The 57,671-nt window shown below is 41.3% G+C and carries 57 protein-coding genes and 1 riboswitch (2 of these 58 cut by a window edge); of the genes, 54 read left to right on the top strand and 3 right to left on the bottom strand.

Features of this window, described 5'->3' with window-relative positions:
• The 12 genes from EL081_RS06235 to EL081_RS06170 form a co-directional block, all read left to right on the top strand.
• Nucleotides 1-398: the 3' portion of a hypothetical protein gene (locus tag EL081_RS06235; RefSeq protein WP_126404423.1), read on the top strand. The gene continues 139 nt to the left of window position 1, outside the view; 398 of the gene's 537 nt are visible here — the last part of the coding sequence; the start codon falls outside the window, past its left edge; it ends in the stop codon at nucleotides 396-398.
• Between the two features lie 210 nt (nucleotides 399-608).
• Nucleotides 609-1,799: a methionine adenosyltransferase gene (metK, locus tag EL081_RS06230; RefSeq protein ID WP_126404422.1), complete on the top strand. Its 1,191-nt coding sequence runs from the start codon at nucleotides 609-611 to the stop codon at nucleotides 1,797-1,799.
• 305 nt (nucleotides 1,800-2,104) lie between these two features.
• Nucleotides 2,105-2,539, top strand: coding sequence for a CopY/TcrY family copper transport repressor (locus EL081_RS06220; protein WP_126404421.1), 435 nt, complete (start codon nucleotides 2,105-2,107; stop codon nucleotides 2,537-2,539).
• A complete protein-coding gene (locus tag EL081_RS06215; RefSeq protein WP_126404420.1) occupies nucleotides 2,536-4,764 on the top strand; it encodes a heavy metal translocating P-type ATPase in 2,229 nt (742 codons plus the stop codon). The genes EL081_RS06220 and EL081_RS06215 overlap by 4 nt, the downstream gene beginning before the upstream one ends.
• A 47-nt stretch (nucleotides 4,765-4,811) precedes the next feature.
• Nucleotides 4,812-5,018: a copper chaperone CopZ gene (copZ, locus tag EL081_RS06210; RefSeq protein WP_126404419.1), complete on the top strand. Its 207-nt coding sequence runs from the start codon at nucleotides 4,812-4,814 to the stop codon at nucleotides 5,016-5,018.
• A gap of 260 nt (nucleotides 5,019-5,278) precedes the next feature.
• Nucleotides 5,279-6,541: a UDP-N-acetylglucosamine 1-carboxyvinyltransferase gene (locus tag EL081_RS06205; protein WP_126404418.1), complete on the top strand. Its 1,263-nt coding sequence runs from the start codon at nucleotides 5,279-5,281 to the stop codon at nucleotides 6,539-6,541.
• A 12-nt stretch (nucleotides 6,542-6,553) separates the two neighbouring features.
• Nucleotides 6,554-7,105, top strand: a complete 552-nt coding sequence (locus tag EL081_RS06200) for a GNAT family N-acetyltransferase (protein ID WP_126404417.1) — start codon at nucleotides 6,554-6,556, stop codon at nucleotides 7,103-7,105.
• Nucleotides 7,098-8,375 (top strand): CBS-HotDog domain-containing transcription factor SpxR, encoded by a 1,278-nt coding sequence (spxR, locus tag EL081_RS06195; protein WP_126404416.1) that lies wholly within the window; start codon nucleotides 7,098-7,100, stop codon nucleotides 8,373-8,375. Before EL081_RS06200 ends, spxR begins: the two co-directional genes overlap by 8 nt.
• Before the next feature lie 18 nt (nucleotides 8,376-8,393).
• Nucleotides 8,394-9,254 (top strand): methionyl aminopeptidase, encoded by an 861-nt coding sequence (locus EL081_RS06190; RefSeq protein ID WP_126404415.1) that lies wholly within the window; start codon nucleotides 8,394-8,396, stop codon nucleotides 9,252-9,254.
• Between the two features lie 89 nt (nucleotides 9,255-9,343).
• On the top strand, nucleotides 9,344-10,312 hold the full coding sequence (locus tag EL081_RS06185; RefSeq protein WP_126404414.1) for a YihY/virulence factor BrkB family protein: 969 nt from the start codon (nucleotides 9,344-9,346) through the stop codon (nucleotides 10,310-10,312).
• Between the two features lie 275 nt (nucleotides 10,313-10,587).
• Nucleotides 10,588-11,052, top strand: a complete 465-nt coding sequence (locus tag EL081_RS06175; RefSeq protein WP_126404413.1) for a MarR family winged helix-turn-helix transcriptional regulator — start codon at nucleotides 10,588-10,590, stop codon at nucleotides 11,050-11,052.
• Entirely contained in the window at nucleotides 11,049-11,756 is a 708-nt protein-coding gene (locus tag EL081_RS06170) for a B3/B4 domain-containing protein (RefSeq protein ID WP_126404412.1), read from the top strand. Before EL081_RS06175 ends, EL081_RS06170 begins: the two co-directional genes overlap by 4 nt.
• A gap of 201 nt (nucleotides 11,757-11,957) precedes the next feature.
• On the opposite strand, the gene EL081_RS06160 is transcribed toward EL081_RS06170, so the two are convergent.
• Nucleotides 11,958-12,395, bottom strand: coding sequence for a GtrA family protein (locus EL081_RS06160; RefSeq protein ID WP_126404411.1), 438 nt, complete (start codon nucleotides 12,393-12,395; stop codon nucleotides 11,958-11,960).
• A gap of 28 nt (nucleotides 12,396-12,423) precedes the next feature.
• Nucleotides 12,424-12,560: riboswitch (PreQ1 riboswitch) on the top strand.
• Between EL081_RS06160 and EL081_RS06155 the strand changes: the two genes are divergently transcribed.
• From EL081_RS06155 to pulA, 4 genes are all read left to right on the top strand, one after another.
• Nucleotides 12,558-13,067 carry a QueT transporter family protein gene (locus EL081_RS06155; protein ID WP_126404410.1) on the top strand — a complete coding sequence of 170 codons (510 nt, stop codon included), beginning with the start codon at nucleotides 12,558-12,560 and terminating at the stop codon, nucleotides 13,065-13,067. Its footprint overlaps the riboswitch before it by 3 nt.
• Before the next feature lie 290 nt (nucleotides 13,068-13,357).
• Entirely contained in the window at nucleotides 13,358-15,316 is a 1,959-nt protein-coding gene (ligA, locus tag EL081_RS06145; protein WP_126404408.1) for an NAD-dependent DNA ligase LigA, read from the top strand.
• 8 nt (nucleotides 15,317-15,324) lie between these two features.
• The gene (locus EL081_RS06140; protein ID WP_126404406.1) at nucleotides 15,325-16,293 is read left to right on the top strand and encodes a diacylglycerol kinase family lipid kinase; all 969 of its coding nucleotides are present in this window, start codon (nucleotides 15,325-15,327) and stop codon (nucleotides 16,291-16,293) included.
• 76 nt (nucleotides 16,294-16,369) lie between these two features.
• Nucleotides 16,370-18,667, top strand: coding sequence for a type I pullulanase (pulA, locus tag EL081_RS06135; protein WP_126404404.1), 2,298 nt, complete (start codon nucleotides 16,370-16,372; stop codon nucleotides 18,665-18,667).
• Nucleotides 18,668-18,696: 29 nt separating this feature from the next.
• On the opposite strand, the gene EL081_RS06130 is transcribed toward pulA, so the two are convergent.
• Nucleotides 18,697-20,886, bottom strand: a complete 2,190-nt coding sequence (locus EL081_RS06130; RefSeq protein ID WP_126404402.1) for an LTA synthase family protein — start codon at nucleotides 20,884-20,886, stop codon at nucleotides 18,697-18,699.
• A gap of 243 nt (nucleotides 20,887-21,129) precedes the next feature.
• Here EL081_RS06130 and EL081_RS06125 point away from each other — a divergent pair, with 243 nt between their 5' ends.
• The 21 genes from EL081_RS06125 (at nucleotide 21,130) to EL081_RS06015 (ending at nucleotide 39,665) form a co-directional block, all read left to right on the top strand.
• Nucleotides 21,130-22,293, top strand: a complete 1,164-nt coding sequence (locus EL081_RS06125; RefSeq protein WP_126404400.1) for a class I SAM-dependent rRNA methyltransferase — start codon at nucleotides 21,130-21,132, stop codon at nucleotides 22,291-22,293.
• Nucleotides 22,290-22,967: a type I 3-dehydroquinate dehydratase gene (gene aroD, locus EL081_RS06120; protein ID WP_126404398.1), complete on the top strand. Its 678-nt coding sequence runs from the start codon at nucleotides 22,290-22,292 to the stop codon at nucleotides 22,965-22,967. Before EL081_RS06125 ends, aroD begins: the two co-directional genes overlap by 4 nt.
• The gene (gene aroE, locus EL081_RS06115) at nucleotides 22,957-23,832 is read left to right on the top strand and encodes a shikimate dehydrogenase (RefSeq protein WP_126404396.1); all 876 of its coding nucleotides are present in this window, start codon (nucleotides 22,957-22,959) and stop codon (nucleotides 23,830-23,832) included. The genes aroD and aroE overlap by 11 nt, the downstream gene beginning before the upstream one ends.
• A gap of 101 nt (nucleotides 23,833-23,933) precedes the next feature.
• Entirely contained in the window at nucleotides 23,934-24,998 is a 1,065-nt protein-coding gene (gene aroB / locus EL081_RS06110) for a 3-dehydroquinate synthase (RefSeq protein ID WP_126404394.1), read from the top strand.
• Between the two features lie 21 nt (nucleotides 24,999-25,019).
• Nucleotides 25,020-26,186, top strand: a complete 1,167-nt coding sequence (gene aroC / locus EL081_RS06105; RefSeq protein ID WP_126404392.1) for a chorismate synthase — start codon at nucleotides 25,020-25,022, stop codon at nucleotides 26,184-26,186.
• A 12-nt stretch (nucleotides 26,187-26,198) separates the two neighbouring features.
• Nucleotides 26,199-27,305 (top strand): prephenate dehydrogenase, encoded by a 1,107-nt coding sequence (locus EL081_RS06100; RefSeq protein ID WP_126404390.1) that lies wholly within the window; start codon nucleotides 26,199-26,201, stop codon nucleotides 27,303-27,305.
• A gap of 100 nt (nucleotides 27,306-27,405) precedes the next feature.
• The gene (locus EL081_RS06095; RefSeq protein ID WP_126404388.1) at nucleotides 27,406-27,744 is read left to right on the top strand and encodes a YlbF/YmcA family competence regulator; all 339 of its coding nucleotides are present in this window, start codon (nucleotides 27,406-27,408) and stop codon (nucleotides 27,742-27,744) included.
• Nucleotides 27,745-28,019: 275 nt separating this feature from the next.
• Nucleotides 28,020-29,303: a 3-phosphoshikimate 1-carboxyvinyltransferase gene (gene aroA, locus EL081_RS06085; RefSeq protein ID WP_126404387.1), complete on the top strand. Its 1,284-nt coding sequence runs from the start codon at nucleotides 28,020-28,022 to the stop codon at nucleotides 29,301-29,303.
• On the top strand, nucleotides 29,296-29,781 hold the full coding sequence (locus EL081_RS06080; RefSeq protein WP_126404385.1) for a shikimate kinase: 486 nt from the start codon (nucleotides 29,296-29,298) through the stop codon (nucleotides 29,779-29,781). Before aroA ends, EL081_RS06080 begins: the two co-directional genes overlap by 8 nt.
• Entirely contained in the window at nucleotides 29,772-30,626 is an 855-nt protein-coding gene (gene pheA, locus EL081_RS06075; protein WP_126404383.1) for a prephenate dehydratase, read from the top strand. The genes EL081_RS06080 and pheA overlap by 10 nt, the downstream gene beginning before the upstream one ends.
• Nucleotides 30,623-31,948 (top strand): LCP family protein, encoded by a 1,326-nt coding sequence (locus EL081_RS06070; protein ID WP_126404381.1) that lies wholly within the window; start codon nucleotides 30,623-30,625, stop codon nucleotides 31,946-31,948. The genes pheA and EL081_RS06070 overlap by 4 nt, the downstream gene beginning before the upstream one ends.
• A gap of 63 nt (nucleotides 31,949-32,011) precedes the next feature.
• Complete coding sequence (rlmD, locus tag EL081_RS06065) at nucleotides 32,012-33,370, top strand: 23S rRNA (uracil(1939)-C(5))-methyltransferase RlmD (protein ID WP_126404380.1); 1,359 nt, start codon at nucleotides 32,012-32,014, stop codon at nucleotides 33,368-33,370.
• A 411-nt stretch (nucleotides 33,371-33,781) separates the two neighbouring features.
• Nucleotides 33,782-34,273, top strand: a complete 492-nt coding sequence (locus EL081_RS06055; protein ID WP_126404376.1) for a phosphoribosylanthranilate isomerase — start codon at nucleotides 33,782-33,784, stop codon at nucleotides 34,271-34,273.
• A 79-nt stretch (nucleotides 34,274-34,352) separates the two neighbouring features.
• The gene (locus tag EL081_RS06050; protein WP_126404375.1) at nucleotides 34,353-34,727 is read left to right on the top strand and encodes a DUF7668 domain-containing protein; all 375 of its coding nucleotides are present in this window, start codon (nucleotides 34,353-34,355) and stop codon (nucleotides 34,725-34,727) included.
• 110 nt (nucleotides 34,728-34,837) lie between these two features.
• Nucleotides 34,838-35,416, top strand: a complete 579-nt coding sequence (locus EL081_RS06045) for a hypothetical protein (protein ID WP_126405055.1) — start codon at nucleotides 34,838-34,840, stop codon at nucleotides 35,414-35,416.
• A gap of 223 nt (nucleotides 35,417-35,639) precedes the next feature.
• The gene (gene aac(6'), locus EL081_RS06040; RefSeq protein ID WP_126404373.1) at nucleotides 35,640-36,068 is read left to right on the top strand and encodes an aminoglycoside 6'-N-acetyltransferase; all 429 of its coding nucleotides are present in this window, start codon (nucleotides 35,640-35,642) and stop codon (nucleotides 36,066-36,068) included.
• Nucleotides 36,069-36,115: 47 nt separating this feature from the next.
• Nucleotides 36,116-36,724, top strand: coding sequence for a Type 1 glutamine amidotransferase-like domain-containing protein (locus tag EL081_RS06035; RefSeq protein ID WP_126404372.1), 609 nt, complete (start codon nucleotides 36,116-36,118; stop codon nucleotides 36,722-36,724).
• A gap of 119 nt (nucleotides 36,725-36,843) precedes the next feature.
• The gene (locus EL081_RS06030) at nucleotides 36,844-37,158 is read left to right on the top strand and encodes a TfoX/Sxy family protein (RefSeq protein WP_126404370.1); all 315 of its coding nucleotides are present in this window, start codon (nucleotides 36,844-36,846) and stop codon (nucleotides 37,156-37,158) included.
• Nucleotides 37,159-37,184: 26 nt separating this feature from the next.
• On the top strand, nucleotides 37,185-37,727 hold the full coding sequence (locus EL081_RS06025) for a GNAT family N-acetyltransferase (RefSeq protein WP_164555435.1): 543 nt from the start codon (nucleotides 37,185-37,187) through the stop codon (nucleotides 37,725-37,727).
• A 344-nt stretch (nucleotides 37,728-38,071) separates the two neighbouring features.
• On the top strand, nucleotides 38,072-38,743 hold the full coding sequence (locus tag EL081_RS06020; RefSeq protein WP_126404366.1) for a CPBP family intramembrane glutamic endopeptidase: 672 nt from the start codon (nucleotides 38,072-38,074) through the stop codon (nucleotides 38,741-38,743).
• Between the two features lie 235 nt (nucleotides 38,744-38,978).
• The gene (locus EL081_RS06015; protein WP_126404364.1) at nucleotides 38,979-39,665 is read left to right on the top strand and encodes a hypothetical protein; all 687 of its coding nucleotides are present in this window, start codon (nucleotides 38,979-38,981) and stop codon (nucleotides 39,663-39,665) included.
• A gap of 15 nt (nucleotides 39,666-39,680) precedes the next feature.
• Here the strand turns inward: EL081_RS06015 and EL081_RS06010 are convergent, their stop codons facing one another.
• Nucleotides 39,681-40,271, bottom strand: a complete 591-nt coding sequence (locus EL081_RS06010) for a hypothetical protein (RefSeq protein WP_126404363.1) — start codon at nucleotides 40,269-40,271, stop codon at nucleotides 39,681-39,683.
• 172 nt (nucleotides 40,272-40,443) lie between these two features.
• On the opposite strand from EL081_RS06010, the gene EL081_RS06005 reads away from it, so the two are divergent.
• The 17 genes from EL081_RS06005 to EL081_RS05910 form a co-directional block, all read left to right on the top strand.
• Entirely contained in the window at nucleotides 40,444-42,192 is a 1,749-nt protein-coding gene (locus EL081_RS06005; RefSeq protein ID WP_126404361.1) for a glycoside hydrolase family 13 protein, read from the top strand.
• Between the two features lie 250 nt (nucleotides 42,193-42,442).
• Nucleotides 42,443-42,961, top strand: coding sequence for an RDD family protein (locus EL081_RS05995; protein WP_414485197.1), 519 nt, complete (start codon nucleotides 42,443-42,445; stop codon nucleotides 42,959-42,961).
• A 144-nt stretch (nucleotides 42,962-43,105) separates the two neighbouring features.
• On the top strand, nucleotides 43,106-43,789 hold the full coding sequence (locus EL081_RS05990) for an Ltp family lipoprotein (RefSeq protein WP_232011393.1): 684 nt from the start codon (nucleotides 43,106-43,108) through the stop codon (nucleotides 43,787-43,789).
• A gap of 482 nt (nucleotides 43,790-44,271) precedes the next feature.
• On the top strand, nucleotides 44,272-44,583 hold the full coding sequence (locus EL081_RS05980; RefSeq protein ID WP_006597213.1) for a hypothetical protein: 312 nt from the start codon (nucleotides 44,272-44,274) through the stop codon (nucleotides 44,581-44,583).
• A gap of 165 nt (nucleotides 44,584-44,748) precedes the next feature.
• Nucleotides 44,749-45,483 carry an Ltp family lipoprotein gene (locus EL081_RS05975; RefSeq protein ID WP_232011394.1) on the top strand — a complete coding sequence of 245 codons (735 nt, stop codon included), beginning with the start codon at nucleotides 44,749-44,751 and terminating at the stop codon, nucleotides 45,481-45,483.
• 363 nt (nucleotides 45,484-45,846) lie between these two features.
• Nucleotides 45,847-46,734 (top strand): DUF4300 family protein, encoded by an 888-nt coding sequence (locus EL081_RS05970; RefSeq protein WP_126404357.1) that lies wholly within the window; start codon nucleotides 45,847-45,849, stop codon nucleotides 46,732-46,734.
• A 54-nt stretch (nucleotides 46,735-46,788) separates the two neighbouring features.
• The gene (locus tag EL081_RS05965) at nucleotides 46,789-46,980 is read left to right on the top strand and encodes a hypothetical protein (protein WP_126404356.1); all 192 of its coding nucleotides are present in this window, start codon (nucleotides 46,789-46,791) and stop codon (nucleotides 46,978-46,980) included.
• A gap of 53 nt (nucleotides 46,981-47,033) precedes the next feature.
• Entirely contained in the window at nucleotides 47,034-47,423 is a 390-nt protein-coding gene (locus tag EL081_RS05960) for a hypothetical protein (RefSeq protein ID WP_126404354.1), read from the top strand.
• A 66-nt stretch (nucleotides 47,424-47,489) separates the two neighbouring features.
• A complete protein-coding gene (locus EL081_RS05955; protein ID WP_126404353.1) occupies nucleotides 47,490-48,341 on the top strand; it encodes a CbrC family protein in 852 nt (283 codons plus the stop codon).
• Nucleotides 48,342-48,628: 287 nt separating this feature from the next.
• Nucleotides 48,629-49,300, top strand: coding sequence for an ankyrin repeat domain-containing protein (locus tag EL081_RS05950; protein ID WP_009730828.1), 672 nt, complete (start codon nucleotides 48,629-48,631; stop codon nucleotides 49,298-49,300).
• Nucleotides 49,301-49,435: 135 nt separating this feature from the next.
• The gene (locus tag EL081_RS05945; protein ID WP_126404351.1) at nucleotides 49,436-50,875 is read left to right on the top strand and encodes a helix-turn-helix domain-containing protein; all 1,440 of its coding nucleotides are present in this window, start codon (nucleotides 49,436-49,438) and stop codon (nucleotides 50,873-50,875) included.
• A gap of 310 nt (nucleotides 50,876-51,185) precedes the next feature.
• Entirely contained in the window at nucleotides 51,186-52,694 is a 1,509-nt protein-coding gene (gene glpK, locus EL081_RS05940) for a glycerol kinase GlpK (protein WP_126404350.1), read from the top strand.
• Nucleotides 52,695-52,727: 33 nt separating this feature from the next.
• A complete protein-coding gene (glpO, locus tag EL081_RS05935) occupies nucleotides 52,728-54,554 on the top strand; it encodes a type 1 glycerol-3-phosphate oxidase (protein WP_117744339.1) in 1,827 nt (608 codons plus the stop codon).
• Between the two features lie 70 nt (nucleotides 54,555-54,624).
• Nucleotides 54,625-55,326, top strand: coding sequence for an MIP/aquaporin family protein (locus tag EL081_RS05930; RefSeq protein ID WP_048716194.1), 702 nt, complete (start codon nucleotides 54,625-54,627; stop codon nucleotides 55,324-55,326).
• A 666-nt stretch (nucleotides 55,327-55,992) separates the two neighbouring features.
• Nucleotides 55,993-56,757, top strand: a complete 765-nt coding sequence (locus EL081_RS05920) for a (S)-acetoin forming diacetyl reductase (RefSeq protein ID WP_009730834.1) — start codon at nucleotides 55,993-55,995, stop codon at nucleotides 56,755-56,757.
• Between the two features lie 176 nt (nucleotides 56,758-56,933).
• A complete protein-coding gene (locus EL081_RS05915; RefSeq protein ID WP_232011395.1) occupies nucleotides 56,934-57,536 on the top strand; it encodes a hypothetical protein in 603 nt (200 codons plus the stop codon).
• Between the two features lie 109 nt (nucleotides 57,537-57,645).
• Nucleotides 57,646-57,671 carry the beginning of a copper homeostasis protein CutC gene (locus EL081_RS05910; protein ID WP_126404348.1) on the top strand. The gene runs 610 nt beyond the window's last position, so only the first 26 of its 636 coding nucleotides appear in the window; its start codon is at nucleotides 57,646-57,648; its stop codon lies off the right edge, out of view.

Raw genomic sequence — 57,671 nt, 5'->3', positions numbered from 1 at the left:
CTGCTCAGCCACCAATGGCGTATCAAGGTCCAGAAAATTCTGCTCAGCCACCAATGGCGGAACAAGCCCCAGAAAATTCTGTTCCTAATAGGGGCCTTCTAACTCTTGTATTTTTCGTAAACATGGGCTTACTGATGCTTTTTATAGGTACTGCTGTGTTAATGGGAGGATGGGCGATTGTCTTTTTGATCTTTTTGGGCTATTACCTTACTTGTTATATTGCTGCGACAGTCTTACTTGGTATTGGAACAAAAACGGCTAATAAGACGATGCTATTTGTTTCAGTAGCTCTCTATTTTGCCTCCATGCTTTTTGCTGGTGATCCAGCTTGGTTAGGTATTCAAATTCCATCTATGATTTCGACTGTCCTTGTATTAATAGGGACTTTGCTATTGTAAGTATAAGTGTTGGATAGCTGTTTAACAAAAGAAAGATATAGTTTTAAACTATATCTTTTTCTTTTTATAAAAAAAGGATACTGGTGCAAAAACGTGTTATAATAGTTAGGTTATATGGTCCCGATAAGGTGGTAGGACTGATTGCAAATGCTCTTCCTACCAGTTCTTTGTAACTCTATAACGATTATTTTTTAAGGGGGGACATTTTTTATGTCAGAACGTAAACTTTTCACGTCTGAATCTGTATCTGAGGGGCATCCGGATAAGATTGCAGACCAAATTTCAGATGCTATCTTGGATGCTATTTTAGAGCAAGATCCAGAGGCGCACGTTGCTGCTGAAACAGCTGTTTATACTGGTTCAGTACATGTCTTTGGAGAGATTTCAACGACAGCTTATGTAGATATTAACCGTGTGGTACGTGATACGATTGCAGAGATTGGCTATACCAATACGGAGTATGGTTTTTCAGCGGAGACGGTAGGAGTTCACCCATCATTGGTAGAGCAATCTCCAGATATCGCCCAAGGGGTTAATGAAGCCTTGGAAGTTCGTGGAAATACGGATCAAGATCCACTTGACTTGATTGGTGCTGGTGACCAAGGTCTCATGTTTGGTTTTGCGGTGGATGAGACAGAAGAACTCATGCCATTGCCAATTTCCTTGAGCCACAAGTTGGTTCGTCGCTTGGCAGAGCTTCGTAAGTCTGGTGAGATTAGCTACCTTCGTCCAGATGCTAAATCTCAAGTTACTGTTGAATATGATGAAAATGACAAGCCTGTGCGCGTGGATACGGTCGTTATTTCAACCCAACACGATCCAGAAGTCAGCAATGAACAAATTCACCAAGATGTGATTAACAAGGTTATTAAAGAAGTGATTCCAGCTTCGTATCTTGATGATGAAACGAAGTTCTTTATCAATCCAACTGGTCGTTTCGTTATCGGAGGACCTCAAGGAGACTCAGGTTTGACGGGCCGTAAGATCATCGTGGATACCTATGGTGGTTATTCACGTCATGGTGGTGGTGCTTTCTCTGGTAAGGATGCGACTAAGGTTGACCGTTCAGCTTCTTATGCAGCTCGCTACATTGCTAAAAACATTGTTGCTGCAGGTCTTGCTAAGAAAGCAGAAGTGCAATTGGCTTACGCGATTGGGGTAGCTCAACCTGTATCTGTCCGTATCGATACTTTCGGTACAGGAACAGTAGCTGAAAGTAAACTTGAAAAAGCAGCGCGTCAAATCTTTGACCTTCGCCCTGCAGGAATTATCCAAATGCTTGACCTCAAACGTCCGATTTACCGTCAAACAGCGGCTTATGGACATATGGGACGGACAGACATTGACCTTCCGTGGGAACGTTTAGACAAGGTAGAAGCCTTGAAAGAAGCAGTTAACTAAGTAGATAGAAAGGAGGCTGGGACAAAAGTCCTAGCCTCTCAATTATCTTTGGATTGTCGAGCAAGACGCAGTGGTTGAGTGGGCTCTACTACGCTGATTTCATCAGCTTTTACAGCCCTACTCAACTGTGCGGAGGTGGGACGACGAAATCGAATTCTAACGAATTACCGATTTCTGTCCCACTCTCTTTTTATGAAATTAATCTACAAATGTAAACAAAACTATTGACAAGAAAAAAAGAAGGTGTATAATTAAACTACAAATGTAAATATATTGTCTTTGATAGGAGATAGAAAGGTAAAACAATGGCGAAAATTTCAAGTGCTGAATGGGAAGTCATGCGGGTCCTTTGGACCAAGGGAGAAACGACTTCTACAGAAATAACCAAGATTCTCTCCACCAAGCAGGACTGGTCAGCTTCAACTGTAAAAACCCTCTTGGGACGGTTAGCAGATAAGGGCTATCTAACGAGCCGGAGAGAAGGTCGGACCTATTTGTATCAGGCTGTCCTTAATGAAGAAGAGGCCAATCTAACAGCTGTCCAAGAAGTTTTAAGTAAGATCTGCTTGACCAAGCATCATCATTTATTGAGAAAACTGATCCAGCAAACACCAATGACGAAAGAACAGATCAAGGACTTGCAAGAGATCCTCGCCTCTAAGGAGAGCGTGGGGCAGGTTCAATGTGATTGCCAACCAGGCCAATGTCATTGTGTCAGTCATGTGGAGGAAATTAAATGAAAGAAGAAACCTTTGTCGTCAATGGGATGACTTGTGCATCCTGTGTGATCAATGTGGAGAAAGCTGTCAACCATCTGGACGGTGTTGAAAAAGCGACAGTGAACCTAACCACTGAAAAAATGACAGTGGAATACAATGGGGAACCACTAAGTCCAGAAGCTATTTCAAAAGCGGTAGCGGATGCCGGTTATGAGGCAGTAGTATATAATCCAGATACAGCTAAGAGCCAAGAAGAGAGAGAAGGTGACAAGCTACAATTGATCCGAAAACGGCTCTTTTGGTCTTCCATCTTCACCCTGCCACTCTTTTATCTAGCGATGGGCCCCATGATTGGCCTACCAGCACCTGCATTTGTTTCACCTGATCGAGCACCTGTGGCTTATACTCTTGTTCTTTTGTTCTTGACCATTCCTGTGATGATCTTCGGAAGAGCCTTTTATCGAAATGGCTTCCGGACCCTTCTAAAAGGCCATCCCAATATGGATGCTTTGGTGGCTTTAGCGACTAGTGCAGCCTTTCTTTATAGTCTTTATGGGACTTATCATATCTTGATTGGTCATCATCATCATGTTCATCAGCTTTACTTTGAGTCTGTGGCTGTGATTTTGACCCTGATTACTCTAGGTAAGTATTTTGAAACCCTGTCCAAAGGACGTACTTCTCAAGCCATTAAAAAGCTCATGCATCTGGCGGCTAAAGATGCAACGGTCCTACGTGATGGAAAAGAAGTAAAATTGCCTGTAGAAGGCTTGGTCATTGGAGATCAGATCCTGGTCAAGCCAGGTGAAAAAATAGCCGTTGATGGTCAAGTGGTTTCCGGACAATCAGCCATCGATGAAAGCATGCTGACGGGTGAATCAATCCCAATCCAAAAAACTGAAGGGAGTCCAGTTTACGCTGGTTCCATCAATGGTCAAGGAAGCTTGGTTTATCAGGCTGAAAAAGTTGGTCGGGATACCTTACTTGCACAAATCATTCAGCTGGTGGAAGATGCCCAACAAACCAAAGCACCAATCGCTAAGATTGCTGATCAAGTGGCAGGAGTTTTTGTCCCTGTTGTTATGGGGATTGCTCTCTTATCTGGTCTCTTTTGGTATTTTATCATGGGTGAAACCTTCACCTTTGCCATGACGGTAACGATCAGTGTCTTGGTCATTGCCTGTCCATGTGCCCTAGGCTTGGCGACTCCGACAGCCATTATGGTAGGTACAGGATTAGGAGCAGAGCATGGGATCCTCTACAAGAGAGGGGATGTCCTTGAGTTAGCTCATCAAGCACAAATCCTTGTCTTCGATAAAACGGGGACCATCACCCAAGGAAAGCCTCAGTTGTCTTCTTCTTATACTTATGGACAAGCTGGGAATGCCTTACAAATACTAGCCTCTCTCGAAGCTAAGTCCGAACACCCACTGGGACAAGCTATTCTAGATGCTGCCAAGGAAGCGCATGTAGACATATTAGAGATGGAAAACTTCTCTAGCCTAACAGGAAGAGGCCTTACTGCAAGCTGTGCTGGGCAGGTTTATCTGGCTGGGAATCAAGCGCTCATGGAAGAGGAAGGGGTCGATATTCATCTTGCCAAGGCTGACTTGGAAGTCTTGACCCAGGATGGACAAACCCCAATTTTCTTAGCTGAAGATGGACAACTCATGGCTCTATTTGGCGTAGCAGACCGCATCAAGGAAGATAGTTTAGAAATGGTTGCTAGTCTAGAAAAAATGGGCAAGAAGGTCATCATGCTGACTGGGGATAATGAACGGACTGCTCAAGCCATTGCTAAGAAGGCTGGAATCCAGCAGGTCATCAGTCAAGTCCTTCCTCAAGAAAAATCACGGGTGATCCAAACGTTGCAAGCAGAAGGCAAGTCTGTGATTATGGTTGGAGATGGAATCAACGATGCACCGGCTCTTGCAACTGCTGATATCGGGATTGCCATGGGGTCTGGGACAGATATTGCTATGGAAAGTGCGGATATCGTCGTCATGAAACCTCAATTGATGGATGTTGTCCGGGCTTTGGAAATCAGTCGCTATACGATTAAGACCATCAAGGAAAACTTGTTCTGGGCTTTTATCTACAATGTTTTAGCTATTCCTGTGGCGATGGGCCTTCTCTATCTCTTTGGTGGTCCGCTCTTAAACCCGATGCTAGCAGGTCTAGCTATGAGTTTTAGTTCGGTATCCGTCGTCGTCAATGCTCTAAGATTAAAGAGAAAAAAATTGTAAAAACTAGGAGAAAAATCATCTCCTCATGCAAAAGAAAGGAAAGAATCATGTCAAAAACATATGAAATTACAGGAATGAAATGCCAAGGTTGTGCTAATGCTGTCACTGAAAAACTATCTGCTGTAAAAGGTGTAGAAGAAGTAAAAGTTGATTTAGAGAAAAAACAAGTAACCATTGAAGGGAAACCTTGGAAATGGTCCTTGACCCGAGCTCTAAAAGGCAGTAAATATGAACTAGGAAATGAAGTGAAATAAACTCAGAAAAGGCGGTCCGAAAAGGACTGCTTTTTTTGATTATAAAGAAGTGACAACACTTACAGCCAATTCACAAGCAACATAAATAAAATAGGAAATATTCTAAAAATATAAAAAAATAGTAAAACATATAGTTGAGGTTTCTAAGGATTGGATTGACCGATCAAAAGATAAGAATGAGTGGAAAATGAAGCGTTTTTATGATATAATAGATGCGGTAATTTTTTACCGAATGATTGAAAGAGCTTATACAAATTTACATGAAAAAAATTATAATTAATGGTGGTCGCCCTTTAAAAGGTGAGGTGACCATTAGTGGTGCAAAAAATAGTGTGGTGGCCCTTATTCCTGCAACTATTTTAGCAGACGAAATTGTGACTCTTGATGGTGTTCCAGATATTTCTGATGTGGCTAGCTTGATTGACATTATGATCCTCATGGGAGCAAAAGTGGAGCGAGATGGGGAGACCCTTGTCATCGATCCGCGTGGTGTACAAGATATGCCAATGCCATTTGGAAAGATCAATAGTCTTCGCGCTTCTTACTATTTCTACGGAAGTCTTTTGGGACGTTATGGCCAGGCAACTGTCGGTTTACCAGGGGGATGTGATTTAGGTCCACGTCCCATTGATCTGCATTTGAAAGCCTTTGAGGCGATGGGCGCTAAAATGACCATGGATGGTTCTAGTATGAACCTTTCCACAAATGGGGAACGTCTCCGTGGCACAGCAATCTATATGGATACGGTTAGCGTTGGAGCAACGATTAATACCATTCTAGCTGCTGTTAAAGCGGAAGGTCGTACCGTTATTGAGAATGCTGCTCGCGAACCTGAGATCATTGATGTCGCGACCCTTCTCAATAATATGGGGGCTCACATTCGTGGTGCAGGTACAGATATCATTACCATTGAAGGAGTGGACTATCTCCACGGGACACGTCACCAAGTGATTCCAGATCGCATTGAAGCGGGGACTTATATCGCCCTTGCTGCAGCTGTGGGAGAAGGGATTCAAATCAACAATGTCCTCTATGAACACTTGGAAAGCTTTATCGCTAAGCTGGAAGAAATGGGCGTTCGGATGACCATTTCTGAGGATAGTGTTTTTGTTGAAAAGCAGGAAAATCTGAAAGCTGTCCATATAAAAACCTCTCCTTACCCTGGATTTGCGACTGATTTGCAGCAACCCTTGACTCCCTTGCTCTTGACAGCTAATGGAAAGGGAAGCATTGTCGATACTATTTATCAAAAGCGAGTCAACCATGTGGCTGAACTGATGCGGATGGGAGCCACGATTGAAACAGTTAGTGATCGTATAGTCTATCAAGGACCAAATCAATTAACGGGGGCTCCAGTTAAAGCGACAGACCTGCGTGCAGGTGCGGCCTTGGTGATTGCTGGCCTAATGGCTCAAGGAAAAACAGAGATTACCAATGTTGAGTTTATCCTTCGTGGCTATTCGCATATCATTGAAAAATTGCAACAATTGGGAGCTGACATCAAGCTAATTGGTGAAGCATAACGAACGATTTTTATGAACATTTGGACGCAACTAGCAGCATATTCATGTTTCGAAACAGAGCGCCTCTTCTTGAGGCCCTTTCTATATAGTGATGCTGCTGACTTTTATACTATTTCCTCCAATCCAGATAATTTGCCTTTTATTTTCCCAGCACAAACTTCCCTTGAAGAATGCCAGTATGTCTTGGCGAATTATTTTTTAAAGAATCCTTTAGGAATATGGGCGATTTGTGACAAGGAAACTGGCCGTGTGATTGGATCAATTAAATTTGAAAAATTGGATGAAATTAAGAAAGAAGCAGAGCTTGGTTATTTCTTACACAAGGATTATTGGGGCAAAGGCCTCATGACAGAGGTTGTCAAAGAAATGACCTTCTTGTCCTTCCAGGAATTTCATCTCAAGCAAGTCCGAATTATTACCCATGTTGAAAATATAGCCAGCCAACAGGTGGCTTTGCATGCGGGTTATAGCTTGAAACGTCAATTCAAGGGAAGTGACCGTTATACCCGAAAGATGCGAGATTATTACGAGTTCTGCATAGATAGAGGAGATCTCAATGAGTAAACACCAAGCGATCTTAGATTATTTGGAGAAACTACCAATTGGCAAGCGTGTCAGTGTGAGGAGTATCTCGAACTATTTGCAGGTGAGTGATGGGACCGCCTATCGGGCCATTAAAGAAGCCGAAAATCGTGGAATTGTTGAGACGAGACCTCGTAGTGGGACTGTTCGTGTTAAGTCCAAAAAGGCTGTCCTGGAACATCTGACTTTTCGAGAGATTGTAGAAATAACCGGTTCGGAAGTCTTAGCAGGTAAAGAAGGACTGGAACGCGAGTTCAACAAATTTTATATTGGTGCCATGACTGAAGAGCATATTTTAGACTATGTCTCTGAAGGTGGGCTCCTCATTGTCGGAGACCGGACCAATATCCAGCGTCTGGCCCTCAAACACGACAATGCTGTTCTTGTAACGGGTGGTTTCGACGTCGATCCTTCTATTTTGGAACTAGGTCGCAGTGGCCAAACCCCTATCTTACGTACCAAGCATGATACCTATACTGTGGCGACCATGATCAATCGTGCTCTCGCCAACATGCAAATCAAAACAGATATTTTAACGGTCGAACAAGTCTATTCCCCCATGCATGAATATGGTTTTTTACGGGAAACGGATACCGTACGTGACTATCTAGATCTGGTAAGAAAGAGCCGGTTTAGTCGCTTTCCTGTCGTCAATCAACACCAAATGGTTGTTGGAGTGGTGACTATGCGGGATGCTGGAGATAAGACACCTCAGACAACTCTGGACAAGGTTATGTCACGTAGCGTCTTTACGACAAACCTATCCTCTAGTATTGCCAATGTCAGTCAACGCATGATTGCAGAAGATTTTGAGATGATTCCTGTTATTCGCAGCAATCAGACCCTGTTAGGAGTCATTACCCGTCGTGCGGTCATGGACCGGATGAGCAAGGAACAATTGTCTGGCTTGCCTACTTTTAGTGAACAAATCAGTCAAAAAGTGGTTCTGCAAGCCAATCATTTTGAAATAACGGTTGAACCGAGTATGTTAGAAAAGAGTGGAGTTCTCTCGAATGGCGTGCTCACTGAAGTTCTAACAACGGTCACTCGCCAGCTCATGATGAATTCTGGGAAAAATTTAATTATTGAACAACTGTTGGTCTATTATCTTCAAGCTGTTCAAGTGGACGATACCTTGCGGATTGAAACGCGTATCGTTCGCCAGACAAGACGATCGGCTATTATAGATTTTGATTTGTACTTGAATCTACAGTTAGTTACGAAGGCCACCGTCACTTTGAAAATTAATTAGAATGGAAGTAGGAAATAGATGATTACATTGAAATCACAGCGTGAAATTGAAGCCATGAACCGTGCAGGAGATTTTCTTGCTAGTATCCATATTGGCCTTCGGGATTTGATCAAACCAGGTCTCGATCTTTGGGAAGTGGAAGAGTATGTTCGACGTCGCTGTAAGGAAGCCAATGTCTTGCCCCTTCAGATTGGTGTAGAAGGAAGCTTGATGGACTATCCCTATGCGACTTGTTGTGGGATCAATGATGAAGTGGCTCACGCCTTTCCTCGCCACTATGTCTTAAAAGATGGTGACCTCTTAAAGGTGGATATGGTCTTGTCAGAGCCCTTAGACAAGTCTGTTGTTGATGTCTCAAAATTAGACTTTGACAATGTCGCGCAGGTGAAAAAGTATACAGAAAACTACTCTGGTGGTTTAGCGGATTCTTGTTGGGCTTATGCAGTAGGAAATGTATCCCAAGAAGTTAAAGACCTCATGGATGTGACCAAAGAATGTCTTTACAAGGGGATTGAACAAGCCGTTGTTGGAAATCGTCTAGGAGATATCGGAGCCGCTATTCAAGAATATGCTGAAAGCAAGGGCTATGGCGTGGTTCGAGACTTGGTCGGTCATGGTGTCGGTCCAACTATGCATGAAGAACCAATGGTGCCTCATTACGGTCGTGCAGGACGTGGATTGCGCTTGCGTGAGGGGATGGTACTCACCATTGAACCAATGATTAATACCGGAACATGGGAAATTGATACTGATATGAAGACAGGGTGGGCCCACAAAACCCTTGATGGTGGTCTTTCTTGTCAGTACGAACATCAGTTTGTGATTACGAAAGATGGTCCTGTTATTTTGACCAGTCAAGGCGAAGAAGGAACCTATTAATACAAGTAGAGAGGAAAGAATGGAGCTGAATATAAAAAACGGTTTCGCTCTTTTCTCTTTTAATCTCTTTGTTTAGAGGGAGGGAAGATATGAAAAAGTTTTTCAAATGGCTAAGCCAACGACCATTTATTAAGGGGTTCTTGCGCTTTTATATGGCCTCTGAATCGGATATCACGAGTATAGCTGTAGCCTATTATTTATTGATTTCGATTCTTCCTTTATTGTTGATTGCAGCCAATATCCTCCCTTACTTTCAGATTCGTCCGACTCAGATTTTGCTGACTTTGCGAGAAGTATTACCTGCTTCCATGTACCGGATTGTTTTGCAAGTTATTTCATCGGTGCTTACTAAGCCTTCTACTGGTTTGCTGAGTTTCTCCATCATCTCTGCTTTATGGGTCTCTTCACAGTGTATTGCATACCTGCAAAGGGCCTTCAATAAAAGTTATGGAGTGGAGAAGGAGAGAGGGATTATCTGGGCGAGAATCTTCAGTATTTTGATTAGTTTTGCTCTGCAAGGTCTGTTCGGTCTATCTTTGGTTTTGACTATGTTTGGACGGATGATTATTCGTTCGGTCTATGAGATTTTCAAGTTTGATGAAAGTATCTACCTTCGTCTCCTAAATATTTCTGGACCTTCCGTTTACGTTCTTCTCTTTTTGACCTTGCTCTTGCTCTATTACACGCTACCCAATATCAAAATTCCTAAGTTTCGCTACGTCTTTCCGGGAGCTATCTTTGTAACAGCAGTTCTTTATTTGACCCTAAATATTTTCTGGAAATATGTCGACCACTATATCACGAGTTTCTTAGATGCACGTTTCTTCGGGTCGGTCCTCTTAGCGATTATTATGTTCTGGTTTATCTTAGTATCGAAGGTGTTGATTATTGGTTGCATCTTAAACGCTAGTATTCAATATGCGATTGAAGCACAATTCGAAACAAAAGATGGGGATGTGGTAGCCAAGTACAAGTCATCTCAAGTAGCTTTTCACCAAAAGGAAGCATCACTCAAGCGTCGTTTCCATCTTAAAAATGTGAGAAAAAATCAGGAATGATGTTAAAGAAACAAATCATGAAGAGAGAGTGGGACAGAAATCGGTAATTCGTTAGAATTCGATTTCGTCGTCCCACCTCCGCACAGTTGAGTAGGGCTGTAAAAGCTGATGAAATCAGCGTAGTAGAGCCCACTCAACCACTGCGTCTTGCTCGACAATCCAAAAACAATTAAGAGGCTAGGACTTTTGTCCCAGCCTCTTTTTTTGTCTTCGTTATTTATATTGCATTTGCAACAAAAATATGGTAGAATCATCCATAAAGAAAGGAGGAGCAGATGACGATACTACGAGAGATTGGCGTCATAGCCCGAGCCTTAGATTCGATTGCCAATATCGAATTTCGAGATCTAGAACTGGCTAAAGGCCAATACCTGTATTTGGTACGGATTGGGGAGCACCCAGGGATTATTCAAGAGGAGTTATCCGATTTATTAAAAGTGGATCGCTCAACAGTAGCCCGCTCTGTTAAAAAATTAGCTGATAAAGGATTTATCCGAGAATTAAATGATCATTCCAATCAAAAGATAAAAAAATGGATCCTAACGGAAAAGGGACAGGCGCTTTATCCGTTCATCCTTGCTGAGCATGCTTATTCTGAGGAGACAGCCCTAAAGGGGTTTTCAAAAGCAGAAGCCCTTCAATTAGAGGAATGGCTTTCAAAGATGAGAGAAAACATTGCGGCGGATTGGGAGCTAGTTAAAAAAGGCAAAAAAAGAAATTATAGTGAGGAAAAGAAATGAAATTTACAGTAGATCAAGAGTTTTGGGATTTGTTTCCCCAAGCACAAGTAGTGGTGATGACAGTAGAAGGTATTGACAACCACGTCGACGAAAGCAAGGATCCCTATTTTAAGGATTTACTTGACAAGGGAGTCGCTCGATCAAAATTCTTCATCGATGATGAACAATTCACTGCCAGCCCAGTCGTTCAAGAATGGCGTCAGGCTTTTACCAAATTCAAGACAAAAAAAGGAGCTCGTTCTTCCATTGAAGCCTTATTGAAACGTGTTTCGCAAGGCCGGGAGTTTTATCCTATCAATCCTTTAGTGGATCTGTATAATAGTGTATCTCTTGCCTATGCTATCCCATGTGGTGGTGAGGATATGGAAAAATTAGCCGGAGGCTTATCTTTAGGGAAAGCCAAGGGTGGAGAGCCATTCTTCCCATTAGGAGCTGAGGAAGATGCTCCAGCTTTGCCGGAAGAGATTATCTATTATGACCAAGAAGGGGCTGTTTGCCGTTGTTTAAACTGGCGGGAAGCTCAAAGGACCATGCTGACAGAAGAAACTCGACAGGCTATTCTTGTGATGGAAGCAGTGACTGAGGAGCAAGCAGAACGCGCCCAAGCTGCCATGGACGAATTAAAAGGCCTAGTCAAGGACTATTTTGGGGTAGAAGGAAAGATTACTTATTTTACTGCCCAAACATCTAGTTTAGAAGTTTAAAAAATGAGAGTGGGACAGAAATCGGTAATTGGTTAGAATTCGATTTCGTCGTCCCACCTCCACACAGTTGAGTAGGGCTGTAAAAGCTGATGAAATTAGCGTAGTAGAGCCCACTCAACCACTGCGTCTTACTCGACAATCCAAAGACAATTGAGAGGCTGGGACTTTTGTCCCAGCCTCATTTTTGGTTATCCACGGAAGTTACTTCCTATTTCTGAAAACAAAAAGTTTACTGAAAACATAGTTCAAAATGACAATCATAAATTGGGCAACAAAGGTTTCGATGGTATTGATAGCCGTCCGATTCATGTTGACAAACTGACCAATGATTTGCGGATACTGGGTCACAAAGATTGTGGTCATTAGGAGATCCAGAACCAGAGTACCCATTCTAGCGAAAGAGAAAACAATTAACCGTTTAAACCAGCCTTTTCTTTCTTGTTTAAAGACAATCGTATCATTGGTAGCAAAAGCAAAGAGAATTCCGGCAATATTTCCAATCAAGGTAGCTAGCTGTTCCTGGTCTGTCAGTTGGAAAACAATTAGCCGGGTAGCGACAGAAACAATCGTCGTAGCAACACCAAAGATCAGGTAGGCTAAAATTTCATTATTAAAGATTCGATGGACTAGTTTTTTCATACAATTAGTCTATCATAATTCCCTTATTTATGCTATACTTATAAAGTTGATTTGTCGCATGCAACTCTATTAGATGGGTTTCATTGGCAAAGATCAACCCTTGGTGCTTAGCTTCTTTCACCAAGCATATTAGATGCGGGAAAACCGCTAAAGGAGAAAACGATGAAAAACTATACTGTTCGTGACTTGGCACAGATTGCCCTAGTTGCCGCTCTCTATGTGGCCTTGACCATTACTCCCCCATTGAATGCCATCGGAAGCAATGAGATCCAATTCCGTGTCTCTGAAATGCTCAACTTCATGGCTTTCTACAATCGGAAATATATTTGGTCAGTTACCATTGGGTGTATGATTTCTAACTTCTTGAGTTATGGGATTGTCGACGTGGTCGTTGGTGGTGGATCTACTTTGGTCTTCGTTACACTTGGAGTATATCTCTTTAAACGCTATGAAAAGACAGATCTCTTTAGTGGATGGATTCGCAAGGATCATTTCTTATTCTCAATTTTCTTTGCCCTCTCTATGTTTACGATTGCCTTAGAATTGCACATCTTAAACAAAACACCATTCTTCTTGAATTGGTTGACAACTGGTTTGGGTGAATTTGCTTCCTTGATTGTCGGAGCTATTTTGATCAAAAAGATTGCCCAACGAATTGATTTGACTCAATAATCCACTAGAGAGTGGGACAGAAATCGGAAATTCGTTAGAATTCGATTTCGTCGTCCCACCTCTGCAGAGTTGAGTAGGGCTGTAAAAGCTGATAAAATCAGCGTAGTAGAGCCCACTCAACCACTGCGTCTTTCTCGATAATCCAAAGACAATTGAGAGGCTAGGACTTTTGTCCCAGCCTCTTTTTTGATGCCATGGCTTCCTCCGATTCATTCTGAAAAACGATATTTTTTCGATAGTGAAGTAGTCAGAAAGGCCCCAGTAAAGCGTTTTTATGGTAAAATAGGGATATGGAAACCAGAATGAAAGAGCTAGTGACACTCCTGAATCACTATGCAGAAGAATATTATACAAAAGATGCTCCGTCCGTATCGGATTATGAGTACGACAAACTCTATCGGGAATTGGTCGCGTTAGAGGAAGCCCATCCGGAGTTGGTCCAGCCCAACAGCCCAACCCATCGGGTCGGAGGAACGATTCTTAAAGGGTTTGAAAAATACCAGCATACTTACCCACTTTATAGCTTGCAGGACGCCTTTTCTTATGAAGAATTAGTGGCCTTTGATCAACGGGTTCGCAAAGAATTCCCTGCTGTCACCTATGTATGTGAATTAAAAATTGATGGCCTGTCTATTTCACTTTCTTATGTCGAAGGAGTTCTTGAAACGGGTGCTACACGGGGGGATGGGAGCATTGGAGAAAATATCACTGAGAACCTAAAGCGCGTTCGCGATATTCCTCTAGTCTTGCCAGAACCTCTTACCTTAACAGTACGCGGAGAATGTTATATGCCCCGTGCATCTTTTGATGCTGTTAACTTGTCTCGCCAAGAAAATGGGGAAGCAGAGTTTGCGAACCCTCGGAATGCAGCAGCTGGTACTCTTAGACAGTTGGATACGAAGATTGTTGCAGAGCGAAAACTCGCGACCTTCCTCTATCAAGAAGCGAGTCCAACTGACCAAACGAGTCAAGAGAAGGTCTTAGCTAAATTAGAACGACTCGGTTTTGTTGTCAATCCTCATCACAAGACAGCGACTAGTATCGAGCAAGTCTGGGCCTATATTCAAGAAGTGGCAGCCATGCGCGACCAACTTCCTTATGATATCGATGGGGTCGTGATTAAAGTGAATGATCTAGCTATTCAGGAAGAACTAGGCTTTACCGTCAAGGCTCCCAAATGGGCAGTGGCTTACAAATTCCCAGCTGAGGAGAAAGAAGCAAAACTCTTGTCAGTTGATTGGACAGTTGGTCGGACAGGAGTGGTGACACCAACTGCTAATTTAACTCCCGTTCAGTTAGCAGGGACGACGGTCAGTCGGGCTACCCTTCATAATGTAGATTACATTGCTGAGAAAGATATTCGCAAAGATGATACCGTCATTGTCTATAAAGCAGGGGATATTATTCCAGCTGTCCTACGGGTTGTCATGGATAAGCGCGTATCAGAAGAGAGATTAGAGATACCTAGTCACTGTCCAAGTTGTCAGAGTAAACTCCTTCATTTTGAAGATGAAGTAGCCTTGCGTTGTATCAATCCCCGTTGTCCTGCTCAAATAAAAGAAGGGCTTGCCCATTTTGCCAGCCGGGATGCCATGAATATAACAGGGTTGGGGCCAGCTGTGGTTGAAAAACTGTTTGCCAAAGAACTAGTACAGGATGTGGCAGGCATATACCGGCTGACAGTTGAAGAACTTTTGCAATTAGAAGGTTTTAAAGAAAAATCTGCCCAGAAGTTAATGGATGCTATTCAGGCGTCTAAGGGGAATTCTGCTGAAAAACTATTGTTTGGTCTGGGAATTCGTCATGTTGGAAGTAAGGCTAGCCAGCTCTTGCTCCAGGAGTTTCATTCCATTCCAGCCTTAGCAGAGGCAGAAGTTGAAATAATTGCAGCGATAGACAGTTTAGGAATGGTGGTTGCCGAAAGTCTTAAGCGTTATTTTGCTCAGGAAGGCTCTCAACTTCTTTTAGAAGAGCTTAAGGATGCTGGGGTAAACTTAGATTACCTGGGGCAAAAGGTCGCAGCAGATGCACCATTGTCTGGTAAAACAGTTGTCTTAACAGGTAAACTGGAACGACTAACACGTTCTGAAGCTAAGGCTAAATTAGAAGCCTTAGGGGCAAAAGTCACAGGCTCCGTGTCCAAGAATACAGACCTATTAGTTGCAGGTAGCGATGCGGGAAGTAAATTAAGCAAAGCTCAGGAATTATCGATCGAAATACAGGATGAAGCCTGGCTTGAAAGTTTATAGAGGCATGTATGGAAAATAAGATTAAAAAAGCACGAGTGATTTATAATCCGACTTCTGGTCAGGAAATCATTAAAAAGAACATCGCAGAAGTGTTGGATGTGTTAGAAGATGTGGGCTACGAAACAAGTGCCTATCAGACCACTCCTGAGCCCTTATCAGCTCAATTAGAAGCAGAACGGGCTGCAAAAGCCGGTTTTGATTTGATCATTGCTGCTGGGGGAGATGGGACCATTAATGAGGTAGTCAACGGGGTTGCTAGTCTTGAACACCGTCCAAAAATGGCTTTTATCCCTACGGGAACAACCAATGATTACGCGCGTGCTCTGAAGATTCCAATGGGGGATCCTGTAGCTGCTGCACGGATCATTGAGAAGAATCAAACCATTCAAATGGATATTGGCCGTGCTTATGGCAGTAAATATTTTATCAATATTGCTGCTGCAGGGACCTTATCTGAATTGACCTTTAGTGTGCCGAGTGAAGTGAAGTCGCGTTATGGCTATTTTGCTTATGTGGCCGAAGCGGTGAAGAAGTTCCCCAAAAATAAAACTCGTAAGGTACGAATTGAACACGACAATGGGGTCTATGTTGGACCAGTTTCTCTTGTGTTCGTGGCTTTGACCAATTCGATTGGTGGCTTTGAAAGTGTGGCACCAGATGCTAAACTTGATGATGGAAATTTCACTTTAATTTTAGTGAAAACCGCTAAATTATTTGATATGTTGTCTTTGATTATGCAAGCTGTCAATGGTGGAAAACATGTCAACGATTCAAATATTGAATACCTTAAAACATCTAAATTGAAGATTGAAGTTTTGGACAACAAGGAAGAGTTCAAGATCAATTTAGATGGTGAATATGGTGGCGATACGCCAGTAGAACTGGAAGTCTTCCACAATCACTTAGAATTTTTTGCCAACATCGATGAAATTAATGACGATGCCTTGGTCCATTCAGAATACAAATCAGAAGAATAATGGAGCAACATTGCTGAGAGTGGGCAATGCCAGTTTCTTCTTACTTAGTTAATTAGGAAATAGGAAATACAATACGATGCATCAGTATCAAGTAAAAATCCACTACCATCATCCCGTAGGTGACTATTTTGCCCGTGATATGTGGAAGTGGCATGAAGGAGTATGGGGAGAGGAAGTCTCTTTCTCCAAGCTCGATTATTTTGGAGTTGAGGGGCTCCTAGTTTATAACTGTGAGACACCTCAACACATTGGCCATGTCATCATCAAGGAAGGAAACTGGCTTAGTCAGTCGGATGAATACCATATTGAGCTTTTGCCAAAAGGGAAAGTGCGGGAAGTCTGGTTAATTCATGGGGATGATACTGTTTATTATTCCTTACAGGCTGCCATGACGAGTCATGAATACAGCCGTCGGAAGCCACATGCTTTTGATATGGCGACTCATTACCAGGAATTTGATGCCAAATGGGGGTACCAAGGATGGTTGGGCTATCGCCAGCAGGATGATGATTACCGCTTTAAAATCTGGGCACCTACTGCCAATAAAGTAGACCTCCTCATCTATGATTCTGTCGCTAATGACAGCAAGGTTTGGAAGATTGTCCCAATGGTTCGTGGCCAGCGTGAATCTAGCGACCATGTTCGAAATAATTGTGGTGTCTGGTATGCGGATGTCATGGGGAACCTCAGTGGACTTGCCTATCAGTACAAGGTTTATTTTGATTACCATACGGAGATTGCGCGTGATCCTTATACGATTGCTACCAGTGAAAATGGTAAAAAATCAGCCATTCTATCCCATCATGATTGTATCTTCCCTGCCTTTCAAACAGAAGCTTATGAGAAAGCTGACTGGCGGCTGGATAATCCCTGTCAGGCGGTTATTTATGAAATGCATGTCCGGGATTTGACCATTTCTCCAACTTCCGGTGTGGATGAAGCCTATCGAGGAACCTACAGAGGGGCTCACCAGACTGGGACTAAGAACGCCCAGGGCGATGCTACTGCTTTTGATTACATCAAGGAATTAGGGGTTAATGTGGTGCAACTGCAACCAGTTACCGACCGCTATAAGACTTATGATGACGAGGGTAATGTCCTCTACAACTGGGGCTACGATGTACAGAATCATTCAGCACCTGAGACTTGTTATTCGACCAAACCTCACGATCCTAAGACCACCATGCGCGAATTAAAAGAAATGGTTCATGCCTACCATGAAGCAGGGATCTCAGTGGTTATGGATGTGGTTTATAATCATATCTATTCGACAGAAGATGGTGCCTTTCAAAAAACTGTTCCTGATTATTATTACCGGATGAATCCAGATGGATCTTTCCAAAATGGTACCGGTGTTGGAAATGAGACAGCCAGTGAGCATGAGATGTATCGCAAGTTCATGATTGATTCCTTGACACATTGGGTAACGGAATATAAGATTGACGGTTTTCGCTTTGACTTGATGGGGATTCACGATGTGGATACGATGAATGAAATCCGTGAAGCCATGGATGCGATTGATCCACGGATCCTCCTCTATGGAGAAGGTTGGGATATGGGGACAGGTTTGGCTCCAAAGGATAAGGCCAAGAAGGACAATGCTTATCAAATGGCTGAAGTTGGCTTCTTTAATGATACCTCTCGAGATGCCATCAAGGGCGCTGAGGTCTTTGGCTCTGTCAAACGAGGCTATGTCAGTCGGAAGTCTACAGAAGACATCATTGCGAGGTCAGTTCTGGGAAGTGCAGAGTTGGGAACCTTCCTAACTCCTAGTCAGGTCCTCAACTATGTGGAGGCCCATGATAACTACAACCTCTATGATTTACTTTCTTATGTCCATCCAAATGACTCTCAGGAAAAAATTAAGAAGCAGGTAGAAGTGGCAACAGCCATGAATCTCCTCTTCCAAGGGATGGCCTTTATGCAGGTCGGACAAGAGTTTCTACGAACAAAGTTGGTTGCAACGGGTGAAGATGGGGAAGTGACTCCTCAAGACCGAGAACGGGCCATGAATTCCTATAATGCGCCAGATGCCGTCAACCAAGTCGATTGGGATTTAGTGTCTGTTAATAAGGATACGATTGACTATGTTCGCCAATTGATTCATTTGAAGAAGACCTTGCCTGCCTTGTCGCTTGAATCTTATGAGGAAATCTACCAACATGTCTTTGTGCATACAGCAGATATGGGCAGTGGTGTCGTTGTGTTTGATTTAAACTGGGATAAACACTATTATGTTATCTTTAACACTAGTGGACTTCCATTCTATCTCCAGAACGCAGATCATCTGGAGCTTCTTGTTGGAAATAGTCGAAATAAACGGCCATTCTATGTTGAGAATTTAACAGCTTCCGTCTTTGAATGGAAGAAATAAACAAAAAATAAGATTGGGAAATCCCAATCTTATTTTTTTTCTGATGAAGATGAAGATGAACTGCTTGAGCTAGAATCCTCACTCGATGATGAAGAAGAACTGAACTGTTCAGGATGGAGTTCCTTGTAGCTAGGTGCCTTAAAGAGATCAACCGTTGACTGATTGCCTTTTTGGCTATAGAGACTGGTTGATGCATCTCCTTTTTCTTTTTCTATTTTCTTCAATGCTTTCATCGAGTTATTGTAGGAGTAGTCATCTGGGTTGACTTTTCCAAGATCATTTCCTGTATAGAACCGTAAAAGGTCTCCAGTCTGAATACTATCACTAATCTTGAGTTGTAGATTCGCTGCCTCACGGATCTTATCGAGTTGTTCTTTCGTTGTTTCATCAGGATTGGTGATTTCTTCACCAGTCTTCGTATAATAAGTCCGGCCACTGTAACTTGTATACTCAGGGGTCACAAAGTAGTTAGATGAACGGAAAGCAACGATTTGACTATGATCTGGAGATAATAAGTCTTGTCCGACTTGAAGGAAGTTCTTCGAATCAATTCCTAACAAGTGTTCCAATGTTGGAAGCATATCAATCTCTCCACCATAGGTCTCAATAACTTTCCCCTTGTCCATACCTGGAATCACTACCATATAAGGTACGCGTTGCAACATGGCATTGTCATAACTTGACCAAGTCTCCGAGTTCTTATCCAGTAAAGGAGCTAGAGCTGGATTCCGAGAGTTTGAAATACCATAGTGGTCACCGTACAAAACGATAATGGAGTTCTCATATAAGCCAGAAGCTTTGAGATAATCGAAGAAGGCCTTAATGGATGAATCTAGATAATTAGCTGTTGCGAAATAACCATTAATTGTTTCATCCTGTGTTTCAGCTAGAGGGAATCCAATTTCATCACCAATCAGACTAGTCGTATAAGGATAATGATTGGAAACCGTAATGAATTTGGTATAAAACGGTTGTTGCATGTGTTCCAAGTACTTGATAGAATCCTTTAACATGATCTTGTCGTTGAGACCATATTGGAAGGAGTTGGTATCATCTTGCTTGGTAAAGTAGGAGGCATCAAAGAAGTAATGGTAGCCCCATTGTTTATAGGCTGTATTACGATTCCAGAAGCTCCCGGCATTCCCGTGGAAGACAGCACTGGATTGGTAGCCATTCTTAGAAAGAATGAAAGGCGCTGCTTGCTGAGTATTGGTACCACCGTAGTTCACCATAAAGGAACCTTGGTTCAAACCGAACAAGCCTGTTTCAATCATCGTCTCTGCATCGGATGTTTTTCCAGCTTTTACCTGGTTAAAGACATTGGCAAATGCAAAGGTTTCATTTGAATGATAGAGCGAGTTGATAAAAGGGGTCACTTCGTATTCTTTGTCGTCAACCTTCAATTTATAGTCGATCAAGAATTGTTGGAAGCTTTCCAAGTGAATATAGATAACATTACGACCTTTAGCAAGACCAAAGGTTTCTGGATTTGGTTGAGCATAATGGCTAGCAACATACTCTTCGACCGGCTTCAAATCTACTTCAGAAGCCTTTGAGCGTTCTTTATTGGCCATGTAGGTCTGGTTGGCACTGTAACCTAGGAAGGCTGGCAAGCCAAGCGCACGAACCACATAGTAATTGGAGAATCCACGCGTTAATAATTCCGGACGGTCAATCTCCGCCAAGAAAAGGTTGGCAGAGAAGAGCATAGCAGAGAGAGAGGTGACTGCAAAACTTGCCCGCTTGTTAAAAGGACGGGGATCTAGTTTGACCAATTTCTTTAAAAAGAGGAAAGCTAGAATCGGGAAGTCTAAAACATAGATGATGTCCCAAGGTCGGAACAATTCTAAGGCTGCAGCTCCAAGACCAGCAGAAACCTTACTAGAGGCCAGCATGGTATTGACTGTTACGAAGTCTGTAAACTCACGATAATAAATCGAGTTGGATATCAACCAGATAAATAAAATGACATAGATGCTAAAAGATAGCAAATAAAAGAGTTTGGTTCTCTTAATATAAAAAGCGAGACCGATGAATAAGAGGCTAAGTGGGATCGGGTTGATCACTGCGAGAAAAACCTGATAAAAGCCTTGAATATCTAGATTAAAGTCTACTGTATAGGCCCACATGGTTTTAAACCAATAAAGCAACAGTAGGGTAAAGACAAATCCTAGTCTGGTACTCATAGCATCGAGTATCGTTTTGGTAATTTTTTTCACAAAAATATACTTCCTTGCCTTATTTCCTAAAAATTTTCTTACAACAGTATACCATAATTTAAAACGTTTTGAAAATAAAGCAAGTGTTTAATTCGGGACAAAACTCTAAAGTCTGAGATGATGAAACAATTAGTCAACAAAAGTAGGAGGAATGTCAAATAGGAGTTACAAATCTTCCGTATAAGTCCCATTTTTAGGTAGGAGACTTTGTGAAATTTCCAAAAATTTGATATAATATAAGGCATGAGAAAGCTGACAATTAACCGACAAGTCGAGAAAAAAATCCATAAAGGTTATAAGATTTTAGAGAAGATTGATTTCGGGCAACTCCCCTTTGATAACGAGGTCGTCGAGCTGGTCACAGCTTCGGGGCATTTTCTGGGAACAGCCTACCTTTCCGAGCAAAACAAGGGGCTTGGTTGGGTTATTTCTACGAAAAAAATCACATTGGATCGGGCCTATTTTAGTCATTTATTTACTGAGGCTAAGTCAAAACGTCAGTCTTATTATCAGTCGGAATTGGATACTGCTTTTAGAATTTTTAATCAAGAAGGCGACGGATTTGGTGGTTTAACGATTGATCTCTATGAAGATTATGCCGTCTTTTCCATTTACAATGCCTTTGTCTATCAAATCCGAGAGTTGATAGTTGCAGCTTTTCAAGAGGTTTTTCCCGAAGTCTTGGGAGGATATGAAAAAATCCGCTTTAAGGATCCAGGTTATGAGTCGGCTCATCTATTTGGTCAAGAAGCTCCAGAGACCTTCGGTGTATTGGAAAATGGAGTTCGTTACCAAGTCTTTCTGAATGATGGCTTGATGACAGGGATTTTCTTGGACCAACATGATGTGCGTGCTAGCTTAGTAGATGGCTTAGCTGCAGGTAAATCCTTACTCAATATGTTTTCCTACACAGCGGCTTTTTCGGTAGCAGCTGCCATGGGAGGGGCTGTAGAAACAACTTCTGTTGATCTTGCCAAGCGTAGTCGGGAACTATCCCAAGCTCATTTTGTGGCAAATGGTCTAGAATTGGACCAGCATCGCTTTATTGTCATGGACGTTTTTGATTATTATAAGTATGCCAAGCGTCATGCCTTGACTTATGATGTGATCGTTTTAGATCCGCCGAGTTTTGCTCGCAATAAGAAGCGTACCTTCTCTGTTGCGAAGGATTATCACAAACTGATTGAGCAGTCCCTAGAGATTTTAAATCCAAAAGGGATTTTGATTGCAAGTACCAACGCTGCTAATGTCAGTCGAGATAAATTTAAAAAAGAAATTGAAAAGGGCTTCAAAGGCCAAAAACATCGCTATATCAGTGAGGTAGGACTTCCAGCTGATTTTCGATACAATGAAAAGGAAGAAAGTAGTAATTACTTGAAAGTTTTTACAATTAAGGTGGATCAATGAAATTAGTCGTTTCTGTAATGCCAAGAAATTTTGAAGAAGCACAGGCCATTGATGCCAGTCGTTATCAGGATGCAGATGTCATTGAATGGCGTGCGGATTATTTGGGCAAACATGATATCTTACAAGTAGCGCCTGCCATTTTTGAAAAATTTGCTGGTCGTGAGATTTTATTTACGCTGCGGACACGGGAGCAGGGAGGTGAAATTGACCTTTCTGGTGAAGAGTACGTAGCCCTTATCCATGATATCAATAACATTTATCATCCGGACTATGTCGACTTTGAGTACTTTGGTCATCAGGCCGAATTTAATCAGATGATGGATTATTCCAATCTTTGCTTAAGCTACCATAATTTCCAGGAAACACCTGAAAACATGATGGAGATTATGTCAGAATTAACTAGCTTTACACCAAAATTGGTAAAGGTATCTGTGATGGCTCAAACCGAGCAGGATGTTCTCGATTTGATGAACTATACACGTGGCTTTAAAACGCTAAATCCAGAACAAGAGTTCGTCACCATTTCTATGGGGAAAATCGGCCGAATCTCTCGCATTGCTGCCGATTTAACTGGTTCGGTTTGGTCCTATGCCAGTGTAGGGGAGGAAAGTGCACCAGGTCAAATCAGTTTGTCCAGTATGCACAAGATTCGGGAGATCTTAGATGAAGATTGATGGCTATACGCGAATGGCGGCTGTCATTGCCAAGCCCATTCGTCATAGTATCTCACCCTTTATTCACAATCAAGCTTACCAACTAACCGCGACCAATGCAGTCTACCTTGCTTGGGAAGTGGAAGAAGATGAAGTTGAACCAAGTCTTCAACAGTTACGAGTACTGGATATGTTGGGCGCCAATATTTCCATGCCCTATAAGAAAAAGGTCTTACCATTTTTAGATCAGGTAGATGGAAGCGCACAACTTATTGGTTCGGTCAATACAATTGTTCAGAAAGATGGTCGTTTAACAGGATTCAACACAGACGGACTTGGTTTTCTGAAGAGTCTCCCTAAGAATTTTTCTATTGACAAGAAAAAAATGGTTCTTTTAGGAGCGGGTGGGGCAGCAACTGCCATTGTCGTAGAAGCTATTCGGCAAGGAGTTGGAGAGATACATTTGTTTGTTCGTCCAGAAAGTTTAACCAAGTATCAAGCTATCTTTTCTCCACTATCCGAAGCTCTTGTTGTTTCAATTGTCCTGCATGACTTATCCAGTCGAGATCAGTTGAATGCAACGATAGAGGGGACGAATTTATTGATCAATGCTACAGGACTAGGAATGGACGGGGTTTCTCTTCCTGTTCCTAAGGACTTTAACTTTCCTAAAGGATGTTTAGTAGCCGACCTAGCTTATTTTCCAGCCAAGACACCTTTTCTTCAATTAGCTGAAGAACAAGAGGTGCAAACGGTAAATGGCCTGGGAATGCTGTTTCATCAAGCTGGCCTAGCCTTTGAACTGATGACGGATAAAACATTCCCAGAGAAGGAAGTCTGGCAAGCCTTGAAATTGGAATACCCGGATTATGTATTAGAAAAATGATGGAAGAAAACAGAAAAACTTAATCAAGTATGCTCTGTTTTCTATTTTTATACAATGGTGAAATTGTAATATTTTTCACATGGATTTGAAAGGAGATCCTTATGAAGGTAAATGTTGATCTACCAAAGAATGGTTATGAGATTGTCATTGAGAATGGAGCAATACAAAAGGTTGGAAGCTGGCTTAGTCATTTATGGAAACCTCAAAAAGTAGCAGTCATAACAGACAACCATGTGGGATCCCTTTATGCTAGTCAGGTTGTGAAAAACCTTGAAAGTGAAGGATTTACAGTGGTTAGCTATGAGTTCCTAGAAGGAGAATCCAGTAAAAATCTGACGACTGTTCAGAAAGTCTATGAATTCTTAGCAAAGAATGGCATGACACGTTCTGATGGAATCCTTGCTCTGGGTGGTGGCGTTGTCGGAGATTTAGCTGGTTTTGTGGCATCCACTTACATGCGCGGGATTCATTTTGTCCAAGTTCCAACTAGTTTGACAGCTCAGGTCGACTCCTCAATCGGAGGAAAGACTGGAGTCAATACGCTCTATGCAAAAAATATGGTGGGAACCTTTGCTCAACCTGATGGGGTCTTGATTGACCCTGAGGTGCTGCGGAGCCTGGGCCGGCGTGAGTTGATCGAGGGCATGGGGGAAGTCATCAAGTATGGACTTATTGAGGATCCAGAATTGTGGGAAGAATTGGATGAAATGGATGGCTCTGTCGAGTCTATCTATGAGCATGCAGAATCCCTGATTGCCCATTCCTGTCAAGTCAAGCGCAAGATGGTCGTCGAAGATGAGCTAGACCAGGGCATTCGTCTTTATCTGAATTTTGGTCATACCCTTGGGCATGCCATTGAAGCTACAGCCGGTTACGGCCAGGTCATGCATGGAGAAGCCGTTGCGATAGGGATGGTACAAGTCACAAAAGTGGCAGAAGCCAAGGGATTGGTCCATGCTGGATTAACGCAGGCTATCCGCCAAATGTGCCAAAAATTTGGCTTACCAGTAGAATTCCACACTTGGGATAAACAAGAACTTTATCAGGCCTTGACCTTGGACAAGAAGGCGAGGGGCAATCAGTTGAACCTCGTTTTGGTACCAGAAATTGGGACTTGTCAGATTCATCCAGTCCCATTGGAAGAAATGAGAGACTTCTTAAACTAGAAAACCGACAAAGGAGATACCATGCGTTATTTAACAGCAGGAGAATCACACGGACCACGACTAACAGCCATTATTGAAGGAGTGCCTGCAGGACTGCCTTTGACGGCTGATTTTATCAATGCTGAGTTAAGACGTCGCCAGGGAGGCTACGGTCGTGGAGCACGGATGAAGATTGAAAGCGATCAGGTCGAGATCACCTCCGGAGTTCGCCATGGCTTGACCATGGGAGGGCCCATCACCTTGCATGTCACCAACCTAGACCATCAAAAATGGCTGGAGATTATGTCGGTCAGTGATGTGGAGGAAAAGAAAAAGGGGCTTCGGAAAATTACTAAGCCTCGACCAGGTCACGCTGATTTGGTCGGTGGGATCAAGTACCGCTTCGATGACTTGCGTAACTCCTTGGAACGGTCATCGGCTCGGGAGACAACTATGCGGGTAGCAGTTGGTGCAGTAGCCAAACGGTTATTAGAAGAAATTGGGATTCAAGTAGCTAGCCACATCGTCAATTTCGGTGGCATCGAAGTAGAGGTTCCAGAAAATCTGACGGTTTCGCAAATCAAAGAAGCGGTCGCTCAATCCGAGGTATCCATCGTCAATCGAGAGCGAGAAGAAGAAATCAAGGCCTATATCGATAGCGTGAAGAAAGAAGGAGAAACCATCGGAGGGATTGTTGAAACCATTGTAGGTGGTGTGCCTGTCGGTCTAGGATCTTTTGTCCAATGGGACAAGAAATTGGATTCTAAGATTGCTCAAGGGGTTGTCTCCATCAATGCCTTTAAAGGAGTTGAGTTTGGTTTAGGCTTTGAAGCAGGTCGTCTCAAGGGGAGCCAGGTCATGGACGAAATCCTCTGGTCTGAGCAAGATGGCTATACTCGTCGAACCAATCATCTGGGCGGATTTGAAGGGGGCATGACCAATGGAGAGCCAATTATTGTTCGTGGGGTTATGAAACCAATCCCGACCCTTTATAAGCCCCTCATGAGTGTCGATATTGAAACACATGAGCCATATAAGGCAACAGTGGAGAGGAGTGACCCAACAGCACTTCCGGCTGCAGGAGTTGTCATGGAGGCTGTGGTGGCAACGGTCTTAGCCACAGAAGTATTGGAAAAGTTCTCTTCTGATAATCTAGAGGAATTGAAAGAAGCTGTCGAGCGTCATCGGGCCTATACCAAGGCTTTCTAAGTGGAGAAATAGATGGAAGAAAAGGTTGTTTATATCGTCGGTCTAGGACTAATTGGAGCTTCGTTAGCTATGGGGATACGGAAAGCCCATCCTCATGTAACCCTATTAGGGTATAATCGCAGTCAAGCCTCACGGGATATTGCTTTGAAGAAGGGGATCGTTGATAAGGTGACGGCAGATCTTGAAGAATTTGCTTCTCAAGCAGATGTCATCATTGTCTCCTTACCTGTGAAGCAAACGATTCAAACCTTTCAGCAATTGGCAAACATACCACTGAAAGAAGGGGTTATTGTAACGGATGTGGGTTCGACCAAGGGGGCGATTGTAAAAGCTGGTCAAGAAGCTTTTAACCATCTCCCAGTCCGTTTTGTCGGTGGGCATCCCATGGCGGGGAGTCACAAGACAGGGGCTGCCTCTGCAGATTCCACCCTCTTTGAAAATGCTTATTATATTTTTACTCCAACAGTGGCGACGGATCCCAGTGCTATTTTGGAAATGAAGGATTTGCTCTCAGGGCTTGGAGCCCGTTTCATCGAGGTGGATCCTATTGAACACGATCGGGTCACTTCTCAAATCAGCCACTTTCCTCATGTATTGGCTGCAACCCTTATGGGTCAAGCAGCTGCTTATACAGAGGAGCACAGCCTAGCAGGTCGCTTTGCTGCAGGAGGATTTCGTGATATGACGCGGATTGCGGAGAGTGAGCCCAGCATGTGGACCTCTATCTTACTGTCCAATCCATCTGCTGTTCTTGATCGGATTGCCGATTTTCAGCATCGCCTTGACCAAGTTGCCGACATGATTCGCCAAGGGCAAGAAGATACGATCTGGTCCTTCTTTGATCAGAGTCGAGAGCAACGCCAGCACATGCAGATCCACAAACGAGGCGGGGTGGAAAGCACTTTCGATATTTTTGTGGATGTCCCAGACGAAGAAGATGTCATCCTTCGGATCTTGGAGTTGCTTCGCGGCACCTCCTTGGTCAATATACATATCAACGAGGAAAACCGGGAAGATGTCTATGGGATTCTCCAGATTTCCTTTAAGACAGCTGCCGATCAAGCGCGGGCTGAAGCCCTGATCACCGAACAAACAGATTATAGTGTGGTAATTAAATAGGTCCCAAGTAGGATTTTTAATTAAAATATCAGTTTCTAATACAAGATATTAGATAATCTTTGTATAATAGAATGAAACCAAATCGTTAAGGAGAAATCACATGTCAAATATTTATGATGTAGCCAATGAGTTGTCTCGAGGAATTCGTGACCTACCAGAATACAAAGCTGTTCTTGCTAGTAAGGAAGCCATTGATGCCGATGCAGATGCAAAAGCGTTATTCGGAGACTATCTCGTTTTCCAACAAGAAATTCATGGAGTTATCCAGTCTGGACAATTGCCAACTGAAGACCAACAAAAGAAAATGCAAGACTTTGCTGAGAAATTACAAGGGAACCCAATTGTGAATGAATTTTTCACCAAACAACAGCAACTATCAGTTTATCTAGGAGATATTGAACGGATTATTTTTGATCCAGTTCAAGATTTATTTAAATAAGGGAGAGAGAGTGGGACAGAAATCGTTAATTCGTTAGAATTCGATTTCGTCGTCCCACCTCCGCACAGTTGAGTAGGTCTGTATAAGCTTATGAAATCAGCGTAGTAGAGCCCACTCAACCACTGCGTCTTGCTCGACAATCCAAAGACAAATGAGAGGCTAGGACTTTTGTCCCAGCCTCTTTTTCTCTCCCATCTTGCGGGTCCTTCCAAGTGAACATTGAAAATGGCTGTTTTTTATGGTAAAATTTTTAGAAAAGCTTGAAGGGGTAAGCCATGAAATTACAAACGAATTGTAAGGGTTTGAATGGAATTATTCGTGTTCCAGGGGATAAATCAATCAGTCATCGGTCGATTATCTTTGGTAGCCTTGCCCATGGAACCACTAAGGTCTATGATATCTTACGTGGTGAAGATGTCTTATCCACTATTCAAGTATTTAGGGACCTAGGCGTCTCTATCCAAGATGATGGTCAAGTGATCACCATTGAGGGGAAAGGCTTCGAAGCCTTTCAACAGCCTAAGAATGATCTGGATATGGGAAATTCAGGCACCTCTACTCGATTGATAGCGGGTGTCTTAGCAGGAAGTCCCTTCCCAGTTACCATGGTAGGAGATGATAGCTTGTCCAAACGACCAATGGATCGAGTAGCGATCCCCCTTCGAGAGATGGGAGTTACTGTCCAAGGCCAAACAGATCGAGACATGTTGCCCCTTCATCTGCATGGATCAAAAGAGTTACAACCAATCCATTATTCATTACCGGTAGCTTCTGCTCAGGTTAAGTCAGCTCTACTTTTTGCAGCTATGCAGGCAGAAGGAGAGTCAGTTATTCTAGAGAAGGAGCTGACACGGAATCATACTGAAGATATGATTCAGCTGTTCGGTGGCCAGATTCGCGTGGAAGGCAAAAAAATTCGTTTACGTGGGCCTCAACGCTTTCAAGCTTGTGAGGTGACGGTACCAGGTGATATTTCCAGTGCAGCCTTTTGGTTAGTAGCTGGTTTGATTATCCCAAATAGTAAGATTCGACTTGAAAATGTTGGGATTAACGAGACACGTACAGGCATACTAGAGGTTATTGAAAAAATGGGTGGCAAGCTTCAAATCTTGGATGTTGATCCACTTGCTAAGGCTGCGACCCTTTTGGTAGAGACTTCAGACCTCCATGGAACTGAAATTTCGGGTGATCTGATTCCTCGCTTGATTGATGAGCTTCCAATCATTGCTCTTTTGGCAACCCAAGCTTTTGGGAAAACCATTATCAAAGATGCTGAAGAACTAAAAGTTAAAGAAACGGATCGCATTCAAGTCGTGGCGGATAGTCTAAATGCCATGGGAGCTTCCATCACTCCAACAGAGGATGGTATGATCATTGAAGGGAAAACGCCCTTGCATGGTGCTAGTCTACAAACCTTTGGCGACCACCGGATCGGCATGATGGGAGCTATCGCAGCCTTGCTTGTAAGAGATGGTGAAGTGGAGCTTGCGCGTGCTGAAGCAATTAATACCAGTTACCCTTCCTTCTTTGCAGACTTAGAAAAGGTGTCTCATGCCTAAAATACTACTTGGCTTTATGGGAGCAGGGAAAACGACTATTGGTCGTTTGTTGGATCCAGCTTTTGCTGATATGGATGCGCTCTTAGTTCGACGCTTAGAAATGCCGATTGTTGACTATTTTACCCGCTATGGTGAGGAGAGTTTTCGCTTGCAAGAGTCACTTTTATTGCAAGAGTTACTCGATGAACAGAGCTCTGTCATTGCAACTGGTGGAGGCATTGTCCTGAAGCCAGAAAATCGCGAGCTCCTCAAAAAGAATCCTTGTAATATTTATTTGCGGATTGATTTTGATCGGCTTTATCAACGACTGGCTGCGGATCCTGCAACTAAGCGCCCCCTCTTTCTTAATAAAGACCCAGAAGAGTTTCGTGCCTTGTATGAGCAACGCCTGCCCCTATATGAAGAAGTAGCCACACATGTGATTGATGTTGCTGATAAGACACCTGAAAAAATTGTGGAGATGATCCGATGTTTGTAGCTTATCTCGGTCCTAAGGGATCCTTTACCCATCATGTAGCTCTGGAAAGTTTTGAAGATGGTGAATTACGCCCTTATGACTCCATTACAGAAGTGATGAAAGCCTATGAATCCGCTCAAGTAGAGTATGCGGTCATCCCTGTTGAGAACTCCATCGAGGGCAGTGTCCATGAGACGATTGACTACCTCTTTCACCAGGCTCATTTCCAGGCTATTGCAGAAGTGGTCTATCCCATTAAGCAACAACTCTTGGCAATTAAGCAGGATCAATCCATTGAAGTGATCTATTCGCATCCTCAAGCATTAGCTCAAGGGAAAGCCTATGTTCAGGAGCATTTCCCTCAAGCCAGACTGGAGATGACAACTTCGACTTCCTATGCAGCTCGATATGTCTCTCAACATCCAGAACTACCTATTGCAGCCATTGCGCCTTTGGAGGCCAAGGATGAATATGGTCTGGAAGTGGTGGCCAGTAATATTCAAGAGATGGATCAAAATTATACCCGCTTTTGGATTCTTGGTCAGCGACCTTTTAAAGGTAGTCATTCCTTAAAGAAAGTTTCCTGTAAGAATAGTCTGGCCATTACCTTACCAAGTAATATTGCAGGTTCTTTATGCCAGGCCTTAGCTACATTTGCTTCCAGAGAATTAAATTTAACAAAAATTGAGAGTCGTCCTTTAAAGACGGTCCTAGGGGAATATTTTTTTATTATCGATGTGGTGGATGCTGACGAATCACTGTTTGCTTCTGCCTATCAAGAACTGGAATCCTTAGGAGCATCTATCAAAACCTTGGGCTATTATTCGGTCTATGTGCTAAACAACAATGAAATGGAGAACGTATGAGTAGAGAATCAGAAAACCTATCCTATCATGAACAAAAGAGATTGGATTATCTTTATTCCAACTATCATTATCTGAATGAGAAAGAGCAGTTGGAATACAAGTATCTAAAGAATAAATCAGAGGGACGATCCCAAGATGACTCCGTTTCAGCAAGTGCAGAAGAGTCTGTGGTTTCCTCAAGTAGAAGCGAAAACGAGTCTGATGAATTACCAGTCTATCCATCACGGAGCCGAAAGGATAAAACCCAAACCAATAAAAAGAAACGAGAGGAAGTAGTAGCTCTTCCCAAACGTAAGAAGGGGAAAAAAATCCGCTTCAAACGTATTTTAAAGTGGATTGCCATTTTCCTCTTGTTGGTCCTTAGTGGAATGGTCTTTATGTTTATTAAAGGCTTGAATAGCAAACCTGGTGGGACCAACGCCCAACCAGCTGTTAAAGAGTATTTCAACGGTCAGAAGACCAAAGACGGGGTCAATATCCTGATCTTGGGAACAGATGGTCGAATAGGGGAAAGCTCATCTGAGACGCGAACGGACTCTATCATGGTCGTCAATGTCAACAACAAGGACGGCAAGGTAAAATTGGTCAGCTTCATGCGGGATACTCTGGTTCATATCGATGGGGTGAGCCAACAAACGGATCCAGAATATCAAGATTACTATGACCAGAAGCTGAATACTGCCTTTACCATTGGAGAGCAGAATAACAACCAAGGGGCGGAATTGGTCCGTCAGATGCTCAAGGATAATTTTGACATTGATATCCAATACTATGCCATGGTTGATTTCCAAACCTTTGCGACAGCCATCGATACCCTCTTCCCCAATGGAGTGGAGATGAATGCGCAGTTTTCCACTATTGATGGCGAAAAGGTCAGTGAAGTGGAAGTGCCAGACGATTTGAACATGAAAGACGGTGTCGTTCCTCAGCAAACCATCAAGGTCGGAAAACAACGGATGGATGGCCGTACCCTCCTCAACTATGCTCGTTTCCGTAAGGATGATGAGGGCGACTTTGGCCGTACAAGACGCCAACAAGAAGTTATGTCTGCCATTGTTCACCAAATCAAGGATCCAACCAAGCTCTTTACTGGATCTGAAGCACTAGGAAAGGTCTTCGCTATGACCTCAACCAATGTACCCTTCTCCTTCCTGTTGACAAACGGGATTGGCTTAGTCGGAAGTGCCAGCAAGGGGATTGAACGCATTACCATTCCAGAAAATGGTGATTGGGTCGATGCCTATGATATGTATGGCGGACAAGGATTGCTGGTCGATTTCGATGCTTATAAAAAGAAATTGTCTCAAATGGGCCTAAGATGATATAATTAAGGGATAGGAGTCTGAAAACTCCATCCCTTTTAATTTGTAGAAAGATAGAACACCATGTTAAAGAAAAATGAAATTGTAGACGTTGAGATTGTCGATTTGACCCATGAAGGAGCAGGAGTCGCTAAGGTCGATGGCCTGGTCTTTTTTGTGGAGAATGCCCTGCCAGGAGAAGTCATCCGCATGCGCGTGCTCAAGGTCAATAAGAAGATCGGCTACGGAAAAGTAGAGGAGTACCTAGAAAAATCTCCTCACCGCAATGAAGAGCTAGACCTGGCTTATTTGCGAAGCGGTATTGCGGACTTGGGACACCTAGCTTATCCGGAGCAGCTGAAATTCAAGGCCAAACAGGTCAAGGATAGCCTCTACAAGATGGCAGGAATCTCTGATATCGAGGTACCCCTGACCTTGGGGATGGAGCATCCTGTCCAGTATCGCAACAAGGCTCAGGTCCCTGTCCGTCGTGTCAATGGTCAGGTAGAGACAGGCTTCTTTCGGAAAAACTCTCATGATCTAATGCCGATTGAAGACTTTTATATCCAAGATCCAGTCATTGACCAAGTAATCTTGGCGCTTCGTGATTTGATTCGTCGGTTTGACCTCAAGCCTTATGATGAGAAGGAACAGTCTGGCCTGGTTCGGAACCTTGTCGTCCGTCGAGGCCACCATTCTGGAGAAATCATGGTCATTTTGGTCACCACTCGTCCCAAGATTTTCCGTGTGGAACAGTTGATCGAGCAATTGATCAAGCAATTCCCAGCTATCAAATCCGTTATGCAGAATATCAATGACCAAAATACCAATGCCATTTTTGGAAAAGAATGGCGTACGCTTTATGGCCGAGACTATATTACGGATCAAATGTTGGGAAATGATTTCCAAATCTCTGGACCAGCCTTTTATCAGGTCAATACCGAAATGGCAGAGAAGCTCTACCAGACAGCCATTGACTTTGCAGAGTTAAAAGAAGACGATGTGGTCATTGATGCCTACTCAGGAATCGGAACTATTGGATTATCTGTCGCTAAGCATGTTAAGGAAGTTTATGGGGTAGAAGTCATCCCTGAAGCTGTGGAGAATAGCCAGAAGAATGCTAGTCTAAATGGCATCACCAATGCCCACTATGTCTGTGACACAGCTGAAAATGCCATGAAGAATTGGCTTAAGGAAGGCATCCAACCAACTGCCATCCTGGTCGACCCACCACGCAAGGGCTTGACCGATAGCTTTATCAAAGCAAGCGCCCAAACAGGAGCTGAACGCATCGCCTATATCTCCTGTAATGTCGCAACCATGGCGCGTGATATTAAACTCTATCAAGAGTTGGGATACGAATTGAAGAAAGTCCAGCCGGTTGACTTGTTTCCACAAACACATCACGTCGAATGTGTAAGCTTGTTGGTAAAACGGAACTAATCCTCAAAAGGTTCCCCGAACCTTTTGAGTCCATAAACGCACCATGTTGAGGCAGTATCACTGCTTGTACGAGCTGAGGCATCAGCGAAGTAGAAGCAGATGTTCTGCCCATGGGATAGCTGTCGTAGAGTAAGGAGTTTACGACGAAACGATACGGCAACAGCGAACCGCCGAGTGTGTAAGTTTGTTAGTGAAATGTGGATAATCGTTAAAAAATCAGAAAGACTAGAGATGTATATGCTGGAATTGTATCAAAATCCTTCTTATAAAGATCTAGTCGCATTTGGGTCCTTAAAAGAAGGAAAAGAATTTGTATCTAAAATAACTGGATATACTAGAAAATGAAAATGATTTTGTTCAATGTAATAAAGTAGAAATAACGAACATTTAGATGAAAGGTTCAGAATAAACATGAGTCTCTTATTTGAAGAATTTAAAACCATTTGTTTCCATTTAAATCGAGTCGGAATTACACCGACACTGATGGGTTCTTTGGGATTGGAGTTTAGAACGAAAGAAAAATGGGGGCCGTCTGACATTGACATTCATGTGCCTGGTGACCCTAGAGGTTGGGAAGCACCTGATTATCTCAGAATTTATGACTGGGACAAGATAATGAGAGTGATGAAAGACTTAGGCTACGTCTTAATAGATATTCATGAGCATGAATTCCAAAAGGATAGAATGAGTGTTGAATATGGAAGTATCGATTCCTTACCTGATTTTGCAGGAGTTTCGGAATCGGATATAGAGCTTATTCACGTTGAAGGCATCACTTTTCGTCTTCCAAGTCTGGAGCAGTATCTAAGTATTTACAAAGCTTCTTCTCAAGACTCCTATCGAAATGATCACAATAACAATAAGGATTTTAAAAAGATCGAGTGGCTGGAAAGACATTTGTAAATTATCATATGAAAAGTAGTAAGTTGTAAGACTGGCTACTATGTTATTTTTATTATCATTTTTATTGGTTATTTAATTTATACTATATTGGCTAGTAATTGAATTAGTAAAGAAAAGGATTTTAAGAGCAATTCATCTAAATAATTATAGAGATATTATAGATTGTGTTGATGGTTCAGAAGTTGATGATGTAAGAGAGTTGCTTGAATATATTGACGTTTCATTACAATTAAATGATTTTGATAAAATTGATGAATATGGTGTAGAATGTAATTTCCATCCGAATTATGAGTATTCTCAACTACAAGTTTATGAATTTAATGATCAAACTGGTTTTGCTGTTGAATATCAGATGACCTCTAATTCTGAATTAGTAGATTTAACCCTACAATTAGAATTTTTATACAATGAGGATGGTTACAAATTAACTTCCATAAATGTAGATCCTGGATAAACTATAGTTAAATATCTTCGTTATGAAATATATGTGTATACTAAGGATAGATAATTAGGTTGTAAGTTGCTTAAACCTCGGTTGGTTTTTCAAAATTGGAAGGATGAATGATGTATCTATTAGAACTGTACCAAAACAATTATTCAAAGGATTTAGTCTTATTTGAGACTTTAGAAGAAGGACGAGAATTTGTCGCTCAAATTCCTGGATATACTCTAGAAACAGAAGATGATTTTGAAGTGGAGTATGTTAATCCTAAACACTTGCCGGACTATTTGGAAATTGTCTTCAATGGAAATATTGTGCCTTTATCTAGATTTTCGTTTAACCCTGAAGAAAATGTCGAGATTATTTGGAAAGAAATTTCGAATCTATCCGTTACAAACGATAAAGTGATAGAAGGAGCTACAAAAGTCGATGCTTATGTCGTTAATAACGATGAAGTCAAAGCCTATATCGAAGCAAGAGAAGTAGACTTCCGCAAGTTAAAAGCTTTCTTAGAAAGCAAAGGTTATGAAGCCGACAGAATCTATTTCGGAAGTGAAGATGGCGAAGCAATTGTCTACAGAAATAAAGACGCCAAAGATTGGCACTTCTTATGTCACTTAGATCCAATGTTTGTTGAGATTGAGTATGTAGAAGAATACGTAAAAGAAATGCTGGAAGATACCTCGCAAGGAGATGAATAGGGTATTAAACACTTAAACCGATTTCTATGAACTGGCTATTACTAGTGATAGTATTGCTTGAATGAACTGATACGGCAAGTCTGAACCCCTATGTGCGTTGCAACACTCTTCCGATCTGAGATAGTCGAAGAGTAGAAGGGGATGGTATTGGTATCAATCAATGAGTAACAAGGTAACAGCACGATTCGAAACATTTGCCTGTAATTTGCGGAGGAACATCAATATGGATGGAATGACAAAAGATTCCATAAAAACGGCTAAACTAATGAAACAATTATGGCCCCAATTGACCGATAAAGAAGCTATTGATGAAGTAAAAAAATATACGAATGGCAAAAATACTGCAATCTTTACTGAAGTTGAAGGTGACACAATTGTAGGTCTAGCACTATGTTCACTCAGATTTGATTATGTTGAAGGTTGTAAATATAGTCCTGTTGGATTCTTAGAAGGGATTATTGTCGACGAGGAATATCGTTTAAAGGATATTGCTAAAAATCTCTGTACAAAATGTGAGGAATGGGCGAAAAATAAAGGATGTAAAGAATTTGCAAGTGACTGTACTTTAACGAATACGGATTCTATAAGATTTCATCTCAATATTGGATTTCAGGAGGCAAATAGAATTATTCATTTTAAGAAGAAATTATAATTTCAGAACGTGGTCAAAATTTATGTATCTTTAGAAAGTGTGAAAGATTGGACGAACAAATTTTTTTGATGGGTGGAAATCCGCCGATAAAGAACCATATGATTGTTAATAAAATTGTTTCATCAAGGAAGATCGAAAGAATTGTCATTTTTACAGTTTATCGAGAAAATTGGGAACCGTATATGAAAAAGTACACGGAAGTTATCCAAAGCCATTTTCCTAACTTAAACACTGATTACTTACTCTTGGACACTGAGCAGATTGATTTTGATAGCTATCTAGATGCTGATCTAATTATTATCGGTGGTGGAAATACGGAAAAGTATTTAGCTACTTACGTCAATCAGCAGTTCAAAAATTATATCGATCGTATGCTGAATAAAGGGGCGAAAGTTATGGGATTTTCTGCAGGAGCCCTATTATTAGGAGAAAAAGTCTATGTTTCACCTAATGATAATTCAGATCATCAGATAAAGATAAAAAATGGATTAGGACTCTTTAGTCAGTTTTTAATTAGTGTTCATTATGATTCATGGAATGATAAAGTTAATAAGGATAGAGCTGAAGAACTCGTTAATGTTCCCATAATTCCACTAAATGATCATTCCTGTCTTGTATTAGATAAACTTGGAAACATTATTGAGAAAATTGACTAGTTTTCATTATGTAAATCTGGAACTAGGAAACTAAAGTGAAGACGTACTGCATGGGACCCAATTTTCAATTTTATGAAAATGGACTATTGAAATTTTAGTAATTAAGGGAGATAGCAAAAATGGCTTCAAGTAAAGAATATTTAGATTTCATTTTAGAACAACTATCCGATTTGGAAGAAATATCATATAGAGCAATGATGGGCGAATATATAATTTATTATCGAGGGAAAATCATGGGTGGAATTTATGATGATAGATTTTTAGTGAAGCCTGTTAACTCTGCAATGGCATATATGCCAAATGCAAAGTACGAGTCACCATATGATGGAGCAAAGGAAATGCTGTTGGTAGATGATGTTGACAACAAAAATTATTTAACTGGCTTATTCAATGCAATGTATGATGAATTACCTGCACCTAAACCAAAGAAATGATTAAAGTGGAATTTAAGGAGAGAAAAATGATTTTAGAAACGGAAAGATTGATTCTTCGCCCATGGGAAGAAAGAGATGCCGCTGATTTATTTCAATATGCTAGTAATCCAGAGGTGGGTCCGATTGCGGGGTGGCCTGTACATACTAGTGTTGAAAATAGCAGAGAGATTATAAAAAGTTATTTTTCCGCACCCGAGACATACGCCATCGTTTTAAAAGAAACGATGCAGCCAGTGGGTAGCATAGGGTCGATGATTGGCTCTGCAAGTGATAAAGGGATTCCTGATACTGAGGCGGAGATTGGCTACTGGATAGGAGTTCCCTATTGGGGTCAAGGTCTTATACCAGAAGCAGTTCGTGAGATAATGAGACATGGATTTGATGACTTGAAGCTGGAGAAATTGTGGTGCGGTTATTTTGACGGCAATACAAAATCAAAGAGAGTTCAGGAAAAATGTGGGTTCCGTTACCATCATACAAAAGAGAACGTTCCATCTGCATTGGAAGGTGTTTTTCGCACAGAACACATAACCTGTCTATCAAAGGAAGAGTGGATTTCAATTAAGTGAATCACTGTTTGTCGAAGGAATACCTTTTAACGATTACTTAATGCTATCGTTGAAAGGTTTATAGCTATATTTCTATATAAATACAGGTTCACATGACATACTTAATGTTCACTCGTTTTATGTCGAGGCAGTATCACTACTTGTACGAGCTGATTTACCAGCGAAGTAGAAGAGATCTTCTTCTCATGCGACAACAGCGAATTGTTGAGTGTGTAACTTTGCTCGTGAAATCCTAGAAACCTTTTGGCGAATAGTTTTTTTAAGTCTTGAATTGTGCACCTAGTTTGACAATTCAGGAAAAAAGAATAACCATGTCGCCCTACTAACGTTGAGGAGAAATATTTATGCCTGATTTTGCTAAAATAGATAAAAAGTCTGTATATACTACGATCATTGGTTTGTTTCTAATGGCAGTATTGTCTTTGACAAAGATAATACCTGAACTTTCTTTATCAGGTCTCACTGTACTGATTGGTATTCTCTTTTTCTTTGTTCTTGAACATTTTGATAAAAAATCACATATAGAATCAGGTTTGCGCTTTAAAACATTTTTCGATGATCTGAAAAAACAAGGGGTAATTCTTTTGGTCTTGCTTCCTGTAGGAACCGCTGCAGCAACTTTGCTTATCGGCGATATGATATTTAAGGGCGCTTTTGCTAGTCATGTTTTGGGAAGAACGGATGGTATGTTATCCTTCGATAAAATACCGCTCCTTATGGTACAAATAGTAATCGCAGCCTTGGGGGAAGAAATTGCATGGAGAGGTTTCTTTCTTGGTAAGTCAATGAGAATTATACCATTTTGGCTTTGTGCCATTCTATCTTCTTTATTGTTCGCGATAGCCCATATTTCTAGTGGAAGCGTTAGGCTTGTAAGCTACGATATTTTCATGATTTTTGTTGATAGTATTATCTATGCAATGATTTATAAAAAGTCTGGGAATTGTTTGATTTCTACACTTTCTCATATTCTTGGAAATGCAACAGGAATTCTTTTGCTAATGATGTATAGCTAGACAGATTTTAATGTTATCTAGCTAATAAAGGATTTTCATTATAGGGAGGAAATGGTCACTATCAGCAAAAGAGGGCTAGATGACTTGTTGTAAAGGTAAGGAATAAGGCCAACTGCCAATTGATTTATTTGCTAAATGAGTCCTTGCTAGTTTCTACGATTCCGAGAACAATTTCATCTTTAAGCAAACAGTTTTTATCTGACTCTGACATGAAGTGAAAGTGAGATGAGTTGAAATGTCTTATTTAAAAGCAAAGAATAAGTTTAAATGGATGGATATGCAGAAGGAATGGTTGGATGAAATCAAGAGCAAGTGGAGGAAACTCGATATTGCTTCGTACAATCTCATGGATCATGATGAATGGACGGTGGGTGATTATGAGCAATCGCCTTTTTGTCAACTAATCTGGGGAGAAATACTTTCTCGTTTTCTTTCCAAAAAATATGACCAGCCTTATACGTATTCTATAAATAGAAATGTTCTCCTTGTAAAGAGTGATGGCACTTGTTTTAGATTTCTTTTTGATGTGATGAACAATGGGAAAGCAAGATACAACCGAAATAAAATTGAAGAAGATAAGAATGGTTGTGAATTTGCCTATCCCTTTCATTATATTGGTAACTTTACCCCCATTCCAGGCATGGTTAAATTACCAAGAAGCTTACAATTTATCCATAAGGATTTTAATGAAGATTGGAACCAGATGCTGAAGTATCTGCAAAATCACTGGAAAGAATTCAAGATGGGGGATTTGAGTTTTGATGATTATATCGAAATGACTTTTCAGTCTGCCTATTTTATTGAGAACCAAATCAAGCCAATCTATTCAGTAGAAGACATACAAAATTTAATATTTAAACGTGGAGAGAAAATTGAAAGAGCCTTTAAGGAAATTTTGGAAAACAAAAACAAGCCTTTCTAGGGCTTGTTTTTTTGATCAATCTTCAACTTCATTAAAGAACTCAAGACCTGGTTTGACATCTAATACAGCATGTAAGAAGAGGATTAATTGTTCATATTTTGCTGGTGTAACCATACCTAAATCGAATTCGAATTCTTTCTCTCCCTCTCTCTCAAGTAAGAAGAGGTTTTTCGAACGTACCTTTCCGTTACGGACCCACTTGATTCGAACCCCGAGTGCCTGAATTTCATTGAGAAAGATAGGATTAACGAATCGTCCATATTCTGTATTGAAGATAGCTTCGCGGTAAAGGTAGAGTTGGTTCAGTTTATCGACAGCAGTCGCATTCTCTTTGAATAATTCCACGTTCTCTTCAAGTTCTGGATAGTGATTGAAGATATCCTGGTATTTTTCTTGAACTTTTTTGGGTGCGACTCGGATTAAATGGCCAAATCCAAGAATCATGGCTAAGAAAATAATACCGAATACGATTGAAAAGACAATCCCAACTGTATCGTTTTTCTGAAGAGCACTCGGAAGATTGAAGGAAATAAAAATCATCCCAATGATCCCGAAAAACAACCACATACCATAAATGGTGTATAAGCCTTTAATTTCTTTCTGCATAGGAACTCCTTATATTTATAATAGCTCTATTTTAGCAGAATAGAGGATTTTGTTCAATCAGAATTTGACTTGCAAACCTATTTATAAAGTTGTATACTAGAAAATGATTTTGTGTAATCGTTTGCATAAACTGGTAAATGATGAAAAGAATGTAAAGTAGGAGACAAGACAGATGGAATTAACAGCTATTTATCATAGGCCTGAATCGGAGTACGCCTATCTATATAAGGACGGCCAGCTTCACATTCGCATCCGGACCAAGAAAGAAGATATCAAACGGATTGTCTTGCACTATGGGGATCCCTTTATTTTTATAGAGGATCTTTATGAGGCGACCAAGGAAATGGACAAGGTGACAACAGATGACCTCTTTGATTATTGGCAGGTGTCGGTATCTGTCCGCCATGCACGGATCCAGTACCTCTTTGAATTAGAGGACACAGCGGGAGAGAAGATCTTGTACGGTGACCGAGGTGTAGCAGCCTACAACAGGGAGAACCTGGACTTCGTCATGAACGGTTTTAAGCTTCCCTTTATCCATGAGATTGATGGGTGTGCTGTTCCAGATTGGGTGGCTCAGACGGTTTGGTACCAAATATTTCCTGAGCGCTTCGCCAATGGGAATCCAGCTATTTCGCCAGAAGGCGTTCGTCCTTGGGACGCCTCTATTGCTCCTCAAGTATTGGATTTCTTTGGTGGTGATTTGCAAGGGATTATCGATCACTTAGATTACTTGCAGGAGTTAGGGATTACAGGGCTCTACCTTTGCCCGATTTTTGAATCTCCGAGTAACCACAAGTACGATACCATTGACTATTTTGAAATTGATCGCCATTTTGGAGATAAGGAGACCTTCCGCCAGCTAGTGAAAGAGGCTCACGCACGTGGGATGAAGATTATGCTGGATGCCGTCTTCAACCATATTGGCTATGATTCACCCCAATGGCAGGATGTGGTCAAACACGGGGAGAATTCGATTTACAAGGATTGGTTCCATATTAAAGAGTTCCCTGTCTCCTCAGAAAGTCTGTGGAATAGTCGCGACTTGTCTTACCATGCTTTTGCCTTTGCAGGCTATATGCCTAAGCTCAATACGGCTATTCCTGAGGTGAAGGCCTATCTTTTGAAGGTTGCGACTTACTGGATTGAAGAGTTTAATATTGATGCTTGGCGACTGGATGTGGCCAATGAGATCGACCATCAATTCTGGCGAGATTTCCGTAAGGCGGTCTTAGCCAAGAAACCAAACCTCTATATCCTCGGAGAAATCTGGCATTCGTCACAACCTTGGCTCAAGGGCGATGAGTTCCATGCGGTGATGAACTATCCCCTCTCTGAAAGTATCAAGGATTATTTCCTGCGGGGGCATAAGGAGACGCAACGCTTCATTTGGGAGATCAATAGCCAGTCTATGTACTACAGGCAGCAGATTTCTGAGGTTATGTTTAACCTCTTAGACTCGCATGATACAGAGCGCATTTTGACGACGGCCAAAGGCAATCTTCAGTCTGTCAAGTCTGCTCTGTCATTCCTCTATCTGCAACGAGGTACGCCCTGTATTTATTATGGAACGGAGCTAGCCCTCATCGGTGGTCCAGACCCTGATTGCCGCCGTGTCATGCCATGGGAGCGCGTGTCTGCGGACAACGATATGCTGAACTTTATGAAGGACTTGATCCAGCTCCGAAAAGAAGTAGCGGGCTTGATCCAGCATGGTAAAGTGAGTCTGGAAGAAGTAGAGCCAGATGTAGTAGCAGTAGAATGGCAGCATGAAGGTGACATGCTCAAAGCCTACTTTAACCAGTCGAAGAAAGACGTTGTCTTAGAAAGAGGACAGGCAGATCTGATGAGTCTTGGAAGCATTTCCCATGATCGCTTGATCATTCAGCCAAATGGCTTTGTTATTTATAGAGAAAATTAGTAAGAAAGAGAGTGGGACAGAAATCGGTAATTGGTTAGAATTCGATTTCGTCGTCCCACCTCCGCACAGTTGAGTAGGGTTATAAAAGCTGATGAAATCAGCGTAGTAGAGCCCACTCAACCACTGCGTCTTACTCGACAATCCAAAGACAATTGAGAGGCTAGGACTTTTGTCCCAGCCTCTTTATATAAATTGTTTCTTTATTCGTGCCCTTATATTATAATGGGAGATGAGAAAGGAGGAGCCGGCGATGAAGATGTTAGCAATCAATCCTATTTCGGTTAAAAAAAGAATGATAGAATTTCTATTCGATTATCTTTTCATTCTAGCTTATTTAGCTCTTCTGTTTATTGTTTCGATGCTTATTTACATCATTTTTTTTAATGGTGTCCCAGAGTTTACAGAAATTCAGTCGCAGTGGCTTGTATTTTTTACCTCTGTTTTGCCAATCACGCTCCTGTTCACATTCTTGGATTATAAAAATGATGGCAGTTTTGGGAAGGTAAAAGCAGGACTTGAACTGGTCTACCAGAAAAAAACAGTGCAAGCTAGCTTGATCAGAAATACCATTAAATTTTTACCTTGGCAACTCGGTCATATGGGCACCATTCATGGCTTCTATAGTAATTTTGATGGATTATCCATTATCCTTTCTATTTCGGCGACTTTACTAGCAGTTTCCTTACTAGCAATGACGATGTTTCGGAGAGATAAGAGGCATCTTGGAGACCTGATAGCCCATACGCAAGTGCAATTAAAAGGTGACTAGGAAACAGATTGTCTATTCTGTCCTAAAAGAAAAAATACACATAGTTAGGAAGTATCTGTATGAATGAGACTGTTGAGTTTACAATATTGCTTTATTAAGAACAAAATAACAAATTAAATTGACTAAAAACAAGTAAAGGTATTCATGATGAAAAAATTTTTGATATTTATTTTTGCGATTTTTGTATCGTTGATAGGAATGTTCGCTATTATGTATAATAGTTATATTAAAGCTTATGAGAATGCTCATAATCATTCGAGTTATTCATGGACAAAAGAAACTTATCCTGTAGAAAAATACTCTAATCCATTTGATGAATATAATGATAATTTCGAATTATTATTTAATTTGCTTGTTAAAAAACTTTTTTCTCCAACTTTAGTAGAAAAAGAATTTAAAAGGGCATATGAAACAGCTAAAAATCTGTCAGCGGATTCTCCTATTTCGATGCAGGCTATCAAAAATAAAATAAAGATTTATAATTATTCTGAAGGCGCTAACCAGTACGCTGTATATAAGCTTAATATAGACTGGAAAGAGCAGGCTGTTTTAGCAGCAAAATCACTTCAAAAGTATCGTTATTCAAAAGAAAAGTTAGTTGAGCAACTGATAAATGTTGCACTATTTACTCAAAAAGAGGCTGACTATGCTGTAGAACAAGTAAATTTCGATTGGAAGGAGAATGCTGTGAAAGAAGCGGAATCTTATGTAAACAGTGGCAAGATTTCAAAAGAAAAGTTATTAGAAATACTTGTTGAGAATAAAAAATTCACTCAAGAAGAAGCTGAGTATGCTATAGAACATGCAAAAATAGATTTGTTGGATTAGACAATAGTTCTAGTATTTATTTAAAGACCTTAAAATAGGTTAATGAAGCTAAGATAGCTGCAGTAGAAAGTTATGAAAAGTGGCATAATGAGCATAAGGATACAATTTCTATTTATGATCGCTATTTGAACAGTGATGATTTCAAAACAAGTCCAATGAAAAATATACAAGATCAACTGAAAATATTTTTGATCGATCATCACTACTATGAAGTAGCTATTCCCCTGATTAGACAATTTAGTAAGAGTTACGATCATTATTATAAAAAACTAACAGAGGCAAGTGACTATTACTTAAAGCAAAAGGGAGATGCTCCACACTAAATCGAAAATCAATATACTTCATATGATTTAACGACTAAAAGATAGAGTGAGGGCTGACTTGCCCTTGCTCTATTTTTCAGTTCCTTTAGTTGTGCTTTCTCCCACATAGGTGTATAATTTGTCCTTAGGTAAAGAAATTAGTAGAATAAGGAGATGGATATGGAATTAAAAGATTTTACAGAAAAAGAACAAGAACAAATCAACCAAGGTTTGAGTACAGCTGAGATTTCTGATAAAGAAGCGGCGAAGAAGTTGCTCGCTCTTGTCCCGCAAGAATGGATCAAGCGAATTCCTTTCTTTGTTAGAGGACATGCGACAACAAAGACCATCGAACGTGTGGCTATGCGCTATCCTGAACTCTATGCCGTGGCCAAGCGCCAAGGAGACCTTCCTGAAAAAGAACGGGAAGAATTGCGTGTCATCATGACAGAAGTCTTTGAAGAAAAGATGAACAAACACAAGATTAAATAATCTTATATAATACTTTGTTATTTTTTTATCACACAATTGAACGAGTGATTGCAGTTGAAATATTGCAGTCGCTTTTTTTATTAACTAGTATGAAGACTTTTACACTAGTAAATAAAAATGAACAATATTTCATGATATAATACTAATGAAAGCAGTTTCATAGAGATGAAAGATTCCATTGGAGAAAAACAAGTAAAGGTAGTCATTATGAGAAAATTTTTTACAGTTATTTTTGCGATGGTTGGAATGATGGTAATATGGATAGTTTTTATGGTATATAGTTATCAAAGAAGTTATAATGAATGGCAAAATTCACATTCAGGATCAAAGGTAACTTATCCTGTACAAGAATACTCTTCTTCAAATTCTAGTACGAAGTATTATGATTATAAAAAATACTCTTCTTCAAGTTCTAGTAAGACTTCAAGTTCTAGTACGAAGTATTATGATTATAAAAATTCAAATAAATCTACAGATGCATATGTAAAAGCTCTCTTTTTGTCAGAAAATTCTCATTTATCGAAACAGAAAATTGAACAAGATCTAACAAGGTGGTATTCAGAGGATGCTTGCCAGTACGCTATGAATAAACTTAATATAGACTGGAAAGAGCAAGCTGTTTTAAAAGCAAAATCACTTCAAATGTTTCATTTTTCAAAAGAAATGTTAGTTTGGCAACTTATAAATGTTGAACTGTTTACTCAAGAAGAGGCTGACTATGCTATAGAACAAGTTAATTTCGATTGGAAGGAGGAAGCTGTGAAAAAAGTGGAAGCTATTGCAAACCCTGGAAACATGTCAAAAGAGGAGTTATTAGAATTACTTGTCATAAAAAGAAAATTTACTCAAGAAGAAGCTGAGTACGCAATAGAACATGCTCAAGTAGATTGGTTGAATTAAACAATAATTTTAATTTTGATTTGAAGAACTTAAAAGAGGCTGATGAATATAAAATAGCTAGGATAGAAAATGATGAAAAGAGGCATAATGATGATCAAAACACGTTTTCTACCAATAATCGCTAGTTGAACAGGGATGAATACAAAACAAGTCCAATGTAACATATTGAAGAGCTGGATAGTCTGCCAGCTCTTTTTTTGCTACCTATAAAGTTTCCTCATTTCGTGAAAAATAGTTGGAGCTAAGTCCGTTTTAAACTATAATATAGGAGAAGGAGATTCGATAAGAAAAAGAAAAGAATCATATTATAAAACGCTATTCAATGTTACAAAACATCTTAGTATATAGAAAAGGAACCAGTTTATGAAACCATCTAAAAAAATCATGCTCCTTACTAGCTGTGCCTTGGCTATCTTTGCTTTAACGGCTTGTGGGACCAACCAAAAGCAATCCAAGGAAAAGCAGGAAAGCTCCACTGTCCAAAAGGCCAGTTCAGACAAGGAGCACTACAAGGGAACTTACAGCAACCTCAATAGCAAGGCTAGTGTCGAAGAAGTGCGTGCTCTCTTATCTGCTTATTTGGATCAGGAGAGTGTAGACAAGTTTTTGGGTCTAGTAACGGACTATGATAATATCGTTGGATCTGTTGGCTTGACGGGCGACTTTAGCACCTTCAAAAAGACGGAATACGATGTGGAGAAGATTAGTGACTTGTGGACCAAGAAAAAGGGAGATTTCGTCGGGACCAACTGCCGGATCAATAGTTATACCTTGTTGAAGAACCGCATCGAGATCCCTAAGCAAAAGGCGGACAGTGAACTCTTGTTCGTGGACAATGATGCTATTGAGAAAGGGAAAGTCTTTGATGAGGCAGACAAGGAGGCCTTTAACATTCTGTATTCACGGGTTCCGACAGAGGCGACAACGGATGTCAAGGTCCATGCTAAGAAGATGGAAGAGTATTTTGCCAATTTCAAGTTCAATGAAAATGCGCGCATGCTTTCTGTCATCGTTCATGATAACCTAGATGGCAATACCCTATTTGTCGGGCACGTCGGTGTCTTAGTTCCTGCCAAGGACGGCTACCTCTTTGTCGAAAAGCTGACCTTTGAAGAGCCTTATCAAGCGATCAAGTTTGCGACCAAGGAAGATGTCTACAAATACTTGGAGACCAAATACCAAGATTACACCGGTGAAGGTCTAGCTAAGCCCTTTATCATGGACAATGAAAAATGGGTTGAAACCAAATAGAATTTCCAGCTAGTTAAGTTTGATGGGAGCTCCAGCTAAGGAAAGGAGGTAAAGATGAATAAAAAACGGAGCTACTTTGCTCTAGCCCTTATTCTTATCGGTTTTCTATTAGTAGAATCAAGTATGTATATCCTACCCTATATTGAAGGATTTAAGGAATTAGAGCTTGCTGTTTTTATAATTGGAGTTCTAATCTTAGTGGGTGTCATCATCTTATTAACAAAGACTAAAAAGCATACTGATTAAGGCCGAGTCAACAATTGTACTGTGTATTTAGAATTTATGGTGGGAGAAATGGAATGGAGAGTTTAGAATCAGGACCAGTATTATTAAGTGTTGGATTTATTGGCTTCTTCAGCATTACGTTATTCGTTCGTCGCTGGTTGGCTAGCCGACGTAGTGGCGGTCCTTTCTTTGCTCCCTTCCATATTAACCGTGGCATCTTCTACATTCATGTGCCTTTGTGTTTCAGTCGTCGTAGCATCCCACTGAAAGAGATCAAGCAAATTACCTACTTTCCCCTCAGAGGTAGATCTGGTGGTGGGAGTCGCTATGCTTTCTATATTGAACTTAGAACTGGTAAGACTATTCCCTTCTTTTTTGGGAAAAGCAAGCGGAATGAAGAGCTAGTTGCGAAACTCAAGCGAAATGCTGGCAGGTATGGGTTTAAAGTACATGATCCACGTTAGAATACAATCATCTGTAAAAATAGAATTTACGATCTGATTCCTTTAAAAATGAAAGCGAGTAGTCCTATGAACGATTCGATGAAAGAATATATCCATCTTAAAAAGCAGTTCCAAGAACAAGATAAGGATTCATCCAGCGTGCTGGCTTTCTATGAATTTGCGGATCGGCTGGCCTTACTGGAAACTCCAGAAGCTAAGCAGGTCTTGGTGGATGTGTATCAGGAGTTGGGCTTGTATGCCAGTGCCTTTGCTATCTTCTCAGAGCTAGTAGACAAGTCTGATCGCAAGCAAGTTAAGAAATTCTTTATCTTAGAAAAGATGAGTCTCAGTCATGGCGATCGCTTTGCGCTCCCGCGTCCCTTGACTGAAAAAGAAAAAGAGGCTCATAAGGAGAAGGTCAGAGACTTGCCAACCTTCCGCTATCATTCGGATCCACTAGCGACTGGTGCCTTTAAGGAAGGGGAGCCCAAGACCTGTCCTTCGTGTGGGGAAGAAAACACTATCTATTATGCTTTGAGACCCTATTGTGTGGAGGAGCTAAGCCATCTCTGTCCGACTTGTATCTCTACTGGTCGTGCAGCCCAAAAGTTTGAAGCAGAGTTTATCCAAGATGCTGATTGGCAAGGGGTCATGGATAAGGAAAAAGCCCAGATTCTCTTCTGTCAAACTCCTGGCTATAGTAGTTGGCAAGGAGAATATTGGCTCTCCTGTTGTCAAGACTACTGTGCCTATCTGGGGACAGTTGGCACTCATGAACTGGAAGAGATGGGCATTGCTGAGCAAGTCTTAGCAGAATACGAGTCACGTAATGAATTTCAGGATGTGGCTGAATACTTAGTCAAGGATGGTTCCATGTGTGGCTATCTCTTTCGATGTCTCCATTGTGAACAATACCATCTGTGGGTTGATGCGGATTAGGGTGTGATCTATCTGATTTATCATCCTGTTACGGAGGAAAAATGAGCAAGTTATTTTAGAAATCCTAGTATCCTCTTGGCTAGTGGCTATACGAAAATCATAGAAATAGAGTTGCACCTCTCATCTAATTTCGGTGGGAGGTTTTCTTTTTATCAGGTGACAAAAAACTGTTTGGCTATTTACACGTTCCATCATTTAGGACTTCATAGAGAAGTCTGTAAAATGATATAATTAGTTTAACGAAGAAATCAGAGTTACGATTATCTATGATTCAAGGGGGAAAGACCATGCAAAAAACTTTTCAGTTGTTGCGAAGAGGAGATCTAGAGGCCGTCCGTCAGATATTGGATAAAAAGCCAGAAGAAGTCAATGCTGTTTCGGGTGACAAACCCAAAAGAGATCAAGGGCAATCCCTTCTTCAAGTCGCTATCAAATCGGGACATCTAGATATTGCAGACTTACTCATTGATAGAGGGGCAAATCTTAACTTTATTGAAGAGCCGACAGAGCTGAATCCATTTTGTCAACCGGTCATCCAAACAGCCGGTGGACGAGCTGTATTTGACTGCAGGCGCATGATCAAACGTTGGAATGGCCAATATGAAATGTATTCGTCTAAGGAAAAGGCGGACCACTCTTTCAAGGTTTTCGAGAAAATGTTGGAACTTGGGGCAGATATCTCTCAGAAGAATAGTCATGGGGGAACCTTATTACAAACTATCTTAATAGAAACCAAAGAAGTTCTGCCATCTTATTCTTGGAAAACAAAAGAAACAAGAGATAATGTCCTCATCACGGAGGAATTACGTCATGATTTAAATCGTATTTATAATCTCCTGATTCGTTACGGTGTGACTTCGGACGAAATCTCTGCCTATTATAAGATTCCTCTCAAAGAACTTTACCAGGACAGCCCGACTATGGAATTCTTAAATCGCTTAGATCAGAGCAGATCTTGATAAGCATTTGAACTACTAGTTAAAAGAGCCTTAGGGCTCTTTTTGTTTATTCTAATGAGGATAGAAACAGATTGTTTTTTCTTTTGGGCAAATTATGGTACTCTAAAGATAGAATAATGGAAGGGTTTTCTGAAAATGCATTTAGCTGATTTAATGGAAAAAAGTGAGGGTGGACAGTTTTTAATCTTGTCACATCTGCAACAGCATTCCCCAAGTAGTCTGTCAGAAGTGATGGCTGTGACGGAATTTTCCAAAGCAACCTTGAACAAATATCTTGCACTGATTAATGACAAGGCCCAAGAGAATCAGCTGGCCCTTTCCATTGAACTAGAAGATGAAAATCTTCGCCTTCTTGTGGGTTCGGATACCAAGGGGCGGGACATTCGGCGGGCTTTTTTGGACAATGCCATCAAGTACCAATTATTGATCTATTTACTTTATCATGGCCAATTTCAAGCTCAACAATTAGCTCAGGAGCTCTTGATTAGTGAAGCGACATTAGGGCGTCATATTTCGGGCTTGAATAAATTATTAACTGAGTTTTCATTTTCAATTCAAAATGGGCGCTTGAAAGGACCTGAACATAAAATTCGTTATTTTTATTTTGGCTTGCTACGAAAAGTTTGGGCTAGTTCAGACTGGAAACATGAACTTGCCAAGAAAGAAAGACAAACCGAAATTGAAACCTTAGAAGAGCTCTGTGGTGCCCAGTTGTCTCAAGGCCAACGCTTGGATTTTGTTCTCTGGTCCCACATTACCCAGCAACGACTTAAGATCAATGCCTGTCAGTTTCAAGAAATTGAACAGAAGATGAAGGGCTATACGGACAACATTTTTTACCAACGCTTATTTCGTCGGGTAAACCAGCTCTTTTCTGGGAAACACATTGCCCTTAGTCATGATGATGGAGAGATGTTGGTCCTCTTTGCTTTCCTTGTTACCCATCGGATCCTTCCGCTTCATACTATGGAGTACATCTTAGGCTTTGGGGGAGAGATTGGTAATTTGACAACGCAACTCATTCAAGAGATGAAAACGCAGAAGTTATTAGGGGATTATATCGAAGGCCCTGTGACCTATGAATTGAGCCAAATTTGTGGGCAGGTTTATCTTTTTACAGGCTACCTTCTTCAAGACAAGTATAAGTACCAACTTGAAACCCACAATCCTTATGTCTTTAGTAGTCATGATTATAGAGAAGTAGCAGACACTATCTTCAGCAAACTTTCGATCTTTTGCCAAGGGACAGCTCTGGATAAAAAAATCAAGTGGGAGTGGCTCCAGTTAATGGATTATATCGCAGAAAATAGTGGGAGACAAATTAAGATCGGCTTAGACTTAACAGTGGGCTATTTAGGCTATACACGGATGACAGAAGTCCTCAAGCGCTACCTAGAGTACAATCGTTTTATTACCATTGAAGCTTTTGATCCAGCTTCAGATTACGATTTGATCGTGACCAACAATCCGATTAGCCTTACCCAGCGGATTCCTGTCTATTATTTAAAATATGATTTAGATATGATCGATCTAGCCAATATTCGCCAGATGATCTACCAAGAAGAAGGTCAATAAAGCTATTCAATGCTTGATGAGACTTTTACGATATTATTGAGCTGAGTTAGAAGTAATAAAAAATTTGAGGTTAGGCAGAACAAATTCAAAACGAATTGTTCCTCCTAGCTTTTTTATTAGATTTTTCTAAAAATTTCATTTTTTCTAAGTCTTAAAAATCCTTATGAAACAAGGGTTCTGAATCCATCTACTCAATTTTTTTAAAATTCTTAAAAAAATTGATGATCATGAAAGCGGTTTATTTTGTATACTAGACAATGTAAGGAGTACGTCTCCTAAAGAATATTTCTTTTTCCCAGGAGGACAGTTCATGTCACAAGAAAAATACATTATGGCCATTGATCAAGGAACAACAAGTTCTAGAGCCATCATTTTTAATAAAAAAGGAGAAAAAGTAAGCTCAAGTCAAAAAGAGTTCACGCAAATTTTCCCTCAAGCTGGTTGGGTTGAACACAATCCAAATGAAATCTGGAATTCTGTTCAGTCTGTTATCGCTGGTGCCTTTATCGAGAGTGGCATCAAACCAGGACAAATCGAAGCTATCGGAATTACCAACCAACGGGAAACAACCGTTGTTTGGGATAAGAATACTGGACTTCCAATCTACAATGCCATTGTCTGGCAGTCTCGCCAAACAGCTCCTTTAGCTGAACAGCTTAAGAGCCAAGGGTATGTCGAAAAATTCCACCAAAAAACAGGTTTGGTCATTGATGCCTACTTCTCAGCAACTAAGATTCGCTGGATCTTGGACCATGTAGAAGGAGCACAAGAACGTGCTGAAAAAGGAGAATTGCTCTTTGGAACCATCGATACTTGGTTGGTTTGGAAGTTGACAGACGGAGCTTCTCACGTAACAGACTATTCAAACGCTGCTCGTACCATGCTCTACAATATTAAAGACCTAAAATGGGACGATGAGATCTTGGAAATCCTCAATATTCCTAAGGCTATGCTTCCAGAAGTGCGTTCAAACTCTGAAATCTATGGAAAAACAGCTCCTTTCCATTTCTACGGTGGAGAAGTTCCTATCTCAGGTATGGCGGGTGACCAACAAGCAGCCCTCTTTGGACAGTTGGCCTTTGAACCAGGTATGGTCAAAAATACTTACGGTACTGGATCTTTCATCATCATGAATACAGGTGAAGAGATGCAGTTATCTGAAAATAACTTGTTAACTACCATTGGATATGGAATTAACGGGAAAGTATACTATGCCTTAGAAGGATCTATCTTTATCGCGGGTAGTGCCATTCAATGGCTTCGTGATGGTCTTCGTATGGTGGAAAACTCACCTGAATCTGAACGATATGCGCGTGATTCTCACAACAACGATGAAGTCTATGTGGTACCAGCCTTCACAGGTCTAGGAGCACCATACTGGAATCAAAATGCTCGTGGTTCTGTCTTTGGCTTGACTCGGGGAACAACCAAAGAAGACTTTATCAAGGCGACTCTTCAATCCATCGCTTATCAAGTACGGGATATCATTGATACCATGCAAGTTGATTCTAAGACGGCTATTCAAGTCCTTAAAGTGGACGGTGGAGCAGCTATGAATAACTTCTTGATGCAGTTCCAAGCAGATATCCTTGGTATTGATATCGCTCGTGCCAAAAACTTAGAAACAACAGCTTTGGGGGCAGCCTTCCTTGCTGGCCTGTCAGTCGGCTACTGGAAAGACCTAGATGAATTGAAAGAACTCAATGCAACTGGTGAACTCTTCGAGCCTTCTATGAACGAATCTCGTAAAGAACAACTCTACAAGGGATGGAAGAAAGCTGTTAAAGCTACCCAACTCTTTGCAGAAATTGAAGACTAGTCAAGACTTCAGTAGGATAGAAAGTGAAGAATTATGGAATTTTCAAAGAAAACTCGTGAATTATCGATTAAGAAAATGCAAGAACGCACCCTGGATCTTTTGATTATCGGGGGAGGGATCACAGGTGCTGGGGTAGCCTTGCAGGCAGCAGCAAGTGGTCTTGAAACAGGTTTGATTGAAATGCAGGACTTTGCGGAAGGGACATCAAGCCGTTCAACAAAATTGGTCCACGGTGGACTTCGTTACCTCAAACAATTTGACGTAGAAGTGGTATCAGATACGGTATCAGAACGTGCAGTAGTGCAACAAATTGCTCCTCATATTCCAAAACCAGACCCAATGCTCTTACCAGTCTATGATGAAGATGGGGCAACTTTTAGCCTCTTCCGTCTTAAGGTAGCCATGGACCTCTATGACCTCTTGGCAGGTGTCAGCAATACTCCAGCTGCCAACAAGGTCTTGACCAAAGAAGAAGTGTTGGCTCGTGAGCCTGAGTTGAAACAAGAAGGTCTAGTCGGAGGTGGGGTCTACCTAGACTTCCGTAACAACGATGCTCGTTTGGTGATTGAAAATATCAAACGTGCCAACCAAGATGGGGCCCTCATTGCTAACCACGTAAAAGCTGAAGGATTCCTCTTTGATGAATCTGGCAAGATCACAGGTGTAGTGGCGCGTGATCTCTTGACTGATGAAGTCTTTGAAATCAAGGCTCGTTTGGTGATTAATACAACTGGTCCTTGGAGCGATAAAGTGCGTAACCTCTCAAACGATGGAGAGCAGCATTCACAAATGCGTCCAACCAAGGGTGTTCACTTGGTCGTAGATTCAAGCAAGATCAAAGTTTCTCAACCAGTCTACTTTGATACTGGTCTTGGAGATGGTCGGATGGTCTTCGTCTTGCCACGTGAAAACAAAACTTACTTCGGAACGACTGACACGGACTACACTGGCGACTTAGAGCATCCAACAGTAACTCAAGAAGATGTCGACTACTTGTTAGGAATCGTGAATAACCGCTTCCCAGAAGCTCACATCACCATCGATGATATCGAAAGTAGCTGGGCTGGTCTTCGTCCGTTGATCTCAGGAAACAGTGCTTCTGACTACAATGGTGGAAACAACGGCACTATCAGTGATGAAAGCTTTAATGCTTTGATTGCAACAGTTGAAGGCTATCTTTCTAAAGAAAAATCGCGTGAAGATGTTGAATCAGCAATCAGCCACTTGGAAGGCAGCACTTCTGAAAAACATTTGGATCCATCTGCTGTTTCTCGTGGATCAAGCTTAGACCGCGATGACAATGGTCTTTTGACCCTGGCTGGTGGGAAGATTACAGACTACCGCAAGATGGCTGAAGGAGCGATGGAGCGTGTCTTGACCATTCTCAAGGAAGAATTTGACCGTCAGTTCAAATTGATCAACTCTAAGACCTATCCAGTATCAGGTGGAGAAATTAACCCAACCAACGTGGATTCTGAAATCGAAGCCTTTGCTCAACTTGGCGTATCTCGTGGCTTGGATAGCAAGGAAGCTCACTACCTAGCTAACCTATACGGTTCTAATGCACCTAAGGTCTTCGCCCTTGCTCATAGCGTGGAACAAGCACCTGGATTGAGCCTAGCAGATACCTTATCACTTCACTATGCAATGCGCAATGAATTGGCACTTAGCCCAGTTGACTTCCTTCTTCGTCGGACGAACCACATGCTCTTCATGCGGGATAGCTTAGATGCAATTGTCGAACCTGTTTTGGATGAAATGGGACGCTTCTATGAATGGTCAGAAGAAGAAAAAGCTGGCTACCGCCAAGACTTGCAAGTCGCTTTAGAAAACAATGACTTGGCAGCATTAAAAAACTAAGAAAAACAAAAGAGGGGTTGGAAAGAAGACTGTCTAACCTTCCCCTCTTTATAATGGAGAATTAAATCATATGAAAGAATTATTTGGTGAATTTTTAGGGACCTTAATCCTGATTCTTTTGGGAAATGGGGTTGTAGCAGGAGTGGTTCTTCCGAAAACGAAGAGCCATAACTCAGGTTGGATCGTCATTACCCTTGGTTGGGGGATTGCAGTTGCAGTGGCAGCCTTTATCTCTGGCAAGTTAAGTCCGGCTCATTTGAATCCAGCGGTGACAATTGGGGTTGCTCTTAATGGTGGACTAGCTTGGGCATCTGTGATTCCTTATATCATCGCTCAATTCGCTGGAGCCATGGTAGGGCAAGTCCTTGTCTGGTTACAGTTCAAACCGCATTACCTAGCAGAAGAAAATCCTGGAAATATCCTTGCAACCTTTAGTACAGGTCCAGCAATTAAGGATACTACTTCAAACCTCATCAGTGAAATCCTTGGAACCTTTGTCTTGCTACTGACTATCTTTGCACTTGGTCTTTATGACCTTCAAGCAGGACTTGGTACTTTTGCCGTTGGTACCTTGATTGTAGGGATTGGTTTGTCTCTCGGTGGAACTACAGGCTACGCTCTCAACCCAGCTCGTGACTTAGGTCCTCGTATCATGCACAGCCTCCTTCCTATTCCTAACAAAGGAGATGGTGACTGGGGTTACGCTTGGATTCCAGTAGTTGGTCCAATCATCGGTGCAGTACTTGCAGTAGCAGTCTTTAAAATGTTTTAAAAAAAGAAAGAGAGTGGGACAGAAATCGGTAATTCGTTAGAATTCGATTCCGTCGTCCCACCTCCGCACAGTTGAGTAGGGCTGTAAAAGCTGATAAAATCAGCGTAGTAGAGCCCACTCAACCACTGCGTCTTGCTCGATAATCCAAAGACAATTGAGAGGCTAGGACTTTTGTCCCAGCCTCTTTTAAAATACTGTATCAGCTAAAGAGTGCTTTGTACGTTCTAACTTAAAACAAGCTATAAGAAATGTAAAAAGCGATAAAGAAAATAATGATGGCAATAATGTATTGAACCGGCTTAGGTAGGTTATTCAATTTATCCATGAATTCTTTCATTGATTGATCTCCTTATTGTTTGAATCTCTTAGGATTAGTGTAGCATGAAATAATCCCTAAAACAATAGCAAAACAGCTGTTTTTGTTAAAATTAGATTCTCCTTTTAAAATTATTTAGATCAGTTAACCTATTACTAAATAAAAATACCATAGATTGTAAATTATTTTAGATAATAAGAGGCCAGAGTTTGACACTTATTTCACAAAGGAGTATACTATTAGCATAGTTTTGGAAGGAACTTATGATAGATTCACCCAAAACTGACTGTCAACCTTTGCTGTTCTTCTATGAACATTTGCTGGTATCAGGGATACCAAGGAGGAATCATATGTCTAAAGTAGCTATTGTCACAGGTGCAGGTCAAGGAATCGGTTTTGCGATTGCGAAACGATTGGTACAAGATGGCTTCAAGGTCGGAGTATTGGATTACAACGCTGAAACAGCGGAAAAAGCAGTGGCTGAATTGTCAGCTGAAAATGCTTTTGCGGTCGTTGCGGATGTCTCCAAACAAGCAGAAGTGGCTGCAGCTTTCCAAAAAGTTGTGGATCATTTCGGAGACTTAAACGTCGTCGTTAACAACGCTGGTGTTGCACCAACTACACCACTTGATACGATTACAGAAGAACAATTTGAGCGCACTTTTGCCATCAACGTTGGTGGTGTGATTTGGGGTGCTCAAGCTGCTCAAGCCCAATTCAAAGCGCTTGGCCATGGAGGAAAAATCATCAATGCCACCTCACAGGCTGGTGTCGTTGGTAACCCTAACTTGACTGTCTATGGTGGTACTAAATTCGCTGTTCGTGGAATTACGCAAACATTGGCACGTGACTTGGCAGATTCAGGCATCACTGTCAATGCGTATGCACCTGGTATCGTTAAGACTCCAATGATGTTTGACATCGCTCATGAAGTTGGTAAGAACGCTGGTAAAGATGACGAATGGGGTATGCAAACTTTTGCTAAAGATATAACCCTCAAACGTTTGTCAGAACCTGAAGATGTAGCAGCAGCGGTTAGCTTCCTTGCAGGTCCTGATTCAAACTACATCACAGGACAAACCATCATCGTGGATGGTGGGATGCAATTCCATTAAGATAAAACCAGAGGTTGGGACTTTGTCCAGCCTCTTTTCTTATGTGCACCTTATTCCTCTCGTTCGCTTTTTTTGAAAAATTAGGGTAGAATAGAAGTCATATTTTGAAAAAGAATAGATCAATAGTGATAGAGATGAACTCTCTTCCATCCATTAAAACGAAAAGAGGTGACCATATGTGGAAATGGATCAAACGGATCATCGGACTGACCTTCCTCCTAGTGATTGTCTTAGCAATTTTCTTGATACCGGCAAAAGTTTCGACTCAAGAACAATTTAAAAATGTGACAGTGAATACTTCGCTGGTAGATCTAGCCCAAGAAGGTCTTTCTACAGCAGACTTAACAACATCTGGCCTGCAAACAGAGCTTCAGCTGAATTCTCCTCAATTGCGCCAAGTCATTAAAGGAATGCTTGGAGAGGTTTCGGATGAAACACTCCTCAATACAGCTGTCTCTATGAATGGAGACTATATCAATGTTCAGGTGCCGATTGAACTAGGACCGGTGGAAACCATGGTGAGCATGGACTTTTCAGCGAGTGTGACGGATCAACAATTGACCTTAAACCTAGAACGGGCCCGTCTTGGCCATCTCCCAATTCCACGTGCCTTGGTCGCTTCGAAAATTGCTGAAAAAGTTAACCAAGAGGGAACCGGAGCTACCATGACAGGCAATCAAATCCAATTGACCTTACCGACAAGTGGCTATCAAATCCATTCTGCGAAGGTCGAAAAAGGGAACATGGTATTGCAAATTATCATTCCCATTTCCTATTAAGCATCAACCATTGGTTACTGATGAGGCCGGTGGTTTTTCTGTTTGACAAAGCCCAGAAAAAAGAGTAAGGTAGAACGAGAAAACGATTTCAGAAACAGGGAGATTTAAAATGCCACTATATGAATTTTGTGCAGA

Source organism: Streptococcus viridans, from assembly GCF_900636365.1.
Taxonomy (GTDB): Bacteria; Bacillota; Bacilli; order Lactobacillales; family Streptococcaceae; genus Streptococcus; species Streptococcus viridans_A.
Note: the sequence above shows the minus strand (reverse complement) of the source record. Positions and strands in the feature narration are given on the sequence as shown.

What these genes read in the sequence shown, in the direction of transcription:
- EL081_RS06200 (WP_126404417.1), top strand. Translation starts at nt 6,554, where the DNA reads ATGAACATTTGGACGCAACTAGCAGCATATTCATGTTTCGAAACAGAG.
- metK (WP_126404422.1), top strand. Translation starts at nt 609, where the DNA reads ATGTCAGAACGTAAACTTTTCACGTCTGAATCTGTATCTGAGGGGCAT.
- spxR (WP_126404416.1), top strand. Translation starts at nt 7,098, where the DNA reads ATGAGTAAACACCAAGCGATCTTAGATTATTTGGAGAAACTACCAATT.
- pheA (WP_126404383.1), top strand. Translation starts at nt 29,772, where the DNA reads ATGTTTGTAGCTTATCTCGGTCCTAAGGGATCCTTTACCCATCATGTA.
- aroA (WP_126404387.1), top strand. Translation starts at nt 28,020, where the DNA reads ATGAAATTACAAACGAATTGTAAGGGTTTGAATGGAATTATTCGTGTT.
- EL081_RS06160 (WP_126404411.1), bottom strand. Translation starts at nt 12,395, where the DNA reads ATGAAAAAACTAGTCCATCGAATCTTTAATAATGAAATTTTAGCCTAC.
- EL081_RS05970 (WP_126404357.1), top strand. Translation starts at nt 45,847, where the DNA reads ATGAAACCATCTAAAAAAATCATGCTCCTTACTAGCTGTGCCTTGGCT.
- EL081_RS05930 (WP_048716194.1), top strand. Translation starts at nt 54,625, where the DNA reads ATGAAAGAATTATTTGGTGAATTTTTAGGGACCTTAATCCTGATTCTT.
- EL081_RS05960 (WP_126404354.1), top strand. Translation starts at nt 47,034, where the DNA reads ATGGAGAGTTTAGAATCAGGACCAGTATTATTAAGTGTTGGATTTATT.
- EL081_RS06080 (WP_126404385.1), top strand. Translation starts at nt 29,296, where the DNA reads ATGCCTAAAATACTACTTGGCTTTATGGGAGCAGGGAAAACGACTATT.
- EL081_RS06140 (WP_126404406.1), top strand. Translation starts at nt 15,325, where the DNA reads ATGGAAAATAAGATTAAAAAAGCACGAGTGATTTATAATCCGACTTCT.
- EL081_RS06170 (WP_126404412.1), top strand. Translation starts at nt 11,049, where the DNA reads ATGAAATTTACAGTAGATCAAGAGTTTTGGGATTTGTTTCCCCAAGCA.
- EL081_RS06190 (WP_126404415.1), top strand. Translation starts at nt 8,394, where the DNA reads ATGATTACATTGAAATCACAGCGTGAAATTGAAGCCATGAACCGTGCA.
- aroB (WP_126404394.1), top strand. Translation starts at nt 23,934, where the DNA reads ATGAAGGTAAATGTTGATCTACCAAAGAATGGTTATGAGATTGTCATT.
- rlmD (WP_126404380.1), top strand. Translation starts at nt 32,012, where the DNA reads ATGTTAAAGAAAAATGAAATTGTAGACGTTGAGATTGTCGATTTGACC.
- EL081_RS06095 (WP_126404388.1), top strand. Translation starts at nt 27,406, where the DNA reads ATGTCAAATATTTATGATGTAGCCAATGAGTTGTCTCGAGGAATTCGT.
- EL081_RS05920 (WP_009730834.1), top strand. Translation starts at nt 55,993, where the DNA reads ATGTCTAAAGTAGCTATTGTCACAGGTGCAGGTCAAGGAATCGGTTTT.
- EL081_RS06010 (WP_126404363.1), bottom strand. Translation starts at nt 40,271, where the DNA reads ATGCAGAAAGAAATTAAAGGCTTATACACCATTTATGGTATGTGGTTG.
- EL081_RS06185 (WP_126404414.1), top strand. Translation starts at nt 9,344, where the DNA reads ATGAAAAAGTTTTTCAAATGGCTAAGCCAACGACCATTTATTAAGGGG.
- EL081_RS05980 (WP_006597213.1), top strand. Translation starts at nt 44,272, where the DNA reads ATGGAATTAAAAGATTTTACAGAAAAAGAACAAGAACAAATCAACCAA.
- EL081_RS06020 (WP_126404366.1), top strand. Translation starts at nt 38,072, where the DNA reads ATGCCTGATTTTGCTAAAATAGATAAAAAGTCTGTATATACTACGATC.
- EL081_RS06220 (WP_126404421.1), top strand. Translation starts at nt 2,105, where the DNA reads ATGGCGAAAATTTCAAGTGCTGAATGGGAAGTCATGCGGGTCCTTTGG.
- aroD (WP_126404398.1), top strand. Translation starts at nt 22,290, where the DNA reads ATGAAATTAGTCGTTTCTGTAATGCCAAGAAATTTTGAAGAAGCACAG.
- EL081_RS06045 (WP_126405055.1), top strand. Translation starts at nt 34,838, where the DNA reads ATGTATCTATTAGAACTGTACCAAAACAATTATTCAAAGGATTTAGTC.
- EL081_RS06025 (WP_164555435.1), top strand. Translation starts at nt 37,185, where the DNA reads ATGATTTTAGAAACGGAAAGATTGATTCTTCGCCCATGGGAAGAAAGA.
- EL081_RS05950 (WP_009730828.1), top strand. Translation starts at nt 48,629, where the DNA reads ATGCAAAAAACTTTTCAGTTGTTGCGAAGAGGAGATCTAGAGGCCGTC.
- EL081_RS06005 (WP_126404361.1), top strand. Translation starts at nt 40,444, where the DNA reads ATGGAATTAACAGCTATTTATCATAGGCCTGAATCGGAGTACGCCTAT.
- EL081_RS06030 (WP_126404370.1), top strand. Translation starts at nt 36,844, where the DNA reads ATGGCTTCAAGTAAAGAATATTTAGATTTCATTTTAGAACAACTATCC.
- copZ (WP_126404419.1), top strand. Translation starts at nt 4,812, where the DNA reads ATGTCAAAAACATATGAAATTACAGGAATGAAATGCCAAGGTTGTGCT.
- EL081_RS05995 (WP_414485197.1), top strand. Translation starts at nt 42,443, where the DNA reads ATGAAGATGTTAGCAATCAATCCTATTTCGGTTAAAAAAAGAATGATA.
- EL081_RS06055 (WP_126404376.1), top strand. Translation starts at nt 33,782, where the DNA reads ATGAGTCTCTTATTTGAAGAATTTAAAACCATTTGTTTCCATTTAAAT.
- EL081_RS06125 (WP_126404400.1), top strand. Translation starts at nt 21,130, where the DNA reads ATGAGAAAGCTGACAATTAACCGACAAGTCGAGAAAAAAATCCATAAA.
- glpK (WP_126404350.1), top strand. Translation starts at nt 51,186, where the DNA reads ATGTCACAAGAAAAATACATTATGGCCATTGATCAAGGAACAACAAGT.
- EL081_RS05955 (WP_126404353.1), top strand. Translation starts at nt 47,490, where the DNA reads ATGAACGATTCGATGAAAGAATATATCCATCTTAAAAAGCAGTTCCAA.
- EL081_RS06205 (WP_126404418.1), top strand. Translation starts at nt 5,279, where the DNA reads ATGAAAAAAATTATAATTAATGGTGGTCGCCCTTTAAAAGGTGAGGTG.
- EL081_RS05975 (WP_232011394.1), top strand. Translation starts at nt 44,749, where the DNA reads ATGAAAGATTCCATTGGAGAAAAACAAGTAAAGGTAGTCATTATGAGA.
- aroC (WP_126404392.1), top strand. Translation starts at nt 25,020, where the DNA reads ATGCGTTATTTAACAGCAGGAGAATCACACGGACCACGACTAACAGCC.
- pulA (WP_126404404.1), top strand. Translation starts at nt 16,370, where the DNA reads ATGCATCAGTATCAAGTAAAAATCCACTACCATCATCCCGTAGGTGAC.
- glpO (WP_117744339.1), top strand. Translation starts at nt 52,728, where the DNA reads ATGGAATTTTCAAAGAAAACTCGTGAATTATCGATTAAGAAAATGCAA.
- EL081_RS05915 (WP_232011395.1), top strand. Translation starts at nt 56,934, where the DNA reads ATGTGGAAATGGATCAAACGGATCATCGGACTGACCTTCCTCCTAGTG.
- EL081_RS06015 (WP_126404364.1), top strand. Translation starts at nt 38,979, where the DNA reads ATGTCTTATTTAAAAGCAAAGAATAAGTTTAAATGGATGGATATGCAG.
- EL081_RS06155 (WP_126404410.1), top strand. Translation starts at nt 12,558, where the DNA reads ATGAAAAACTATACTGTTCGTGACTTGGCACAGATTGCCCTAGTTGCC.
- EL081_RS06175 (WP_126404413.1), top strand. Translation starts at nt 10,588, where the DNA reads ATGACGATACTACGAGAGATTGGCGTCATAGCCCGAGCCTTAGATTCG.
- ligA (WP_126404408.1), top strand. Translation starts at nt 13,358, where the DNA reads ATGGAAACCAGAATGAAAGAGCTAGTGACACTCCTGAATCACTATGCA.
- EL081_RS05965 (WP_126404356.1), top strand. Translation starts at nt 46,789, where the DNA reads ATGAATAAAAAACGGAGCTACTTTGCTCTAGCCCTTATTCTTATCGGT.
- EL081_RS05945 (WP_126404351.1), top strand. Translation starts at nt 49,436, where the DNA reads ATGCATTTAGCTGATTTAATGGAAAAAAGTGAGGGTGGACAGTTTTTA.
- EL081_RS06070 (WP_126404381.1), top strand. Translation starts at nt 30,623, where the DNA reads ATGAGTAGAGAATCAGAAAACCTATCCTATCATGAACAAAAGAGATTG.
- EL081_RS05990 (WP_232011393.1), top strand. Translation starts at nt 43,106, where the DNA reads ATGATGAAAAAATTTTTGATATTTATTTTTGCGATTTTTGTATCGTTG.
- aroE (WP_126404396.1), top strand. Translation starts at nt 22,957, where the DNA reads ATGAAGATTGATGGCTATACGCGAATGGCGGCTGTCATTGCCAAGCCC.
- EL081_RS06215 (WP_126404420.1), top strand. Translation starts at nt 2,536, where the DNA reads ATGAAAGAAGAAACCTTTGTCGTCAATGGGATGACTTGTGCATCCTGT.
- EL081_RS06100 (WP_126404390.1), top strand. Translation starts at nt 26,199, where the DNA reads ATGGAAGAAAAGGTTGTTTATATCGTCGGTCTAGGACTAATTGGAGCT.